Below are 54754 nucleotides of genomic sequence, written 5' to 3'. Positions count from 1 at the left end.
CGGAATTGGAGCCCTTTGTCGTTTGTAACCTCGGACAACTCAGCCATCAGGGCAACGGTTGACTTTGCATTTCGTGTGCCGTCTTCTTCGTCAGCATTCATTTCATATTCGTAGGGGCTGCTAGATCGTGAGATTCAACTTTGACGCCCTGACGCTCAAGGGCCCACCCTGTCAATCCTGACAGGTAGGGCGCATGGATAGGGTCAGCTTCGCTACTCGGCAGGGTACGGTCCAAGAGACCAAACTGTCGGCCGGGGGATGCACTGATGCACCAACCTTTGCGCGTGCTCCGGTAACTTCAATCCAGGCCAAAGCCAATTTGCGCTCCGGTTGATCAAATCCCGCTATCCAGGCCGGTGGTGAACGTGAAGTCCTTTGAGAAGGCCACGCCGTTGTTGGTGCCGCTCATCACGGCACGGTATGTGGTGTTGCTTGCCATGGGTGCATCCGCACTCACATACGCATGGTGCGAGCGTAGGAAGCCTGCGTTCGGGTCATTGGCCGAGGTCACGGGCATACGGAGGCTCACCGTGGTGTTGTCGTCGACACGGGTCAGGGACGCGCTAGTGATGACAAGCTGCTGGCCTTGGCGAGCCAGCAAAGTGATGGTGCTGCCCAGAGGGTTGGCGCCCAGATCTCGGCCCGGCACAGGATTGGGGCTTTCACCGCGAAGCGCGGGGACCACTCCGGTACTGCCCTGGCAGGGGTAGGTCATCACGTCATTCGAAGCGATCAACTGCGCCTGGTCTGCGAACTTGTACGCCAGGTTCACCTGCAGGGTGCGGCCGGTGGGGGCAGAACCCAGGCGGGTCACATCATTGGTACTGCGAACGGACAGGCCGATGTCCTTGTAGCCGTCGAGCAGGAAAATTGAGTGGTACGGAGCGTTCAGCAAGGCGCGGATGGAGTCAGCGCCCATGCCCGTTGTCGAGGTGCCGCCGTCGATCACCACGTTGAGATCGGAGACGGAGAAGTCGGTCGCCAGCGGCGAATAGCCAGCGGCCAACAGGCGGTCTCTATCGGCTACACCGGTGAAGCCCTGCGTGCCGGTAGTCTGGAAGTGACCGAAGAAGCCGTTGATCAGATTCCAGTCGGCGTGACCTTGAGCGGCCGTATCCAGGGTTGAGCGCTGCGCCAGCTGGCCAAAGCCGCAGGCCTGGCGCTCTGCATTGACCGTCCGGAAGGCCGCCAGCTCTTCGCTGTTGGCGGAGTAGGACGGTGCAGGAACCGAGGCCACCAGTGTGGAGGCGGCGGATCCTGCCATGGGCGAGCTGCCCTGGGCGGGAGGTTCGTCGCCGCCGCCACCGCCGCAAGCGGCCAAAGCTGAAACAAGAGAAGCTGCGATCAATCGATTCAGGCTCATGGTGGTTCCGAGTACCGTGGTTTGAACTGGAGGAAATAAGACGAAAGCGCGCCTTCAAGGGGTTTCGAGGGCGCAGGATAGTCCCGACCAGTAGCGGAGACAGCTATCAAAAAAGACAGTTGCAAGAGCCTCGACAAGCGCCCTTGTCACGTCAGGTAGCGTCGCAATCAGGCTCCCGAGCAACCCATCCCGGGGCATCGAGCGCCTCAAGGGATGTGTGCAATTCAAAGTAGCACGACTCCTCGAAGTAGCAAAATGCGCAGCGAAGCCGATATCCCGTTGGGTAACCTCCACAACCACGTTTGGCTGAATTCCAAACCTCTGCCATCATTCTTTTACGAGACAACCGGCTGTGCAACGCAGCTTCTAATTCCCAACGGACCACGCACAGAAGACTTGGCTCGCGCGCGAGCGGATGTGTCGCTGGAAACGGCGCATCGCTACGAATCAGTGGAGGAGCTGAGCGCGTGGCAGGGTGAGGTCAGCAGTCGGCGTGAGCACGCCTAGCAGCACCCACCTTCAGCAATCGCATAGCAGCTGTTCGCGGACAAGGCATCTTGGTCCACCTCTGGCCGAACGAGCCAGCTGACATCACACCAGACGTCAATCTGGGCACCTTAGAAGCAGGCCTCAAAATAGCGAGAAGATCAGGCAGCGCCTCGCCTTGCCTGCGTGGATCTTCTATGTTGCAATTTATGTTGCAAACCACCCCTTCAAGTTGCATCGTTTTTCAAACTGGCCTCTCTGTACGGCCCCGCGTTGATCGCTGTGAGGCCTTTCTGCGTAGATTCGCGCAACGAAGCCAACCGACCCTGATTGCCATAGCAACTGCATTTGCGCCTGCCTACTTGTCTACTATCGGTTTGTCCCGCATCATTTCAAGCATGTTGCAGCTTTTCACCCTGATGAACGCCAGCACCACCGAGCGCATAAGCACCCGGTGGAGTGGGCACCTGCGACTGCGCCAGTAGGCGTCTTGCGTTCAGCCCACCTTGTCACCCACCAGTGAATCAACAAGGAGCCAGGGCAGAACACACAGCACCGCCCGGGCTCCGTTCAGGAGCCCACATGAGCAAGTCCCCCTGCCGGCGTCAGCCGACACCCGATGCGAAGTTTCCCGACTTCGCAGCGCGATCGTTCGACTACATCGACGGCGATACACCTCGCCGGGTGCAGCTGCTGCTGCCGGCGACTGAAGAAGTCGACGACCTCGTGCGCCAGCGCGCCAAGGCTGCCCGCGAGGAAGAAGCCCGGTCGGCCGAGGAGCGCGCCCGGCGTCTGGACGCCGAGGCCGCCGCCAGGGCACTGAGAAAGGCCCCCGAACCGCCACCGTTCAAGCGCCGCGACAAAGCGACCATGGACCCGGGCGAGGCCCGCGTATCCATGCAGCTCGAGTACGAGCTGAAAAGCGAGCTGGTGCAAGTGAGCAAAGGAGCAGCGCGCCACCAGGTCCAGGTCTATGCCTGGGACGCGCCGCTCAAGCTGATCGAAGAGCGCAAGATGGCAGCGGACCCGTACGCAGCTGAACGCGACCAGGCCTTGTTCGACCGGCTGTACAAGCTGGGCGCCTATCGGGGGGTCTGCACCCGGCAGCGGCTGGACACCGTGCTAGACGGGCTGCGCTGCCTGCGCGCCTCGCAGCCGCACTTTGTCCAGGTGGTCGGCCTCATCGAGGCGCGGGTGCGCCTGGCACAAGAGCGTGATGAGCCCATGCGCATCCCGCCGGTGCTGCTGGCCGGCCCCCCTGGCGTGGGCAAGACCCACTTCACGCTGGAGCTGGCCCGGGTGATGGAGCGCCCGGTGCGCCGGCACAGCTTTGATGCCTCGCACACCGCATCAGCCCTCATGGGTTCAGACCGCCACTGGTCAAACACCCGCCACGGCCTGATCTTCGACGCGGTGTGCCTTGCCGATCGGGCCGACCCCGTGATCCTGCTCGATGAGCTGGACAAAGCGACCGAGCACAGCCGCGACGGCAGCCCGCTGGCACCGCTGCACAGTTTGCTAGAGCCGGCGACGGCAGGGACTGTCACGGACATCTCGGCCGGTATCGAGTTCGATGCCAGCCACGTCTTCTTCGTGGCCACGGCCAACGATCTGCGGTTTGTGCCTGCGCCCATCCAGTCGCGCTTCCAGGTGTTCCACATCGAACAGCCCACGGCGGAGCAGGCCATCGACCTGGCGCAGTCGGTTGCGGCAGCGGTGCACCTTCGCTACGGCGGCTTTGAGGAGCCGCCCCGGCGCCTGGTCACGCTGCTGGCCCATCTCACCCCGCGCGAGCAGATCCAGGCCCTGGATCACGCCTACGCCACGGCGCTGGTCAACGGGCGCAAGCACCTGGTGCGCCGGGACCTGCCTGCCCAGGTGCTGCAGGACGACGGCGGCGAGCCAGCCGCGGGCAGCTTTCTGCACTGAACGGGAGATTTGGCCATGAGCATCGACACGACGCCCGCACCAGAGCTTGGGCCAGGTCAGGGCCTTGCCCCAGTGGTGTTTCTCGACTTCGACGGGGTGACCCATCCCGAGGTGTGCACCAGGGACAAGCTCTTCACCTGCCTGCCGCTGATCGAGGACGTGCTGCGCCAGCACCCGCGCGCCGAGATCGTCATCAGCAGCTCCTGGCGCGAGCACCACCCCTTGAGCGAGTTGCGCGGGTTCTTTGCCGAGGACATCGCGCCCCGGGTGGTGGGCTGTACCCCGTTGGCACCAGAAGAGCGCGCCAGGCCGGGGCCGGCCGGTGTTCGCCACATCGAGTGCCTGACCTGGCTCATCGTGCACCGACAGGATCACCCCTGGATAGCGATCGATGACGTGCCCTGGCTGTTCAACCCCGGCTGCCCAAATCTGTTGCTGACCCACCACCGCACCGGCTTCACGCCGGCCAACGCGGCCCACCTTCATTCCGTACTCAAGAGGCTTTCCCAATGACCAACCCCAGAGAGCTCAAGGCCCGCTACCCGTACCAGTTCGCATTCGAACCGATCGACATGGGCGTCACCCGCGGCTGGTTCCACCTCTTCTCGCGCCTGTGCGCCGAGATCGATGAGGCCTTGGGCGAAGACAAGCGCGGGTTTCACTGGATTCAGCTCAAGGAGAAGCTGGGTTCGGCCCGCATGTATTTCCGCCTGACCGAGGGCGTGCGCGAGCGCGAGCCCGAACTGGCCCAGCGCCTGTCGTCGCTGGCGTTCGCGGCCGAGGACGCCAGTGCAACGGTGTGCGCAGCCTGTGGCCGACCCGGCAGGATTGACCGGCGCGCGGGCTACATGCTCGCGCTGTGCGACAAGCACCACGAGGCGCGCCAGGCGGGCACGCGGGGCTCCGTCTGGTTCGAGGAGGACGAGTCGTGAGCGGGCCGCGCGACATGCAGGCCTTTGACCGGGAGCAGGCCGAGGCCCTGCGCGGTCTGTGGTTCCTGGGAGACGTCCACGGCGAGTTCCGCCACATCGGCATGGCACTGCACCAGGCCGAGCGGGTCGGCACCCTCCCCAGCTGGCTGATCTTCCTGGGCGATCTGGAGATCACGGGGCCCAGCCTGCGCGAGATCCTGACTCCGTTTCGCGATGTCTTCCCGGACCAGCGAGTGGCCTTCATCCACGGCAACCATGACGCGGACACCCACGAGAACTGGGCCTGCCTGCACGACTTTGGCGACGCCGTGGCCCTTCACGGCCAGGTGGTGGACCTGGATGGCATTCGCGTGGCCGGCCTGGGCGGCAACTTCATGGGCCGGGTCTGGGCCCCGCCTTCGCCTCCGACCTTCACCAGCAGAACACAGGCCATGAAGCGCGGGCCGTATGGCTGGAGAGACGGGCAAAAGCCCAGCCCGAAGCTGCACGGCGCCATCTACCCCGACGATGTGGACACGCTGGCCAGGCAGCGCGCAGACATCCTGGTCACGCACGAGGCCCCGTCGTGCCACCAGCATGGATGGGAAGTGCTGGACCAGCTGGCCCGGGACCTGCGGGTGGTTCGCAGTTTTCATGGGCATACGCACGACGACCTGGGCGAGCAGTACGCCAGGCAACGCGAGCAGCTGGGGTTTGATGCCAGAGCGGTGAACTTCTGCTGCATCAAGAACGGGTTGGGGGAGTTTGTTGCCGGTCCGCCGGCGGGAATGGAGGAGTGGTGATGAGAATCTTGCTCTTATCGGATCTGCACCTGGACTTCGGGCGATTCTCGCCAGTGCACAACGGGCGGCGAATCGACGACGGTGTGGATGTGGTGGTGCTGGCGGGTGACATCGGCGAAGACACATCCGGCATTCGCTGGGCGCGGGAGACCTTCATCACCAAAGAGATCATCTACGTGCTCGGCAACCATGAGTTTTACGACGGGCATGTCCAGTTCCTGACGAAACACGCCAGAGACGTAGCCAGTCGCATGGGCGTGCACCTGCTGGAGAGGGATGCCATCGAGCTGGGAGGCGTGAGGTTTCTGGGTACGACGCTGTGGACCGACTTCAAGTTCTTCGGCGAACAAAAGCACTTGGTCACCATGCAGGCGGCCGAGATGTACCTGAACGACTACCGGTGCATCAAAATCTCCGTTGCCCGACCTGGCAGCGCGGCGAACCGGCAGACGCGGCTGCTGCGCCCGGCGGACACGGCCTTGCTGCACAAAGAGAGTGTCGACTGGCTGACCGCGGAGCTGGCAAATGGCACCCCCGAGAAGACGGTGGTGGTTACCCACCACGCGCCGCATCGGCTATCGGTGCACCGTTGGTACGAGCAGGACCTGATGACCGGCGCCTTTGCATCAGACCTGACACGCCTGATGGGACAAGCCGCGCTGTGGATGCATGGCCATATGCACGACTCGTTTGACTACCGAGTGAACGGCACGCGCGTGGTCTGCAATCCGAGGGGGTATGCGCGGAGGGATGGCGACCAGGAGAACGAACGGTTTGAGCCTGGGCTTGTGATCGAGATTTAGGGGAAGCACCATGACGATGCCGGACGAACGGGCGCGGGCGCTGCGCTTTGCGGGGGAACTGCTGCGCGAGATGCTTGCCCGAGACGATGTGCCCGCGGATCTGAAGCAGCAGGCCCGGGCAACGCTGCGGCACTACCCGACCAAAGAACAGCTCAAGTGGATGATCGACGACGTGTCGCGAGCAGAAGGAACCAACCAGTGCTGGCTGGCGGCGGAGCAGCCGGCGGCGCCATGAGCCGGCTCAAAGCCGCCAAAGAGAAAGGGACCTCGAAGGGTCCTTTCTGCTCGAGAGAAGATCCTGCGGCAGCTCAGAGTCTGATCCTGGCATCTTCGACACAAGGCATGGCGGCATTGACGACGCGATCTGGTTTTTCGAGCATCGTGCCTTTTCTCGACGCCCTGCCTTTGGCTGAAGTGATGGCAGTGCTTATCGACCACGAGCGACTGGATGCCGAGCAGCGACGGCGTACCGAGCAAGAAATGCTGGTTGCGAGGCAGCGATTCGATTGATGGACGTTGGTCTTGGTGCACCTTGTCGCCAACCACTCAACAGCACTTCGTCCTTCAAAATCAACAGAACCACAGCTATCGCAGTTTTTCAGCAATCTGCGAAGCCTTGGTGCTGTAGTAGCGCTGGTAGAGCACATTCACCTGCCTGTGACCCGTGGTGGTGGCCAACTCCAACAGATCAAGCCGTTTCGCCAATCGAGCAATGCCGACACGGCGCAGGTCGTGAAACGTCAGGTCTGCGATGCCTGCCCTTTCCACGGCCCTTTCATAGACCTTTTTCAACGCCGCAACGGACACGGGGAAAACTCGTCCTTCCTCAGGCGATCTCGGAAGCTCCGACAAAAGCTTGATGGCCGTCGATGACAGAGGGACCTCTCGCTCATGCCCATTCTTCGTGTCCGGGAGGACAAGGATGCGCTCCTCAAGGAGAACATTGCGCCACTCCAAGGACAAAATTTCAGAGCGGCGCATCGCCGTCTCAATAGCGATCTGAACGATGGGTCTGGCCCAAGGACACAGGGTCCCGCCAGGGGCAAGCTGCCCGAGCTCATTGCGCGTTCGAGGCGCCAGTTCAGCAAGGAGTGAGCACTCTTCAGCAGGGCTGAGCAGCCGCTTCCTTTCGTTCCGGACTTTGGGACGCGAGACGTTGGTCAAAGGGTGAACGATGTTGACATCCCACTCTCTGATGGCCTTCGTCAACACAACAGAGAACAAGGCTAACTCTCGAACAACAGTGGCGGGTTTCCGGATCTTCAACCGAGCGTCTCGGTAACTTGCGAAGTCCGATGGCCGAAGTGTGGCGACGATTCGTTGCCCCAGCGAGCAGCGTGCGAGCATGCGCAACCTCAGGTTCTCGGATTCGGCCCCCTTGTGCCCAGGCGTCACCGCTTCACGATACCTATCAATCAGGGCACGCAACGTGGTGGTATCGGCAACAACTCTTGAGGAGAAAGCGCCACTATGCATCTCGCACTCGATGCTTGCAGCCCAAGCCACAGCATCGCGCCGGTCAGCAAAGGTTTTGGTCTGGGGGTCGTACCCTTGACGACGGACCGTCGCCTGGTACTGGAATGGGCCGCGTTTGCGAATGGATGCCATCTGAGCTCCTTGGACACACGAAAAGTGCGTCAAATTTGCGTCAAAAAGCACCTGCTGGCCACGTGCAAACTGCGTGTTTATCTCATTTTCCCAATGAAATCAACAGCTTGCGATGGTGGGCGGTGCAGGGTTCGAACCTGCGACCCCTGCCGTGTGAAGGCAGTGCTCTACCACTGAGCTAACCGCCCGATTGATCTGGTCCGATCGATCGGAAGCCTCAAATTATAACCTTGTTTTGGCCCGTCCCAGCAGTCCCGCCAGAGGTTCAGCTTGGCTGAAGCTGGCGCCAGACGGTACGTCCCCTGCAGGCGTTGTCGATTTCAACGAGCACGGTTTCGTGAGCCTGCGTTTCCTGCTCGTTGGCGACCAACACCGGCAGATCAAAACGGCTCAGGTCTATCTGGAGCACCTCGCCATCTTCGCTGGTGGCGTCACCCAGCTCCATGATCAGCGCGTCCTGGCCGCGGGTCATGTTGATATAGACATCGGCCAGCAGCTCAGCATCGAGAAGCGCGCCGTGCAGGGTGCGGCCCGAGTTGTCCACGCCCAGCCGGTCGCACAGGGCATCGAGGCCGTTGCGCTTGCCTGGGAACATTTCCTTGGCCATGACTAGGCTGTCGGTCACTCCATTGAGCAGGGGCTGGATCGGCCCGTGACCCAGTCGCTCCAGCTCCTTGTCCAGGAAGCTGATGTCAAACGGAGCGTTGTGGATGATGACTTCAGCGCCTTTCAGGTAGTCAATCAGTTCTTGTGCAATCTGGCCGAATTTGGGCTTGTCGCGCAGAAAGTCGTTGCTGATGCCGTGCACCTTGAGCGCGTCTTCGTGGCTCTCGCGCTCCGGGTTGACGTAGAAGTGCAGATTGTTGCCAGTGAGCTTGCGCTGCAGCAGTTCCACACAACCGATCTCGATGATGCGGTCACCGTTCTCGGCGGAGAGGCCGGTGGTTTCGGTGTCGAGAAAGACTTGACGCATGTGCTGGACTCCCATTCTTGGGCTGATTGAAGATCCGGCGAAGCCTCCCCAGGCCGGATCAGCCTCCGGCACTGGCGAGGAAACCGGTGTCTCCCGGTTCCGGGGTAGTAACCCGCGAAGCGGCGGAGCGTGGGGATTAATGGACCTCTTTGGCGTGGTTGATCGAGTATTTAGGAATCTCGATGGTCACATTGTCCTGGGCCAGGATGGCCTGACAGGACAGGCGCGAGTTGGGCTCGAGGCCCCAGGCGCGGTCCAGCAGATCTTCTTCGTTTTCGTCGAGTTCATTGAGGCTATTGAAGCCTTCTCGCACAACCACATGGCATGTGGTACACGCGCAGACCATGTCGCAGGCATGTTCGATCGCGATATCGTTGTCTAGCAGCGCTTCGCAGATCGAAGTGCCTGCAGGTGCGCTGACCTCTTTTCCATGAGGACAGTACTCGGGATGGGGCAGAATTTTGATGATGGGCATGGGGCAGTCTGGGTAGGCCGGCAACGTGGAGCAACACCGGAAAAAGAGGTCACACCTCTTCGAGCTTCTTGCCCGAGAGGGCTTGTTGGATGCCCGCGTTCATGCGCAAGGCGGCAAAAGCTTCGGTGCCCTTGGCCAGCGCGTCGGTGGCAGCTTCGATGGCTGCAGCGTCATCGCCTGGTGAGGTGTCCGCCACTGCCTCAATTAGCACTTCAATGGCGGCGCACTCTGCGGCGGACAGCAGGGCGCCATCGGCTTTCATGGCACTGCGGGTGGCTGCAATCATGCGGTCAGCATCCACTCGGGCTTCCACTAAGGCGCGTGCCGCCATGTCTTGCTGCGCGGTCGCGAAGCTGTCTTTCAGCATGCTGGCGATCTGATCGTCAGACAGACCATAGGCCGGCTTCACGTCCACCCGTGCTTCCACGCCGCTGCCCTGCTCTTTGGCGCTGACAGACAGCAGGCCGTCGGCATCGACCGTGAATGTCACACGGATGCGCGCGGCGCCTGCCACCATGGGGGGGATGCCGCGCAGCTCGAAACGCGCAAGGCTGCGGCAATCGGCCACCAAGTCGCGCTCGCCCTGCACCACGTGCAGCGCGAGCGCGGTCTGGCCATCCTGGTAGGTAGTGAAATCCTGGGCGAGTGCGGTCGGGATGGTGCTGTTGCGCGGCACGATGCGTTCCACCAGGCCACCCATAGTCTCGATCCCGAGTGAGAGCGGGATCACGTCCAGTAGCAGCAGCTCGTCGCCGTCGCGGCTGTTGCCAGCCAGCGCGTTGGCCTGGATAGCCGCACCCAGAGCCACCACTTCATCCGGGTTCAGGTTGGTCAGGGGCTCACGGCCGAAGAACGCGCCCACGGTGCGGCGGATCACCGGCATGCGGGTCGATCCGCCCACCATGACCACGCCTTGCACCTCTTCCTTGTCCACGCCCGCGTCGCGCAAGACCTTGCGCACCGCGTTCATGGTGCGGGCCGTCAGCGCGGCGGTGCAGGTTTCAAAATCGTTCACGCTGATAGGCCCGTCCAAGCGCTCGCCGCCGACCTCAACGGTGAATCTGACTTCAGCCGCATCGCCCGACAGGGCTTCCTTGCAGCGGCGCGCCTCCAGGTTGAGCGCGGCTCGCTCGGCGGGTGTGAGTCGAACGATGATGCCTTGGCGCTGAAGCGCCCAGGCCACCAGAGCCTGGTCGTAATCGTCACCGCCTAGGGCAGAGTCGCCGCCGGTGGCCATGACCTCGAACACGCCCTTCGTGAGGCGCAGGATCGAAATATCAAAAGTACCGCCGCCCAAGTCGTAAATCGCGTAAACGCCTTCGGACCCGTTGTCCAGGCCGTAAGCGATAGCCGCTGCGGTGGGCTCGTTGATCAGGCGCAGCACGTTGATGCCAGCGAGCTGTGCCGCGTCTTTGGTGGCCTGGCGCTGGGCGTCGTCGAAATAGGCCGGCACGGTGATGACTGCGCCATAGAGCTCGTCATCAAAGCTGTCTTCAGCGCGAAAACGCAACGTGGCCAAAATCTCGGCACTCACCTCCATGGGGGTCTTGCGTCCGGCCACGGTCTCTATGACCGCCATGCCGTTGTCGTCTGCCACGGTGTAGGCGAGCTTGTCCAAGTCGGCGACCTGAACGCCCGAGCGCCCCATCAGCCGTTTGACCGAGCTCACCGTGTTGGCGGGGTCCTCTACCTGGGCGGCTAGCGCCTCATAGCCGATATGACGACCTGCGCCACCCAGGGCTGGGTCTAGGTAACGCACCACGCTGGGCAAGATCACTCGCCCATCGGCGGCTGGCAGGCATTCGGCCACGCCATGCCGCACGGCGGCCACCAGAGAGTGGGTGGTGCCCAGGTCAATGCCTACCGCCACGCGGCGTTGGTGGGGGTCCAGGGACTGACCGGGTTCGGAAATCTGCAGAAGCGCCATGGAATCGTATGTGTCTCGAAGAGGGCCTATTGTCCCAGCTGATCGAGGCGCTCCTCGACATCGCGCGCAAAGCGCTCAACGAACATAAGGGCTCTGACCTGTTGCGCCAGCGCCGGGTAGTCGCGACGTTCGTCCGCCGTCACCCGCAATTCGGCCAGCATGTCCCGGCGGGCGGCAGCCACTTCGTCGGCCATGCTGCTGAGATCGGCCATACCTGCCGCTTCGTCGAGGTCCTCGCGCCACTGCATCTGCTGCATGAGGAAAGTGGCGGGCATGGCGGTGTTGTTCTCCGCCTGGATGGGCGCGCCATGCAGCTCACAAAGATAGGCGGCCCGCTTGAGCGGATCCTTCAGGCGCTGATAGGCCTCATTGATGCGCACTGACCACTGCATGGCCTGGCGCTGAGCGATTGCATCGGCGGTGGCAAACCGGTCGGGATGGGCCTCGCGCTGCAAGTCTTTCCAGCGCGCATCCAGCGCCGCGCGGTCCAGTGCGAAGGCAGGCGCCAGGTCGAAGATCTCGAAGTCGGTGGATTGAAGGCTCAGGGGCATGGAACAACTGACGGGCTCAAAAACAAAAAACCGCCAGGGCGGTTGAGCGCTGGCGGCCTGCGCAACAACGGCGGACCGTCAAATGCGAAAACTCTCGCCACAACCGCAGCGATCGCGCTCGTTCGGGTTGATGAAGCGAAATCCCTCGTTCAGACCCTCGCGTACGAAGTCGAGCTGCGTGCCATCGATGTAGGCCAGGCTCTTGGGATCCACCAGCACCTTCACCCCGTTGTCCTCGAACACCACGTCCTCGGGCGCGATCTCGTCGGCGTATTCCAACTTGTAAGCCAGCCCGGAACAGCCCGTGGTCTTCACACCCAGCCGCACACCCACGCCTTTGCCCCGCTTAGTGATGTAGCGGGTGACGTGGCGGGCAGCGGCTTCAGAAATGGAGATGGACATGTTGGTCGGAATTAGCGCAATGAAAGGAGGGCTTCATACCAGAACACGCCGCAGAACCGGCTTCGCCGGGCTGCCAGCGCGGTCCCCCTTGGGGGAAGACGCGAAGCGGCTCAGAGGGGAGCCTATCCAGTGTGTTTCTTGCGGTAGTCATCCACCGCGGCCTTGATGGCGTCTTCGGCCAGGATGGAGCAGTGGATTTTCACCGGCGGCAAGGCAAGCTCTTCGGCGATCTGGCTGTTTTTCAGCGCCGCAGCCTGATCCAGCGTCTTGCCTTTGACCCACTCGGTGACCAGCGAGCTCGACGCGATGGCCGAACCGCAGCCGTAGGTCTTGAAGCGCGCGTCTTCGATCACGCCCGACTGGGGGTTGACCTTGATCTGCAGCTTCATCACGTCGCCGCAGGCGGGCGCGCCCACCATGCCGGTGCCGACGGACTCATCGCCCTTGTCAAACGAGCCAACGTTGCGGGGGTTTTCGTAGTGGTCTACGACTTTTTCAGAATAAGCCATGGTGTTTCTCCTTCAGTGAGCTGCCCATTGGATCGTCGAGAGATCCACGCCATCTTTGAACATTTCCCAAAGCGGCGAGAGTTCGCGCAGCTTGGCCACGTTCTCCTTGATGGTATTGATTGCGTAATCGATTTCTTCTTCCGTGGTCCAGCGCCCGATCGTCATGCGCAGGCTGCTGTGGGCCAGTTCATCGCTGCGGCCCAGGGCGCGCAGCACATAGCTGGGCTCCAGGCTGGCCGAGGTGCAGGCCGAACCCGACGAAACCGCCAGACCCTTGATGCCCATAATGAGCGACTCGCCCTCAACGTAGTTGAAGCTCATGTTGAGGTTGTGCGGCACGCGCTGAGTTTCGTGGCCGTTGATGAACACCTCTTCGACGTCTTTGAGCCCTGCGACCATGCGGTCGTGCAGCGCGCGGATACGCACATTTTCGGCGTGCATCTCTTCCTTGGCGATGCGGTACGCCTCGCCCATGCCCACGCACTGGTGGGTGGGCAACGTGCCCGAGCGCATGCCCCGCTCGTGACCGCCGCCGTGCATCTGCGCTTCGATGCGCACGCGCGGCTTGCGGCGCACGTACAAGGCGCCAATGCCCTTGGGGCCGTAGGTCTTGTGGCCAGTCAGGCTCATGAGGTCCACCGGCAGGGTTTGCAGGTCGATGTCGACCCGGCCGGTGGCCTGTGCGGCGTCGACGTGGAAGATCACGCCCTTCTCGCGGCAGATGGCGCCAATCGCGGCGATTTCCTGAATCACACCGATCTCGTTGTTCACGAACATAACCGAGGCCAGGATCGTATCGGGCCGGATGGCGGCCTTGAAGGCGTCGAGGTTGACCAGACCGTCGGCCTGCACGTCGAGGTAGGTGACTTCAAAACCCTGGCGCTCCAGCTCACGCATGGTGTCCAGCACGGCTTTGTGCTCGGTCTTGACCGTGATGAGGTGCTTGCCCTTGGATGCGTAAAAGTGCGCAGCGCCCTTCAAGGCGAGGTTGTTGGACTCGGTGGCGCCGCTGGTCCAGACGATTTCGCGCGGGTCGGCGCCGATCAGAGCGGCCACGTGCTCACGAGCAGCCTCCACCGCCTTCTCAGCTTCCCAGCCCCAGGCGTGGCTGCGCGAGGCCGGGTTGCCGAAATGCTCGCGCAACCAGGGGATCATGGCGTCCACCACCCGCGGGTCGCAGGGATTGGTGGCGCTGTAGTCCATGTAAATCGGGAAATGTGGCGTGCTCATGGATTTGCAATCATGTAAGAGGGGTGATCAGAGCCTTCGGGCGATGAACCACGCATCGAATCAAGAGAGACCGGGCGGCAGACGCTGCTGCCAGACCCAGTGACCTCACTTCGAAAACGCGGCGCCGAGCGCAAACACCGAATTGGGTGCATTCACCCGGATCGGCTTGACCACCGAGGGGCTGGAAATGGCTCGCTTGATGGCCGGCGCGTTCTCCACCACCAAGCCCTTGGCCAGCTGGTCGTCCACCAGCGACTGGAGGGACACGGAGTCGAGAAAATCCACCATCTTGGTGTTGAGCGCGGCCCAGAGTTCGTGCGTCATGCAGCGGTGACCTTCGCCCAGGCAGTTTTCCTTGCCGCCGCACTGGGTGGCATCGATCGGCTCGTCCACCGAGACAATGATGTCGGCCACGGTGATGTCGGCTGCCTTTCGGCCCAGCGTGTACCCGCCGCCCGGCCCGCGAGTCGATTCGACGAGTTCGTGCCGGCGCAGCTTGCCGAACAGCTGCTCCAGATAGGACAGCGAAATTTGTTGACGCTGGCTGATGGCAGCAAGCGTGACGGGACCGTTGTTCTGGCGCAAGGCCAGATCGATCATGGCTGTGACCGCGAAGCGGCCTTTGGTCGTGAGGCGCATTTTCAAGCTCCTTGTGATGCTTGACTGTCGTTGGATGGCTCCACAGAACGCATGTCCCGAGAACCTCTAGCTCCGCCCACCCCGCCCGCTTTTCGGGTCGATTTCTCGATGGCCGGCTTTCCCGACTGTTTTCGTCGAGTATAGCCGAAAGGCCAAGCGATTTAGTACAGATTATAGCGCCGAAAACGGTGTTTGTCTAGGACAAACGAAGAAAACCACCGCAAGCGATAGGCGGTCAGCCCGACCCAGGCCCCGGCCGCCCACCGTGCCCAGCGGGCACACCGTCTTCAGAACCACCATGCGGCGCCGTCGCCGCGTTTGGCCACGGCCGGCTCACTCAGGCCCCGGAATGCGTCGCCTCAAGCCGCAGTGCGGCGCAACTTTCTAGGACGCGCACGCGCGAGGTGGCCATGCAGCAACCGGACGAACACGAGTCTGGTTCTAGTGCCCAGCCCGGCCCAGCCGCCGATCATGCTCACGCCCTCATGACCGACTTCGTGCTGGGGGGTGCACTGGCCCGTGGCAGGACCGGGCGTGCTCAGCCACCTTGGCGAAGACTCCTGCGGGAAGCGGAACCAGTGCAACGCACCCTGAGCGTCCGCACCAATGTTGCCACGCCGGGTCAATCACGCAGGGCGCCCGGCCCTGGAATCAGGCCACGCGATCTTCGCCCGAAGCGCCGAACACCTGGGCCTTGAGGTGGCTGAGTTGGTCGCGCACGCTGGCGGCCTTCTCGAACTCCAGATTGCGTGCGTGTTCCAGCATGAGCTTCTCCAGTCGCTTGATCTCGCGCGACAGGTCCTTCTCGCTCATGTCCTCGGTGCTGGCGCGCAAGGCGCTTTCGGCGGCGAGGCGGTCGGCTTCCTTGCCAGCCTTTTCGCTGTAGACACCATCAATCAGGTCTTTCACCTTCTTGTTGATACTGCGCGGCACGATGCCCATGGCTAGGTTGTGTGCCACCTGCTTGGTGCGCCGACGCTCGGTCTCGCCCATGGCGCGCGCCATCGAATCGGTCACGCGGTCGGCGTACAGGATGGCGCGGCCATTCAGGTTGCGCGCCGCGCGCCCGATGGTCTGGATCAGGCTGCGCTCGGAGCGCAGAAAGCCTTCCTTGTCGGCATCCAGAATGGCCACCAGCGAGACCTCCGGAATGTCCAACCCCTCGCGCAGCAGGTTGATGCCCACCAGCACGTCAAACGCGCCCAGCCGCAAGTCGCGCAGGATTTCCACGCGCTCGACCGTGTCCACATCGCTGTGCAGGTAGCGCACCTTGACGCCGTTCTCGGTCAGGTAGTCGGTAAGCTGCTCGGCCATCCGCTTGGTCAGCGTGGTGATCAGTACGCGCTCGTGTTTCTCCACCCGGATGCGGATTTCCTGCAGCACGTCGTCCACCTGATGGGTGGCCGGACGCACCTCGACCTCCGGGTCGACCAGACCGGTGGGGCGCACCACCTGCTCCACCACTTTGCTCGAGTGCGTTTTCTCGTAATCGGCTGGCGTCGCCGAGACGAACACCACCTGGCGCATGCGCTGTTCAAACTCCTCGAGCTTGAGCGGCCGGTTGTCCAGCGCACTGGGCAGCCGAAATCCGTACTCCACCAGCGTGGTCTTGCGCGCGCGATCGCCGTTGTACATACCGCCGAACTGGCCCATGAGCACGTGGCTCTCGTCCAGAAACATCACCGCGTCTTTCGGCAGGTAGTCGGTCAAGGTAGACGGGGGCTCGCCAGGTGCGCTGCCAGACAGGTGGCGCGAGTAATTCTCGATCCCCTTGCAGTGACCCACCTCGCTGAGCATCTCCAGATCGAAGCGGGTGCGCTGCTCCAGCCGCTGGGCTTCGACCAGCTTGCCCATGCCCGTCAGCTGGGGCAGGCGCTCGCGCAACTCTTCCTTGATCGCCTCCACCGCGCTCAGCACCTGCTCGCGCGGCGTCACGTAGTGGCTGCTCGGGTAGACTGTGAAACGCGGGATCTTCTGGCGAACCTTGCCGGTGAGCGGATCGAACAGCTGCAGTGTTTCCACCTCGTCGTCAAACAGCTCGATGCGGATCGCCATTTCGGAATGCTCCGCTGGAAACACGTCGATCGTGTCGCCACGCACGCGGAACTTGCCGCGAGAAAAATCCTGTTCGTTGCGCGCGTACTGCATGCGAACCAGCTGCGCGATCAGGTCGCGCTGGCCGACCTTGTCGCCCACGCGCAGCGTCATCACCATCTGGTGGTAACTCTCGGGCTTGCCAATGCCATAGATGGCCGAGACGGTGGCCACGATGACCACGTCGCGCCGCTCCAGGATGCTCTTGGTACAACTCAGGCGCATCTGCTCGATGTGCTCGTTGATAGCGCTGTCCTTCTCGATGAACAGGTCGCGCTGCGGCACATAGGCCTCGGGCTGGTAGTAATCGTAGTAGCTGACGAAGTACTCGACCGCGTTCTTGGGGAAAAACTCGCGGAATTCGCTGTACAGCTGCGCGGCCAGCGTTTTGTTGGGCGCGAACACGATGGCCGGGCGCCCGAGGCGGGCGATCACGTTGGCCATGGTGAAGGTCTTGCCCGATCCGGTCACGCCCAGCAGCGTCTGGAACACCTCACCGTCATTCACGCCCTCGACCAGCTGCTCGATGGCCGCGGGCTGATCTCCTGCTGGCGGGTAGGGCAAAAAGAGCTCGAACGGGGAGCCGTCGAAACGCTGGAACTCGCCCTCCGCGGGCGCTTCGGTCATGACCTCACGCAGCGGGGTCGGCGTCCGGGGCTGGCTGGGCAAGCTGATCGGCGTGAAGGGCATCGTTCGATTGTGCCGGATGCCCTTCGTCCTCGCTGTGTGCAGGACTCCCCTCTGGCCGGGGCTGGCGCACCGCAGCCCTGGCCAGAATCTCCACGTAAGCCTGCTCGGCGCCTGTCTTGGCCAGCGTGTCCAGTTCGCCAATCAGCGCAGCCACGTGCACGACTTGCGCCTGATCCTGGCTGGGGCCGAAACGGCAATCAAAATCCCAGAAATGCGCCCCTTGGGGCAGCTCACGGCGCCGCTCGCGCTTGAGGTATTTGCGGATCTCGTGCTTGACGGCCTCCAGCACGCGGTCGGGATTTTTGCCTTCAGGGCGCAGGGGATAGGTTTTTCGCATAGGGTCCTTCGGAGGGTGCTGTCGCCCTGGGAGGACGGAAACCGGAAACGCAAGCTTCGATTATGGATCGAGCCGGATCTCGTACCCGCCCTCGTCCAGGTTCCGGTGCGGGCCGAACACCGCGGCCAATGCCGCGCCTTCGGCCTGCTGCCAGTGCTCCAGCACGGTGCGCTCCTCCACCGTCAGCGCCTCGGGGTCGGGCGTCTCGCCGTGCTGGCCCACGATGACGAGGTAGGCGGTGTACACCGGCGCCACCAGGGTCGAATCACCCAGGCTGGCGGCAAGCGACTGGCGAAACAGGCGCTCGGCAGCCTCGCGCTTCGCGGGCGCGCTGCCTTCGGGCACAAAAAGCTTCAGGGAATAGGTCATCGGGCAGTCTCCGGAAGGCCGCAGCGGGTCATAGGCACAATGGACCGATTATTCCCTTCGCAGCACTTGCCTCTTGGCAATCGCCCGCCGCCACGCTCATGCAAGCCACCCTGCCCACCCCCAGCAAAGAACAGATCGCCTTGCTGCCTGAATTCGACCGCCTCGGGCTGGGTCAGATCACTCTGGTGGTGTCCGCTGCCCAAGCCAGGGAGGCCAGCGCGGCGCTACTGGATCATGCCCACTGGGGCTTCGACACCGAAAGCAAGCCCACTTTTTTCAAGGACCAGGTGTCTGACGGACCTCACATCGTGCAACTGGCCACCCTGGAGCGCGCCTGGGTGTTTCAGTTGCAGGACCTGGCCTGCCGCGCCATCGTGGCCGATCTGCTGGCGCATGACCAGCACACCAAGGCGGGTTTCGGCCTGGGCGATGACACCAAACGCATCCAGTCCAAGCTGCAGGTGGAGCCAGCCGCCGTGCTCGAACTCAACGCCGTGTTCCGCGAGCGCGGCTACCGCAAAGACATGGGCGTGAAGGCGGCGGTGGCGGTGCTGTTCCAGCGGCGCTTCATCAAATCCAAGAAGGCAGCTACCTCCAACTGGGCCAATCCGAACTTGACCGAAGCCCAGCTGATCTACGCCGCCAACGATGCCTACGCGGCGGCGCGGGTGCACTTGGCGCTGCAACCCTAACGCGGCGGGCGCAGCGGCGTGAGCAGGTCGCCCAGGCCGTTGTGGTCGATCTCTTGCATCAGCGCCAGCAGGTGGCCGATCTCGCTTTTCGGAAAACCTTCGCGTGCAAACCAGTTCAGATAGTTGCCCGGCAGGTCGGCGATGAATGTGCCCTGATGCTTGCCAAACGGCATAACCGTCGACACCAGCCGTTCCAGGTCCTCGGGCTTCACGGCGTTGGCGTTCGCTGGTCCAGCCAGGTGCGCACCACGCGCGTGAACTCGGCCGGCCGCTGCACCATCATCCAGTGCCCTGCGTCGAAACCGTAGGCTGCGCTGCCTGGCGTGGTGCCCAGGCTGGCCAGCCAGTGCGCCGAATGGAACATGAACGGCTTGCGTTTGCCGAACAAGAACAGCGTGGGTATCTGCGGCCCAAAGACCTTGCTCACCCGCGCCACCCCAGCCAGCCCGCCGAACGATTTGAACCACTGCATGGCGTAGGGATAGTTCATCTGCCAGCCCATGCGCTCGGGCGGTGTCGGGCAACCGTTGGCCCTCGCCATGGATCGGGTCATGCGGTCACCCAGCGAGGGCCAGCGTTGCCCAAGCACCCAGGCCACAGCTAGCCAGAGCTGGTAGCCCGCGATCAGCAGCTTTTCCTTGAGGGTGAGCGCCTTGAGGTAGGCGCCCGAGTTGGTATCGCCGATGTCGGCGGCGACCACGCGAACCACGCGCTTCGGGTGGCGCGCCGCGTACTCGTATCCGAAGAAGCAGCCCCAGTCGTGCAGCAGCAGCGTGACCGGTTCCTGCGGGCTCACCGCGTCGACCACCGCTCCGATGAGTTCACACATCTCATCCACCGACACCGGCCGCGGTGGCTTGGACAGGTCAAAACCAGGCAGCGGAAAACGCACACAGCGGTAGCCGTCCCGTAGGGCCGCCACGCTGGTATCCCACAGGGTGGGCGAATCAGGCCAGCCGTGAAGCATCACCACCGGCGCTCCGCTGCCTTCCACGCGCACGGTCAAGCCCTGCACTTCCAGAACATCTGCCAAACGGCTTCTCCTGAGGTTGTTGGCGTCCATGGTAGCCCCGCGCAGACCGGGCGCAGTCGCAAAGGGCACAGGCGCTGCCCCGCCGGGCACCCGCGCACGGTCGGCGATACTCCCCGCCATGCACCGCACCATCTTCACCACGCCTGTGGTCAACACCCTCTTGCGTGGTTTTTCGGTGGTGTTCCTCCGGCTCACCGGCTGGCGAGTGGAAGGTAGCCTGCCTGCCAACACCCCAAAGAGTGTGCTGATCGCAGCACCACACACCAGCAACTGGGATCTGCCCTACACCCTGATGGTGGCCTTTGTGCTGCGTCTCACGCCTTACTGGATGGGCAAGTCCAGCATCTTCAAAGCACCGTTTGGCGGCGTCATGCGCTGGCTGGGTGGCATTGCGGTGGACCGCAGCCAGAGCAACAACCTAGTAGCCGCGTCCGCCGATGCGATCCGGGCTGCCGATTTTTCGCTGCAGCTCATTGTGCCGCCGGAAGGCACGCGCAGCCAAACGCGTTACTGGAAGACCGGCTTTTACTATATCGCCCACAGCGCGCGGGTGCCCATAGTCATGGCCTACATGGACTACGCCACCAAACGCAGCGGGCTGGGCCCGGTGTTTCTGCCCACCGGCGACATCGAGGCCGACATGCTTAGGATCAAGCGCTTTTACGCGCCGTTCAAGGGCAAAAACGCGTCACAGTTCGAATCGACCGATTGAGGGCCTGGGCACCACCGAGTAACAAATCGTTGCACACGAAGCCGAGCGCGCGTAGCCGAAAACTGCTTGAATAGTGAACCATCGCGGGCCGCGTCATCGGGCCGCGGCCTCCAACACCCCGACCCCACATGGTTTCCGTACGCAACACCCTGGGCGACAGCATCCGCGCGATGCTCGGCATCAAGCCACCACCCCCCTCCCCGCAAGCCGTCGCCGCCATCCGCGGAGCCATGCTGCGCCTGCTCGGTAAAGACGGTTATGCCCGCCACCCCCAACTGCACACCCGGCTGCATCAGATCCACGATGCCCAGGGCCTGTGGCACGCGCGGGTCGATCTCTATGCCCACCTGTGCGAACAATTCGACGAACCTCACGCGCGGGACTGTCTGTCCTCGCTGATGCCGCTGTTCAAGGGCCAGATCCCCAAAGCCTTGCTGGACAGCGCCGAAATGGGCAGCGTGCCAGGCCGGACCCGTCAAGGTCGATGAGCAAACTCAGACTGCCTGGCCGAGTCGCTTCACGCCGTCTTCGATCTTCTCCAGCCCCACGGTCGCAAAGCTCAGACGCAGCGTGCACGGGTCAGGATTGGCCGCATAAAACGGTGCACCGGGCACAAAGGCCACGTTGTTTTCAATGGCGCGCCGGGCCAGCTCGCCACCGTCGCTCACTTTCCCGCCAGCACCGGTCAGCCGCGCCCAGATGAAAAGGCCACCCTGCGGCTGTACGAAAGCGATCGCGTCCCCCAACTCACGCTTCAGGGCTTGACCCATGGCCGCGGCGCGCTCGGCGTAGACCGCACGCACCCGCTCCAGCGTGGCCGGCATGCGGCCGGCCTGGAGGTAGTGCGCTGCCGTGGCTTGGGCAAAGGTGCTGGTGTGGGCATCACTGAACTGCTTGCACATGGTGGCCTTGGCCAGCAACTCGGCCGGACCGGCCATCCAGCCCACGCGCAGGCCAGGACTGAGCACCTTGCTCAGGCTGCCGCAGTGCACCAGCAGATCGCGGCTGCCCGGCACCTGGGCACTCAGCGCCAGCAGGCTGGGCGGCGGTGGCGCGCCGAAGTACAGGTCACCATAGGGATCGTCTTCCACGATCAGCGTGTGGTGCTTCACTGCCATCTCCAGCACGCGCCGGCGGCGCTCCAAACTCAGCAGCGCCCCACTGGGGTTGCCGAAGGTGGGGATGAGGTAGACGAACTTCGGCTTGTGCTCGGCGATGAGCTGCTCCAGTGCGTCGGGCTGTACGCCGTCGCCGTCGACTGGAACGCTGATCAGCTGCGCACCGTACAAGCGAAAGCACTGGATGGTGGCGAGAAACGTCGGGCCTTCTACGATCACCTTGTCGCCGGGTGAGATCAGCGTCTTGCCCAGCAGGTCGAGTGCCTGCTGGCTGCCGGTGGTGACGATGAGCTGCTCGGGCGAAACATCGGTCGCACCCTTGGCCTGCATGAAACCGGCGATCTGCTCGCGCAACGGGTTGTAGCCCTCGGTGGCGCCGTATTGGAGGGCAGCACCCGGCTCGGCGGTGAGCGCGGCGTTGGCGGCTTCCCGGATGCCCTCAACGTCGAACAGCGCACTGTCGGGAAAACCGCCGGCAAAGCTGATGATGCCGGGTTTGCCCAGCAGCTTGAACAGCTCGCGGATGGCGGACGTCTCGACGTTGTTGAGGCGGTCGGCGAAAGGGGTGGTAAAGGGCATGGCAGGCTCGGGAAGGGTCAAGACAGGCGCTTATGGTACCCAGCGCGAGCGGCCCTCGGCATGGCGATGGCCCGCCACCCACGGCGCGCAGGGACACCGCTGGTCATGTCCAGCGCCATGCCCGTCGCCTGCGTCTCTCGATCACATGCTCCCTGGCACCACAATCCGGACAGAATTCCATAGGAGTATTGCCATGAAACGATGGAAAGCCTTCTCCACCCTGTTGGGGCTGAGTCTGGCCATCGGCACGGCTCAGGTCCAAGCTCGCGATCTGGTGATGGCCATCAGCGAAGGCTCGTCGGGTGGTACCGACCATGCGCGGGTGATCGCCAAGTACCAGGGTTTGGCTGATGTGGTGGGCCGAAGCATCGGTCAAAAGGTGAACGTGGTCTTCATCCGAGAGTTCTCTGCGCTGGAAGACGGCTTGAAAAACCAGCGTTTTGACCTCGCCATGGCACGCCCCAGCGACTACCCGGCCCGCGCCCTGCGCGACCATGGCTACCAGTTTGTGGCCACCGCCAAACCCGACGGCTACTGCCTCATCATCGTGCAGCAGGACTCGGCTTATAAAACCCTGGCCGATATCCGGGGCAAGCGCATCGTGCTGCCCAATCCCGCAGCATACATGACCAAGTTCTGCACCGCAGAGCTTCGCGACCAGGGCATTGACCTGAGCCAGGAGCGGGTGGAACGGGTGCGGGAACAGGGCGCAGTGCCCTTCTACCTAACCAACAAGTTCGGGGACGTGGGCGGTGTCGCTTCCTACTCAGGCGTGGCCAAGTCGCTGGAAAAATCGGGCCAGCGCGTGCTCCACCAAAGCGTAGCGTAGCCCTATTTTCCGCTGGTTGTGAACAAGGCTTTTGCAGCCACCCAGATCCAGGCCATGCAAAAGGCGGTGCAAGGACTGGGCGAGACGGAAGAAGGCCGCGCTGTGCTTAAAAGCATCGGCATCCAAGGTTTTGACACAACCAGCGAGCGCCGGCTACGCACGCTACTGGCCTGGCTGGGCCTCTGATCTCGCAGACTGTGGCCCGCTGGGAATAGAACGGTTTTTGTGCCCGAATTCCGGCTTTGCTGCTGGCGCCAGGCCAACAGAATGGAGAGATCTGTGTTCACCTTGCGAGAACCCCCTTCATGTCCCCAGTGGCCGAATTTTTCAAGAACCTCACTCTGCCGGTGATGCCTGAGGTGGCTCACGAGCTTATCCGCTCGCTTAACGACGAGGATGTCCCGCTGCCCCAGCTGCGCGATGCGATTGCGCGCGACCCGGCACTGGCGGTGCAGCTGCTTCGCCTGGCCAACAGCGCGCGCTACGCCCGCTCGCGGCAGATCAGCACGCTGGACGATGCAATCGCCCTGGTCGGCCTGCGCCAGGTGCGCGCGCTGGCCCTCGCCTCCTGTTTCAACGACGCCTTTCCCGTGGTTCCCGGCCTGGACCGCGAGACCTTCTGGCGCGAGAGCCAGAGCTGCGGTGGTTTGGCGCAATGGGTGGCCAGCGGTATCGGGTCGGACAGCGAGCAGGCCTGGCTCAGCGGCTTCATGGTGCGTGTCGGCGAACTGCTCATGGGCATGAAGTCGCCCAGCAGCGTGATCGATTTTGAACGGCAACCCAGCCACCCGGGCGCCCGGTGGGAGCGCGAACAAGCGTTGCTGGGCTTCACCGAAGGCCAGGTCAGCGCAGAGCTGGCCCGTGCCTGGAATTTCCCCGACGCCATGGTCGATGCGTTGAACGCCGCGGCCAAGCCCATGCAGGCGCAGCCGTTCTCGCAACTGGGTGCCGTGCTGCACGTGGCCGAGCTGCTGGCTGCATCGGACGAGCTCAGCGTAGACGCGGTGGACGGCCTGCCCGCCGAGGTGCTGGGCGCGCTCAATCTCGACGCGAACTGGATGCGCAGTCGCTTGCCGCAGGCGCAGGCTTACGTGCAGGCGTCCACGCTGCATTGAGAACTTGGCCTCCACGCTCCGCCGCTTGCGCGGGTCGCTGCCCCCAGGTGGTCTGTTTCGCCTGGTCGCGGCCCGACGGCGAAACCTAATCTCCTGCGACCCTCCAAAGAGTTGAGGCGACACGGCTAGACTCGGCAGCCATGAAGCCAGCCGCCATCCACGCCTTTTTCACTACGTTGCGAGACGCCAATCCGCAACCACAAACGGAGCTGGAATACACCAGTGTCTTTGAACTGCTGGCCGCCGTGCTGTTGTCGGCGCAGGCCACGGATGTCGGGGTGAACAAGGCCACCCGCCGTTTGTTTGTGGTGGCCAACACGCCGCAGAAAATCCTGGCATTGGGGCTTGACGGGCTGGAGTCCTACATCAAGACCATTGGCCTGTTCAGAAGCAAGGCGCGCCACCTGCTGGAAACCTGCCGCATCTTGGTCGAACTCCATGGCGGCGAAGTACCGCGCACGCGCGAAGCGCTGGAAGCCTTGCCCGGCGTGGGTCGCAAGACGGCCAATGTGGTGCTAAACGTGGCCTTCGGACAGCCGACTATGGCGGTCGACACCCACATCTTCCGCGTCAGCAACCGCACCGGTCTGGCGCCGGGCAAGACAACGCTGGCGGTTGAACAACAGCTGATGAAACGCGTGCCACCCGAGTTTGCGGTGGACTCGCACCACTGGCTGATCCTGCACGGGCGCTATGTGTGCCTGGCCCGCAAGCCGCAATGCCACCGCTGCGCGGTGTCGGCCTGGTGCGACTTCAAGCCCAAAACCCTAGCCTGACCACCTGCTTCACAGCTTGAGCTGAAGGTAGCCGCCAGGCTCGGGCGCATCCTCGGGCCACTCACTCGCTTGCGCAATCGTCCGGTGGCCGTGGCGCAGCAGATACTGCGCGGCGCGGATCACGCCCGCGTGACACACCCAGACCCCATCCGATGCGCCGCTGCGTCGCGCGTCGTCCAGCGCCGAGGCCACGCGGTCAATCACCTGCTGGGTGCCTTCACCTCCGCCCACCCGGTGATGGGCAAAGTCAGCCATCCAGCCGTCAAATGCGCTGCGGGGGATGGCGTCCCAGCGCTGCAACTCCCAGCGGCCAAAGTCCATCTCGTTGAGGCGCGCATCCCTCTGCGGCACACCAAAGTCGCTTCGAACTTGGGTCAAGGCGTCGGCCAGCTGCTGCGCGCGCACCAGGGCGGACACCCGCAGTAAAGCACCCTGCGGCAGCACCTCCATCAGGGCAGCGGCAGACTGCTGCGTGTGCTCGGCATCGGCCGGCACGTCGCTCGCGCCATAACAAAGGCCAGGCGCCAGCACCACACGCGCATGCCGCACCAGCCAGAGCCTCACGACAGGCCCAGGGCAAAGCCCAGGTAGAACAGCACTTCGCACACCTGCTGCGTAGCGCCCAGGCCGTCACCAGTGAAGCCTTGCAGGCGCCGCCGCAGAAGCCACCACATCCAGGCCAGGCCCAGCGCCGCGCCCAGCACCGCAAACGCCCAAGGCGCGGCTGGCGACCAAAACACCACAAGCACCATCGCCAGACCCCACCACAGCAACCCGGCCAGCAGGCCGCCGGTGCTGATGGCTTCGGCAAGGGGTTTGGATTTGGAGGCTTCGGTATCGCCCACATGCGGCAGCGAGCGGATGATCAGCAGCGGCAGAAAACGCGAACTCACGTGGGCCGAGAACAGCGCCGCAGCGGCGGGCCAGACGCCGGCGCTTTGCGCGATCAGCGCCAGGAGCGCGGTCTTGCCCAGCACGGCCAGTACCAGCGACAGTGCGCCATAGCTGCCCACGCGCGAGTCTTTCATGATGTCGAGCGCGCGCTCCCGGTCCATGCTGCCGCCCAGTCCATCGGCCAGATCGGCCAGACCGTCCTCGTGAAAAGCCCCGGTGAGCAGCACACCGAACACGGTGCTCAACGCAGCCGTCACCCACGGCGCTGCGGGCTGCTCCGGTAGCGCCGACAACAAGGCCAGGAACACCGCCGCGCACAAGCTTCCCACCAGCCAGCCCACACCTGGGAAATGCGCGGCGCTGGCGCGCAGCATGGCAGGTGAAAAGCCCACCCAGGTGGCGAGCCGACCTGTGATCGGGATGCGGGTGAAAAACTGGACTGCCAGCAAAAAGTGACGAATGGGTAGGAGCGCCCCCCTGCGCCGAAGGGTTGGGAACTTCCCCCTGCGCCGCTGCGCGGCTTCCCCCCTCTCCTGCGGGAGGGGGGACGCACCCTCTGGCCTGGCGGAGCCGGCTCTAGGGGTGCCCTGAGTGGGGGCACTTTCTCCGGGAGCGAGTGCGTTTTTCTCCCTGTGCTGATCGCCGTTGGGAAGGTTCATGGCTCTCAAGAATTAGTTGGCCGGGATGGTTCCGCCGAAAGGCTCTTCTTGTCTGGACACCCCCGCCGCCTCAAAGCTCGCCATCTCCCGCAGCAGCGCGCAGGCGGAGACCAGCAAGGGCCAGGCAAGTGCCGCGCCCGAGCCTTCGCCCAGGCGCAGACCCAGGTCCAGCAAGGGCTCGGCTTTCAGGTGCGCGAGCATCAGCGCATGGCCGCACTCGCTCGAGCGGTGCGCGAACACGCAGCGTTGCAACACGGCGGGCTGCAGCCGGCTGGCCACCAGCACTGCGGCGCTGGCGATGAAGCCGTCGACCAGGATCACGCGCCGCTCGCTGGCGGCTTGAAGGATTGCGCCCACCATGGACGCGATCTCGAAACCGCCCATGGCAGCCAGCACGGCCAGTGGCTCGCGCGCCGCCGCATGGCGGTCGAGCACCTGGCGTAGCACGGCGATCTTGCGCTGCACCGCTTGTGCATCGAGCCCGGTACCCGCGCCAGTGCAATCGGCCACATCGAGTCCACACAGGCGCGCCAGCAGCAGCGCCGCCGCCGAGGTGTTGCCAATGCCCATCTCACCCAACAACAGCGCGTTGCCCGACAACTCGCGCACCAGGGCAGCACCACTGGCCAGCGCAACACGAGCTTGTGCCTCGGTCATCGCAGGGCCTTCAAGCGAGTCGGCCGTGCCGAGCGCCACCTTGCTGATCACCAGACCCGGCTGGGGATCGAAGGCGTGCGCCACGCCGCAGTCCACCACCGTGAGGCCCATGCCGTGCTGACGCGCGAGCACGCTCACCGCCGCGCCGCCAGCCAGGAAGTTCTGCACCATCTGCCAGGTGACCTCGCTTGGGTAGGCCGACACACCGCGAGCGACCAGCCCATGGTCGGCGGCGAACACTACCAGTTGCGGGCTCACCAACGCCGGCGTGTCGCTGTCCAGGATCAGGCCGATGCGCTGCGCCAGGGCCTCGATGCGCCCCAGCGAACCCACCGGTTTGGTCTTGTTGTCCAGCAGCTGTTGCAGGCGCGCGGCCAGCTCGGGCTGGGTAATGTCGGGCACGTTGGGCAGGTCAAACGGCATGGCGAAGCTCGGTGACGGTAATGCGTTCAGCGGGGCAATGCCACCCACTGGTCGTCCAGGGCGCGCACGGCAATGCGGTGGTCAAACACCGCTTCCAGCGCGCGGTGGGTGTCGGGGTGGTGGCAGCCGCCCAAATGGCGCACACTCCCGGCTTCAAGCACCAGTAAGTCGTCGGCCTGCAGCACCATGCCGAGTTCGTGCAGCACGCTGACCACCGTTTTGCCACTGGCGACCAGCGCACGCACCAGCGCCAGCCAGTCGGCCTGATGCGGCGGGTCCAGGTTGGCCAGCGGCTCGTCCATCAGCATCACCGAGGCCTCGACCGCCAGCGCGCGGGCCAGCAGCACGCGCTGGCGTTCACCGCCAGACAGCGCACCCAACGGCCGGTCGCGCCACTCCCAGGCCTGGGTTTGTTGCAAAGCGCGTACCACTGCCGCGTGGTCGGCCTCGCTGGGTTCGGCCAGCCAGTCCAGGTGCGGCAACCGCCCCAGCAGCGCCACGTCATACACGCTGAGGTCATCAGCGGCGGTGTCGGCAGTGGCCTGCCCCAGCCAGGCCAGCGAAAGGGCGCGTTCGCGCGATGCGAGGCGCGAAAGTTCGCGCCCGTGCAGCCACACCTCGCCCTGGTGCGGCAGCAAGCCGGCCAGCACCTTGAGCAGGGTCGACTTGCCGGCGCCGTTGGGGCCGACCACACAGGTCCAGCGCCCGGCTTCGAACCGCACGTCCAGCCCGTGCAACACCGGGTGGCGCAACCCACCCTGCCCCAGCGATGCTCTCAGACCACGCGCTTCCATGGCGGGAGCTTGAGCAGCGCTCATCGCGGCGCCCGCCCCATCAGCCACAACAAATAGCCGCCGCCCAACACCGCCGTCAACACCCCCACAGGCAGCTCTTGCGGTGCCATGAGGCCACGCGCCAGCGCGTCGGCCAGCAACAGCAGCGCGCCACCCATCAGGCTGGAGAGCAGCACCAACCGCGCGTGCGTTGTCTTCACCACCGCGCGGACCAGATGCGGCGCGGCCAGGCCCACAAATGCGATCAAGCCGGTCTGCGCCACCGCAGCCCCGGTGGCCAACGCCATCACCGCTACCAGCGCCAGGCGCAAGGGCACCAGGGGCAGGCCCAGGCTGTGTGCGGTGGCCTCGCCCAGCACCAGCGCGTCCAGCACCCGCGCCAGCGCCCAGGCAATGGCCGCACAAAACGCCCACACGACCACCATCGTGGCCACCGCACTCCAGCCGACAAACGCCGTCGTGCCCAGCACATAGGCCTGCAAGCTTTGCAAGGTCTCGGGAAACGACAGCGTGATGAGCGAGGTGAAAGCCCCGAGCACCACGCCGACCACCACGCCGGCCAGCAGCAGGCGCAAGGTGTGTTGCACGCCGCGCGCCAGCGCCAGCGTGAGCAGCACCGCGGCCACCGCGCCAACAAAGGCCGCGCCCGTCATACCCAAGCGAAGCAGCCAGTCGGCTGCCAGCGGCGATGCGCCCAGCGCCACCAGCGCCAGCGCTACGCCCAGCGAGGCACCCGATGCGCTGCCGAGCAAAAACGGATCGGCCAGCGGGTTGCGAAACAGACCTTGTGCCACCGCGCCGGCCAGGCCCAGCAGGGCTCCCGCCGTGTAGGCACCCAGGCTACGTGGTGCACGAATGTCCCACACGATCTGGCTGGACACCGGGTCCGCCAACATCCGCCAAACGGCTTCGACACCGGTGCTGCCCACACCAAGGCTGAGCGCACCCAACACCAGCGACAGCAGCACCAGGCCCACGCCCAGGCCCCAGGCGCGACGCGGAGGGCGCGGAACCGACGAGGCATCGACATTCAGGGCGCGCGTGAACGTGGGCATGGTGCTCAGCTCAAGGCGCTTTGCGACGCAGACAGTCGGCCATCAGGCGAGCGGCTTCGGCCATGCGCGGCCCGGGGCGCACCAGCACGTCGGAATCCGCCGGGCTGAACACACACAGCCGCTGCTGGCGCAGCGCGCGCATCTTGGCCCAGCCGGGACGCTGCGTGAGCCCGGGCGAAGTCTGGTCACCCACCATGATCAGGTCGGGATCGGCGCGCACCACAAACTCCGGGTTCACGCGGGGAAACGGTCCCATGGCAGCAGGCAGGATGTTGCGCGCGCCCAGCCTTGTGAGCAGCTCGCCAATGAAAGAGCTTTCGCTGGCGCCGTAGGGCGCGTTGTTGACCTCGAAATACACCCTCGCGCCACGGCTGGACGCGGGCAAGGATTGGGCCAGCGTCGACAGGGCTTGGTCCATGACCTGCCAGTGCAATGCCGTTTGCGCGGCGTCCAGCCCAAGCAACTGGCCCACCTGCGCGATCACCCGCTGCACGCCGGCGAGGTCGGTGGGCTCCAGCACCACCACCGTGAGACCCAGCGCCTGCAGCTGTTCGACCGCCCGAGAGGAGCGCGCGATCAGCACCGCATCGGGCCGCTGCGCCAGCACTGCTTCCACGCTGGGGTCGATGCCACCGCCCAGCTTCGGCAGGCCTTGCACCGCAGCGGGCCAGTTGGAGTACCGGTCCACCCCCACCAGCCGATCGCAGGCATTCAGCGTGCACACGGTCTCGGTGAGCGAGGGCAGCAGCGAGACGATGCGCTGCGGCGGCGTGGCCCAGACGTGGGTGACGCCGCGGTCGTCGGTGACCTGGGTGCCCACCGCGAAACACGACCCGCTCGCCAGCACAAGCCAACAGCCGACCCAAAACTTCACGGCGCTCATGCGCTGTCCTTCACCGTGATGGCGCAGCCCGCCACCATGAGGGTCACGCGATCACAGCCGGTGGCGATGCGCTGATTGAGCAGGCCCAGCGTATCCACAAACGCCCGCACCTCGCGACCCATGGGAATCACGCCCAGTCCGATCTCGTTGCTCACCAGCACTACCGGGCCCGGCGCCTGCCCTATGGCGTCGCCCAGCGCATCAACCCAGGAGCGCAACTCGTCCGCCGTAAGCGCATTGCCTTGCGCAGGCATGAGCAGGTTGGTCAGCCAGAGCGTGAGGCAGTCCACCACCAGCAGGGATTGCGGCGCGCTGTGGCGGCGGATCGCCTCGGCCAAGTGCCGGGGTTCTTCCTCCGTCTGCAGCGCAGGCGTCCGGGTAGCGCGGTCTTGCTGGTGGCGGACGATGCGCGCGGCCATCTCGGCATCAGCCGGCAGACCCGTGGCGATAAGCACCGAGCTTCGCTCGCCGCCGGGTCGCATCCAGTCGTTCGCCAGTTGCTCGGCGCGCGCCGACTTGCCGCTTTTCTGTCCGCCCAGGATGAGCTCGGTGCGTGGACTACCCATGGCGGGCCATCCAGTCTTTCATGATCAAGTGCAATTGCTCCACCCCATCGGTCAGCGCGGCTGGGCCGGGTTGCAGGATGTTGGCTGACTTGATTTCAAACAGCTGCTGGTTGACCACCGCCGGCACGGCCTGCCAGCCGGGTCGCGCCGCCACCTTCTCGGGCCTGAAGTGTTTGCCGCACCAGGAACCAATGACGATGTCGGGCGAGCGGCGCACGATCTCCAGCGGGTCGGCAATGATGCGCTGCTTGCCCATGGGTTCCCGTGCCAGCTCCGGAAAGCAGTCGTCGCCGCCCGCGATGCCGATCAGCTCCGACACCCAGCGGATCGCACTGATCGGCGGCTCGTCCCATTCTTCGAAGTAAACCCGAGGGCGCCGCTTGCCCGACGCCTGGAGAGCGCGCGCGGCCGCGTCAATCTGCACCAGCCGCTCGCGCATGGACTCGATCTGCGCCAGCCCCTCGTCGGCGCAGCCCACCATGGCCGCTACCTGGTACAGCATGTCAAAAACCTCATGCACGCTGCGCTGGTTGAATACGGTCACTTGCACGCCGGCACGGATCAGCGCCGCCGCGATGTCGGCCTGCAGGTCAGAAAAGCCGAACACACAGTCGGGCCGCAGCGCCAGGATCTTGTCGATCTTGGCGCTGAGAAACGCGCTGACCTTGGGCTTTTCCTCACGCGCCCGAGGCGGCCGCACGGTGTAGCCCGAGATGCCGACAATGCGCGCGTCCTGACCCAGCCGATACAGCCACTCCGTGGTCTCTTCGGTGAGGCAGACGATGCGCTGAGGGCCGGGCAACATGGTGGGCGTCTCGGAGGTGATCAATCGCTCAGAACTTGGGGCGCCAGTCCAGGCCCAGGTACAGGCTGCGCGGCTGCTGGTTGTAGCCGTATACGGTCTGGTAGCTCTGATCGGTCACGTTGTCGATGCGGGCGCGCAGCTTCAGATTGGATCGAAAAGCGTACGAGGCCGCGAGATCCAGCACGGTGTGCGAAGGCAGGCTGGTTGACAAGGTCGCAAATGTGATGGGATCAGCATACTGATCGTTGCGCCGTCCCGTGTGGCGCAGGTCGGCGTCCAGCGCCAAGCCCGCCAGCGTTTGCGAGGCACCAAGCGACCACAGCGTCTTGGCCCGGCGCGTGAGCGCGACACCCGTGATCTCGTTCTCCGGCTCTTGCAGCGTGAGGCTGGCTCGCAGCCGCGTCTGGCCCAGCGTGCCCTGGTAGGACATTTCCAGGCCGCGATTGCGCGTGCGGCCCAGGTTGGCAAACCTGAATGCGGCACTGTCGTAGTCGAGCTGATCGGTCACGCGGGTCTTGAACCAGGTGGCGCGCAGCAGGTGGGAGCCCTGTTCGTATTGCAGTCCCAGTTCCTGGCTGCGCGCGGTCTCGGGCTTCAGATCGGGGTTGCCAAAACCGGGCGCAAACAAATAGCCCAGCGGCGGCGCGTTGAAAGCGGTGGAGGTGCTGGCCAGCAGCTTGAGCTGCTTCGTCACCGGCACGCTGTAGCCCAGGTAGTAGGTGGTCTCGTCGAGCTCACCCACACGGTCAAGGCGCAGGTTCACCTGAAGCGAGCCTGGGCCAATGCCACCCTCGACGCCGCCAAACCAGGCGGCGGCGTTGCGGCGCGCATCGTAGGGCGTACCGAACGCCGAGGTCGTTTCGGTCGTCACACGCTGCCATTGCCGCTCCAGGCCCGCCGTGGCCAGCCAGTTGCCACCGAGCGCCACGGTGTTGACCCAGGACAGCACCGTGGCGCCGGTGCGAAAACCGTCGTCCGATCCGAAGAAGCCGTTGTCGCTGGTGCGGCTGCGGTCCGACTGCTCGCTCAGCGACACCCGGCTGCGCCAGTCGCCCCAGGTGTTGTCGGTAAACAGGGTGGCCTGGCTGATGCGGGTGCTGGACGTCTGCACATCTGTGGCGGCGCCGTATGCGTTGTCGTAAGCGGTGTCACCTACCGAGCGACTCAGCCGCAGGCCCACCTGGTGGCGTGGCGCGAGCTGGTGCGTGAGCGACAGGTTGAGCGAGGTGTTGGCGTAGCCGTCGACGTCAGGATTCGCGCCTGCGAACTGCCCCGGATCAACCGATGAGAAACCGTCGGTGCGAAAACGAGAGGCGCCAGCGCTGATGGCGGTGTCGCCCACCTGGGTGGACACCTGAGCCGAGAGCTTGCGGGTCGATCGGGGGCCGAGTTCCACTGACAGCTGGGCCGAAGGTTCTCGCTCAGCGGTGCGGGTGAAGATCTGGATCACACCGCCAATGGCGCCAGAGCCGTAAATCGCGGATACATTGCCGCGCACGATTTCCACCCGCTCGACGTTGTCGAGCATCAGGTGTTCCAGGCTCACCGCGCCCGAGGCGTCCTGCTTGTTCAGCGGAACACCATCTACCAGCACCAGCGTCTGCAACGACGGGGCTCCGCGCAGGAACACGCTGGAAACGGTACCGACGCCACCGTTCTGGGTGCGCTGAAGACCCGCTTCGCGCTGCAGCAGCGAGACCAGATCACTGGCCTGCGAGCGTTCGATATCTTCACGGCTGATCACCGTGGTGTGGTGCATGGCCGCGGTCAGCGGCAAGGGATTTCGGGTGGCGGTGACCACCGTCTCGGGCAGGGTGGTGACCGATGTGCCTTGAGCCAGGGCAGCGAACGGCAAAAAGGCTGGAAGAAATACCAGGGGCAGCGCAGCCAGTGGGGTGCGCAAGGTACGGGTTTTCATGAAAGAGCAGACAGGACAAGGATCCTCACCGCCTTCCCCGACGGTGCATGGACGTCACGACGGCGCTTCCTTACGGACGCACCACCACCTCGTTGGCCGGTATCCGGGCTGGCAGAGCGACCTTCATCACCTTCCCAGACGCATAGCGTCCAGTGGCTGATGGATGAAAGCGGAGCGTTCCGAAAAAACTCGGCAGGCTCGTCTGCTTACCGTTGCGGGGGCAGCGCAGGTTAGGTCGGTCCGGCGTGAACTTTCCCTCCTGCTTCCCGTTGAACTGCGGCGTGTGAACCACACCGCGAGCACCAACACAGTCCATTGTAAGCCCGGGCCTCGGGCGGCAACCCTACAATGGTTGTCACAAACGTTCACAACATGGCCGACCCCCAGCACCTAGACCAGATCGCCGAGCGCGTTGAGCGCTTGCTACTGCGACACGAGGAACTGCAACGCACCAATGCTTTGCTGCACCAGCAGCTGCAAGGTCTGCAGGCCGAGCGGGACTCCCTCAAATCCCGCCTCAACGCCGCGCGTGCTCGAATCGACGCCCTGCTCGACCGCCTCCCCGCAGCTGCTCAGCCCCCCTCTTCGGACGACGCCCCATGAACAAGCCCGCTGCCAAGCAGATCGAGGTCCAGATCATGGGCCAGAGTTACCTGCTGGCCTGCCCGGTCGGCGGTGAGTCGGCCTTGCTCGACGCGGTGGAGCGGGTGGACACGGCCATGTGCCGCATCCGCGATGCGGGCAAAGTCAAGGCGCGCGACCGCATCGCGGTACTAGCGTCGCTCAACCTCGCGTTCGAACTGTCGCAAAAAGAATCCGAAGGTCTGCAGGCGAATGCGTCGGCCAAACAGGCATCGGTCTCAGCCGATGCACCATCGCTGGAGAGCAGCGCGCCGGACGCAGCCGCCCAGGCCCGCATCAACGACCTGCTCCGCCGACTCGACGATTCACTGGGCAGCGACGGCCAGTTGCTCTGAGACGCCGCCCGTCCGCCGACGGGTCTTTCTTGTCCGCGCACCCGCACACGGCTGACAGTGGGCCTACAATTTCAATCGTCTGCAGTGCATGCCGGGCTTAATATTTCCTTGAACCAATGCTCATTGAGCACGGGCTTGGTACATTGCCTGACGGGCGTGAGCATCTCGCGTCAGATGAACCCGAAGTCAGGCTGCCCTCGCCCACCTGAACCCCTGGTTCAGGATGACGGTCCGGTGGCACTTGCAGACACCTTATTTGCCTCCCTGCGCCCCCTCTACGTCTTCGCCCCTCTCCTGCGGGAGGGGCGGGTAGTCCGAGGCCCGGCCCAGCCGGTTTCGCGGGCGTCTCGGACAAATTCTCTTCCCCTTCCTGAATCCTTTCTTCCGCCTCCGGATTTCCCTGAACCGCCAACAAGGCGGCTTCGCGTGCGTCCTGGGCGCCCCATTCCATGACCCTCGAACCTCTGTTGATTCTTGAACTCGCCGCGCTTGGCCTCGGTACCGGTTTTCTGGCGGGCCTGCTCGGTATCGGCGGCGGCATGATCATGGTGCCCTTCCTCACCATCATCATGAGCGGCCGCGGCGTGTCGCCAGATCTGGCGGTCAAGATGGCCATTGCCACCTCGATGGCCACCATCATCTTCACCTCGCTCTCCAGCGTACGCGCCCACCACAAGCGCGGTGCGGTGCGCTGGGACATCGTCAAGCTGCTGGCGCCGGGCATTGTGATCGGCGCGGCCATTGCCAGCCTGGGCGTATTCGCGTTGCTCAAGGGCTCGTGGCTGGCCCTGGTGTTTGCGGCCTTCGTGGGCTTCTCGGCCACACAAATGCTGCTCAACAAAAAACCCAAGCCGTCTCGCACCCTGCCCGGCACGGTCGGCACCTTGAGCGCCGGCACGGTGATCGGCTTTCTCTCGGGACTGGTCGGCGCAGGCGGTGGCTTTGTCAGCGTGCCGTTCATGACCTGGTGCAACGTCGCCATCCACACCGCAGTGGCCACCAGCGCGGCGCTCGGGTTCCCGATCGCCTTGGCCAATGCACTGGGTTACCTGGTCGCGGGCCAGGGCCTGGCCGAGCTGCCGCCGGGATCCATAGGCTACATCTACCTGCCGGCCCTGGCGGTGATCGCCAGCGCCAGTGTGCTGATGGCACCGCTGGGCGTGCGAGCAGCACACGCACTGCCCATTCCCACGCTCAAGCGCGTGTTCGCCAGCGTGTTGTACCTCCTGGCGGCCTACATGGCCTACAAGGGCCTGTCGTCCCTCTGATTTGGCGCCAAGCGCACCGCGCTCAGTCGTGCAACGGCACGGCGGCGATCACGATGCCGTCTTCATCGGCATACAGCCAGTCGCCCGGGCGAACCCACACGCCCTGAATCTGCACTGCCACGTCGCGCTGCCCTTCCTGGCGCTTCTCGGTGGGCAGCGGCACCGGGGCGAGTGCGCGGATGCCGGTCTGGCAGACCGCGAGCTCGGCCAGATCGCGCACGCAGCCATCGATCACCACACCTGCCCATCCGTTGCGCGCCGCGGCCGCGCCCAGGTTGCCGCCCAGCAGAGCACGGCGCAAGGAAGCGCCGCCATCCACCACCAGCACGCGCCCCTCTCCCACGCTGTCCAGCGCCGCCTTCACCAACGTGTTGTCTTCAAAACATTTGACGGTACTTACCGGGCCTGAAAACCGCTGCACCGCACCAAAATCGCGGAACACCGGCGGCAGCACCCGAAAGCTGCCCGTGGTGTCGTGCTTGTGGGCATCGCAAAGGTCGCACGTGGCAATGTGTGGCATGGCAAAAGGGTCTCCGAGCTGGGTGAAAGAGGCGCAAACAGGACTGGATTCTGACGCAGCACAACCAGCTTGCCGCGCCCCTCTGACAACGGGCTTTCGCGGTCCGGCGCGCCGAGTGTTGTTTTCCCCGCCATAGAAGCGTGTTTCCCCTATGAAATCCAACGAAAAACCCGGCACGCTCCCTTGGAATGCATTGACAACTCCATTAGCATCCAAATCACCGGTGATTGAGCGCGTTTGGTCGCCGGCGATTGTTCAACTTCTAGAAGGTAATCCAACCATGGCAACTGCAAAAAAAGCTCCCGCGAAAAAAGCGGCCCCGGCCAAGAAGGCTGTAGCGAAAAAGGCGGCTCCCGCCAAGAAAGCTGCACCGGCCAAGAAGGCACCTGCGAAGAAGGCTGCTCCGGCCAAGAAGGTTGCAGCGAAGAAAGCTGCACCGGCCAAGAAGGTTGCAGCGAAGAAAGCTGCACCGGCCAAGAAGGTTGCAGCAAAGAAAGCTGCACCAGCCAAGAAAGTCGCTGCAAAAAAAGCGCCTGCCAAGAAGCGCACCCCGAACGCTGCCTTCATGAAGGCCATGACCCCCAGCGCCGCCCTGGCCGCCATCGTGGGTGCCAACCCACTGCCGCGCACCGAGGTGACCAAGCAGGTCTGGGCCTACATCAAGAAAAACAAGCTGCAGGATTCGGTGAACCGCCGCATGATCAATGCCGATGCCAAGCTGAAGGAAATCTTCAAGAAGGCGCAAGCGTCGATGTTCGAAATGACCAAGATGATCAACGATCACCTGAAGTGATTGCAAGTGGTGCGCGATCGAAAGATCTCGCTTCGCCTCAAATTGAAAAGCCGGCGCCAGCCGGCTTTTTTTCGGCCGAGCAGGCTTCAACGATACGCGGTGCGCGCCTGCTTAAGGTCGATCTTTCCTTGCACTACCTTTTCCAGCGCGTCGTGCCGCAGGCTGCGCATGCCTTCCACAATGGCAGTATCGAATATGACTTCAGGGCGCGCACGTTGCTGGATCAGTCGCTTGATGGAGCGACTGCTCTGAAGGATCTCGTACACGCCGAGGCGGCCCTTGTAGCCTTTGCCGCCACAGTGCTGACAGCCCACCGCATGGCTGGTCCTGATGTGGCCGGGTGAGTGGACCCCGGCGGCCTTCAACAATCGCGCCTGAGCCTCCCCGAGGCTGAGTTCGCTGCCATCCATGTATTCCTCCAGGAACTGGTTCCAGCCCGCCTCGTCCAGAGGCCGGGCGTGAGCGCAATGAGGGCACAACGCTCGCACCAGACGCTGGGCGACGACACCCAGGAGCGAATCCGCAAAATTCATCGGGTCCATGCCCAGATCGAGCAGACGGACCACGCTTTCGCTGGCGTTGTTGGTGTGCAAGGTCGAAAGCACAAGGTGCCCGGTGAGGGATGCCTCGATTGCGATCTTGGCCGTCTCTGCATCGCGGATCTCACCGATCATGATCACGTCGGGATCGGCGCGCAGGAAACTGCGCATGGCACTGGCAAAGGTCAGGCCGATCTTGGGGTTCACCTGAACCTGACGCAAACCGGGCTGCGTGATCTCGATCGGGTCCTCAGCCGTCCAGATTTTGCGCACCGCAGTGTTCACTTGGGCCAACATCGAATGCAGCGTGGTGGTCTTGCCCGAGCCGGTGGGCCCCACCGCCAGCACCATGCCGAAGGTGCGCTCGGAAAGCTCGGCGATGGTGGCCAAGTCGCGTGCCTGCAGGCCCAGCTGCGACAAGGGCAGCGGCTTGGCTGATGCCAGCAGACGCAGAACCACGTCTTCCAGGCCATCGTGGGTCGGCATAACCGCGACGCGCAGCTCCAACGCATGACCACCGAACTCCGAGAAATCGATTTTGCCATCCTGCGGTCGACGCCGCTCAGCGATGTCCAGTCTGGCCATGATCTTGATTCGAGACACCAGCGGACCCCGCAGCTTGGCGGGCAACCACAGGTAAGGCTCCATGTCGCCATCGCGGCGAAACCGGATCGCCGTCAGCGACTCTCCCGGATTGGTCTCAATATGAATATCCGAGACCTGCGTGCGCTGAGCTTCATCAATCATCTGATTGACGAGGCGAACCATGCCGGCCGATTCGGTAGCCGAGACCAGCTGCTCGGCAGCACTGGCACTGCCCACTTCGGCCATCACTTGGATCACCAGGTCGTCAAGCACCGTGCCGCGGTCATGCTGCGTGGGCTTACCGAACACGGTCTCTCGGCGCCGCTCATCCTTGGCCGCTGCGCCAAGTGGGTCCTCGGTCGCGTTTTCGATGTGGTCCTGCACTTCCAGCCGCCGCTCGATCGCCTCGCGGCTGGCCCAGACCAGCAGCACAGAGTGACCGGTCACCGTGCACAGCTGCTGGTGCAGCAGTTCGCTGGTGGGTGCGCAGGACGCCACGTAAAACCGGTCGTTGGCAAAGCCCAGCGGCACCACGTGGTGGGCATGTGCCTGACGCAAAGGCAGTATCTTGAAAGCATCTCGGTCCAGTTCAAAGACCAGTACTTCAATTTCAATCACCCCAGCGACGTGGGCCAGCGCGCGGTGCAATTCGTCCTCGGACAGGAGCAGTCGATCAACCAGCTCATGTGATCGCGACCGCAGTAGGCTGGGGTCTTCGCGCTCCAGTGCATGGACTGACGCCTCGTCCAACAGGTGCAGTCGCAACAAGGCCTGCCCGAGGGACAGGATCGGCAAATGGTGCTGTCTTTCGATGGCGTCTACCAAGCCGGGCATGCTGTTGACGGAATCTGATCTGAGCACCGTCAAGTTATCGGCGGGCGTGTCAGTCGGTGCGTATGGCATTGAGCTTCCTCTGGGCAGGGCACGCCTTCCTTGCGGCGCCCCATGACAATATAGTGACGATAGCGCACAAACCCTCGTCAGCGGTTGACGAGAAGCAGGCGGCGGCCTCAGGATCGGCCAACACTCAAACATTCCATGAAAGATCGCACGTTAGGACCCATCCGTTTTCTGCTGGTCGGCGCGCTGTGCGCCATCATGGCCTCCTGTGCTGGCCCGGTGGGCCACGGCCGGGTGACCGGCCAGGCCGCACCCCCGGCACAGCCCGAACAAGCTTCCGCCATCACGGCCAAACCCGGCTGGATGTTTCTGCGCCAGGCCGTGGCGGCGGCCAATCCGCTGGCCGCCGAGGTGGGCCTCTCCGTGCTGCGCGATGGCGGCAGCGCAGTGGATGCGGCAGTGGCCGTGCAGATGGTGCTCACGCTGGTCGAGCCGCAGTCCAGCGGCATCGGAGGTGGCGCATTCCTGATGCACCACGATGGCCAGCGTGTGCAGGCCTTTGATGGCCGCGAAACCGCCCCCTCAGCCGCCAACGAACGGCTCTTCCTCGACGACACCGGCAAGCCCCTGTCGTTCCCGAAAGCGGTGGTGGGCGGTCTATCGGTGGGTGTGCCGGGTACGGTCGCCATGCTGGCCATGGCCCATAGACAGCACGGCAAGCTGCCCTGGTCGCGGCTGTTGGTGCCAGCGATTCAGCTGTCCGAACATGGCTTTCCGGTGAGTCCGCGGCTGCACACTCTGCTCGCTGCCGACACCAGCCTCAAGGCCGATCCGGTCGCCGCTGCGTACTTCTACCGCACCGACGGCCGGCCGCACCCCGTCGGTCATATGCTTAAGAATCCGGAGCTCGCCGCCGTGCTGCGGCAGATCGCTGTGCAAGGACCAGCCGCGCTCAGCCGAGGGCCGGTGGCGCAGGCAATGGTCGACAAGGTCCGGCAGCACCCGGACAACCCCGGCGACATGACGCTGGACGATCTCGAGCTCTACCAGCCGCGCGAACGCGAGCCGCTGTGTCATGTGTGGCGGGCAAGCCAGCGCGACCTGCGCCTCTGCGGCTTCCCGCCACCGAGCTCGGGCGCCATCTCCATCGGGCAAATCCTGGGGCTGCTCGCGCGGACACCGCAAGGCGATTCACCGCTGACAAACGGACTGCCAGGACCCGGCTGGCTACACCGCTACACCGAGGCCTCGCGGCTGGCTTTCGCTGACCGGGCCCTGTACATTGCCGATCCCGACTTCGTGCCTGCTCCCGCCGGCCGCTGGACCAGCCTGCTGGCACCGGCTTACCTCGACCAGCGCGCCCGCCTCATCACCCCGACTCGCATGCCGCAAGCGCCTGCCGGTCAGCCGGGGGGAGCGGTAAGCAGTTGGGCACCCATGTCAGATCAGCCCGAGTACGGCACCAGCCACATCAGCATCGCCGACGCGTTCGGCAACACCTTGGCCATGACGACCACCATCGAGTCGGGCTTTGGTTCACGACTGATGGTGAATACCAATGCGGGGCGCTCCGGTGGATTCCTGCTCAACAACGAATTGACCGATTTCAGCTTTTCGCCCACCGATGCGCTGGGCAAGCCGGTGGCCAACCGGGTCGAGCCGGGCAAACGCCCGCGCTCTTCCATGTCCCCCACGCTGGTGTTCGACGACACCAGCGGCGAGTTGCTCATGAGCGCGGGCAGCCCCGGTGGTGCGTTCATCATCCATTTCACCGCCAAGACCTTGCTCGGCACGCTGCAGTGGGGCCTGAGCCCGCAAGCGGCGATCGACCTGCCCAACGTCGCCACCACCGGTGGGCCACTGTTGCTGGAAGAGAAGCGCTTTCCGACTGATACCCTGCAGGCCCTGCAGGCGTTGGGTCACACCGTGAATGAAACAGCTCTCACCAGTGGCCTGCAGGCGCTGCAACGGGGCACCCTCAACGGCCGACCGGTTTGGCTGGGGGGCGCAGACCCGCGCCGCGAGGGCATCGTGGCGGGCGACTGACCTGGCCTGGGCTCAGACCGCGATGGCTTGGGCGGATCCGGCCAACTTGCGAAGTTCAAACTTCTGAATCTTGCCGGTGCTGGTCTTGGGCAGCTCGCCGAACACCACCGCGCGGGGCACCTTGAAGCCGGCCAGGTGGTGTTTGCAGTGCGCCACGATGTCTTCGGGCGTGACCTGGGCACCCGCTTTAAGTTCAACAAAGGCGCATGGCGTCTCGCCCCATTTCGCATCGGGTTTCGCCACCACCGCGGCGGCAAGTACCGCCGGGTGGCGGTACAGCACGTCTTCCACCTCGATGCTGGAGATGTTTTCGCCGCCCGAAATGATGATGTCCTTGCTGCGGTCCTTGATCTTGAAGTAGCCGTCGGGGTACTGCACCGCGAGGTCGCCGCTGTGGAACCAGCCGCCAGCGAAGGCTTCTTGCGTCGCCTTGGGGTTCTTGAGATAACCCTTCATGGCGATATTGCCCTTGAACATGATCTCGCCCATGGTTTCGCCGTCCTGCGGCACCGGCAACATCGTCGCGGGATCGAGCACGCGCACATCGCGCTCCAGGTGATAGCGCACGCCCTGGCGCGCGTTGAGCCGCGCGCGCTCGCCGATGTCGAGCTCATCCCAGGCCGCGTGTTTAGCGCAGACGGTGGCCGGCCCATAGACCTCGGTCAACCCGTACACATGGGTCAGATCGAAGCCCATTTCCTCCATGCCCTCGATCATCGACGCCGGTGGTGCGGCGCCGGCCACCATGGCCTTCACACCAGCCGGGATGCCCGCCTTCATATCGGCCGGGCTGTTCACCAGCAGGCCGTGCACGATGGGAGCGCCGCAGTAGTGGCTAACACCGTGCTCACGCATCGCATCGAAGATCGCCTGTGCCTCGACCTTGCGCAGGCACACGTTCACCCCGGCGCGTGCCGCCACCGTCCAGGGGAAGCACCAGCCGTTGCAATGGAACATAGGCAGTGTCCAGAGGTAGACCGCGTGCTTGGGCATGTCCCACTCCAGCACATTGCTGATCGCATTCATGGCCGCGCCGCGATGGTGGTAGACCACGCCCTTGGGATTGCCGGTGGTACCGCTGGTGTAGTTGAGCGCGATCGCATCCCACTCGTCGGCCGGCAGTTTCCAGGCGAAGTCAGGGTCTCCGGTGGACAAAAAGGCTTCGTAGGTGCTGCTGCCGATGCGGTGGTGGTTCCCCTCGAAAAGGGCATCTTCGACATCGATCACCAGCATGGGTGCAGTGCCTTTGCGCAGGGCCAGCGCCTGCTGCATGGTGGATGCAAATTCCGGGTCCACGATCACGAGCTTTGCTTCGCCGTGGTCGAGCATGAAAGCAAGGGTTTCTGCGTCGAGCCGGGTGTTGAGCGCGTTGAGTACCGCGCCGGCCATGGGCACACCAAAATGCGCCTCCACCATCGGCGGCGTGTTGGGCAGCATCACCGCCACCGTATCGTTCTTGCCGATGCCGGCCTTTTGCAGGGCGCTGGCCAGTCGCCGGCAGCGCTCGTAGGCCTGGCCCCAGGTCTGGCGGAATTCGCCGTGCACGATGGCCAGGCGGTCCGGATACACCTCGGCACTGCGCTCGATGAACGACAGCGGGGAAATCGGCGCGTAGTTGGCCTCCCCGCGGGGCAGGTCCTGATCGTAGATGCTGGTCATGGTGTTGTCTCCTTTGCTTGGGGGCCCGTGCGCGAGAATACTCCTGTGGCCATCCCCCAGACCTTCATCCAGGAACTCCTCAACCGCGTTGACGTGGTCGACGTGGTCGGCCGCTATGTGCAGCTCAAGAAAGGCGGCGCCAACCTGATGGGTCTGTGCCCTTTCCATGGTGAAAAGTCGCCTTCTTTCAGCGTCAGCCCTACCAAGCAGTTCTACCATTGCTTCGGCTGTGGAGCCAACGGCAACGCCATTGGATTCCTGATGGAGCACGCTGGCATGAGCTTCATCGAGGCGGTGAAAGACCTGGCCCAGCAGACAGGCATGCAGATCCCGGAAGACGAGGCTTCTCCGCAGGACCGCGAGCGCGCCGCCCAGCAACGCCAGAAGCAGGCAACCCTCAACAGCGTGCTCGACAAGGCAGCTCACGCCTACATCCAGCAGCTCAAAGTGACCCCGCGCGCGGTCAGCTACCTCAAGGGCCGCGGACTGTCAGGCGAGGTCGCCAAGACCTTTGGCCTGGGCTATGCGCCCGAGGGCTGGCGCAGCCTGGCCAGCGTGTTCCCAGACTACGCCGACCCGCTGCTGGTCGAATCGGGTCTGGTGATCGAGCACACCGAGGAGAAAGGCGCGGATGGCGAGACCAAGCGCTACGACCGCTTCCGCGACCGCATCATGTTCCCGATCCGCAACGTCAAGGGCGAGTGCATCGGCTTTGGCGGGCGGGTGCTCGACAAGGGCGAACCCAAATACCTCAACTCGCCCGAGACGCCCGTGTTCAGCAAGGGCCGCGAACTCTACGGCCTGTTCGAGGCGCGCACCCCCATCCGGGTCGCGGGCTACGCGCTGGTGACGGAGGGCTACATGGACGTGGTGGCCCTGGCCCAGCTCGGCTTTGCCAACGCCGTGGCCACGCTGGGCACGGCCTGCACGCCCGAGCATGTGCAAAAACTCTTCCGCTTCACCGACTCGGTGGTGTTCAGCTTCGACGGCGACGGCGCGGGCCGGCGCGCCGCACGCAAGGCGCTGGACGCCGCCCTGCCCCTGGCCACCGACACGCGCAGCGTGAAGTTTCTTTTTTTGCCCGCCGAGCACGACCCCGACAGCTTCATCCGCGCCAACGGCACGGACGCCTTCGCCCAGGCCGTCAAGGAAGCGGTGCCGCTGTCGCGCTTTCTGATCGATGCCGCCGCCGCCGACTGCGACCTGGCCACAGCAGAGGGCCGGGCCCGCATGGCCAGCCAAGCGCGCCCACTCTGGACCGCCCTGCCCGACGGTGCCCTGAAGCGCCAGCTGATCGGCGATCTGGCCGACGGCATTGCGCTGGACAGCCAAGACCTACTGCAACTCTGGCAACAGCCCACCGGCCGCGGACGTGCAGCCGATGCCCCGCGCTCGCGGGACCCAGCCGGCGAGAACCGGCTGGGCGGTCAGCGCAGTACCTATGGCGCAAACACCGGCGCGGCCCGACGTAGCAGCCGGACCAGCGGCGCGCGCCGGGGTGTGGCCAGCCGGGCCGACCGTGCCATGGGCCTGTTGATGGTCAATGCCCGGGCCTGGGATAGCCTGTCGGCTGACGATCACGCAATGCTGTCGCAACTCAGCGAATCCCACGCGAGCGCCTTTGCCTGGCTGGAGTCCCAGCTGAACGAACATGGGCCTCAGTCCTGGGCGGCGCTGCGCGAGGCGCTGCGGGGTCACGAGAGCGAGACCTTCATTTGCACCCAGGTCGATGCCGTGCTGCTCGGCGCGGCCGATACCGACAACGATGCCGAGCTCAGCGAACTGGCAGGAGTCATGAACCAGCTGCGGATCGACCACCTCCAGCGCCAGAGCCAGACCCTCAGCGAACGGGCCGCCCACGACCCGGCGGCACTGCGGCGCCTGCAAGACATCAACCAGCGCATCAAAGCCCTGAAAGCGGTCCAGCCGGTATAATCCAAGGTTTTGCACCGCAAGCGCGACAGCAGCACCTCCGGACACGGCCTGACCCCAGCACAGGGGCGACACGGGATCTTTTCCTGGCCACTTCAGCGACCACAGCGGTCCTGACGGAACCCCGCAAGGGCTGCACACCAAATGTTCGCCCACCCAGCTTGCAGACCTGCCCTTTCCGGCGAAAGGCAGGTGTGGTGCTCGACAAAATCACCGGGACTGCCCGCTTGAACGGGGCTGTCTGGCGATGTTTGTGTGATCTGCCGGTTCCATTCCCGACGTTTTATTTGAGGTACTCATGCCTGCGAAGAAGTCCAGTACGCCTGCCGTGTCCCGCACAAAACCCGCACAGAAAGCCCCGCCCAAGGCGGCAGCTCCCAAAGCACCAGCCAAGGTTGCGCCACCGAAGAAAGCTCCTGTTGTGAAGTCTGCCTCTCCTGTTTCCAAAGTCGTGGCCAAGCCTGCGGCGAAAGCCCCCGCCAAGACCGCGGCCAAGGCCGATCCCAAGGCCACCGCCGCCGCCCGCAAAGTCGCCGCTGATGCCGAAGCCGGCCTGCTCGCGTTGACCATCGCTGCGCCCATCAAAAAGGCCGCTGGCCGCCCAGCCAAGGCTGATGGCACAGCCGCAAAGGCGCCAGCCAAGCGCGGCCGCAAGCCCAAGGCCAGCAGCTCGTCCGCCAAATCTGGCCGGGACATGGACGACACCGACCTGTCCGACATCGAATCTGATCTCGAGGGCGAGCCGGAAGAAGCTAGCACCGACACCACCCAGGTGGTGGAAAAGGTCAAGCCGTTGCGCATGAAGATCAGCAAGGCCAAAGAGCGCGCGCTGATGAAGGAATTTGGTCTGGACGACTCTGTCCTGTCCGAAGAAGAAACCAAGAACCGCCGCGATCACCTCAAGGCGCTGATCAAGCTCGGCAAGACCCGCGGCTACCTGACTCACGGCGAAATCAACGACCACCTGCCCGACAAGCTGGTCGAGGCCGAGACGTTGGAAGTGGTGGTGTCATTGCTCAACGACATGGGCGTGGCCGTCTACGAACAGACGCCCGACGCCGAAACCCTGCTGCTGAACAACACCGGCCCGTCGGCCGCGACCGAAGAAGAAGCAGAAGAAGAAGCAGAAGCCGCACTGTCCACGGTGGACAGCGAATTTGGCCGCACCACCGACCCGGTGCGCATGTACATGCGCGAGATGGGCACGGTCGAGCTGCTCACGCGTGAGGGCGAGATCGAGATCGCCAAGCGCATCGAGGGTGGCCTGCACGACATGATGGCCGCTATCAGCGAGAGCCCGGCCACTATCGCCGAAGTGCTCGCTCTGTCCGAAGAGATCCGCGAAGGCAAGGTGGTGATCTCCACCGTAGTCGACGGTTTCGCCGACGCCGACGAGGCCGACGACTACGTGGCCGAAGAGGACTTCGACGAATACGACGAAGAAGACGACGACGACGGCAAGGGTGGCTCCAAGGCACTCACGCGCAAGCTCGAAGAACTCAAGCGCGAAGCACTGGATCGTTTCGATACCTTGCGTAGCCAGTTCGAGAAGCTGCACAAGACCTACGACAAAGAAGGCTACGGCACGCCCACCTACGTCAAGACGCAGAAGGCCATCACCGAAACGCTGATGTCGATCCGCTTCACCGCCAAGACGATCGAGAAGCTCTGCGGCACCATGCGCGCGCAGGTGGACGAGGTGCGCAAGAAAGAGCGCGAGCTGCGCCGCATCATCGTGGACAAGTGCGGCATGCCGCAGGAAAAATTCATCGCCGACTTCCCGACCAACCTCCTCAACCTCAAGTGGGTGGAGAAGCAGGCGGCAGCGGGCAAGTCCTGGAGCGTGGTGATGGAGCGCAACATCCCGCCGGTGCAGGAACTGCAGCAAGGTCTGATGAACATCCAGAGCAGCGTGGTCGTGCCGCTGGCGCACCTGAAAGACATCCACAAGCGGATGAACTGGGGCGAGTCCACCTCGCGCGACGCCAAGAAGGAAATGATCGAGGCCAACCTGCGTCTCGTGATCTCCATCGCCAAGAAGTACACCAACCGCGGTCTGCAGTTCCTGGACCTGATCCAGGAAGGCAATATCGGGCTGATGAAGGCGGTGGACAAGTTCGAATACCGCCGCGGTTACAAGTTTTCGACCTACGCCACCTGGTGGATTCGCCAGGCCATCACCCGCTCGATCGCCGACCAGGCGCGCACCATCCGCATCCCGGTGCACATGATCGAGACCATCAACAAGATGAACCGCATCAGCCGCCAGCACCTGCAAGAGCATGGTTTTGAGCCCGATGCGTCCATCCTGGCCGAAAAGATGGAGATGCCCGAGGACAAGATCCGCAAGATCATGAAGATCGCGAAAGAGCCGATCTCGATGGAAACCCCGATCGGCGACGATGACGACTCGCACCTGGGCGACTTCATCGAAGACCAGGCCAACACCGCGCCCATCGAGGCCGCGATGCAGGCCGGGCTGCGCGAGGTGGTCAAGGACATCCTCGACAGCCTCACCCCGCGCGAAGCCAAGGTGCTGCGCATGCGCTTCGGCATCGAAATGTCCACCGACCACACGCTGGAAGAAGTGGGCAAGCAGTTTGACGTGACGCGCGAGCGCATCCGCCAGATCGAAAGCAAGGCGGTGCGCAAGCTCAAGCACCCCAGCCGTTCCGACAAGCTGCGCAGCTTCATCGACTCGATCTGAACCGGTCTTGCCCGCATAACAGAATGGAGCCTTCGGGCTCCTTTCTGCTTTTCTGGGTGCATCGCCTCATGCACAGACAGCATGGGTATTTCGGGCACACGCCTTGAAACCCTAGGGTTAACCCTTACCCTAGGGTCTTCTGTTGTTGAAGCCGATCCCCGGCATTTCCGTTCATGTACACCGTGTTTGCCTTCCTGACCCGCCTGCGCTACCGTTTCTCAAGCCAGCCCCGCCTTTGCGCCGCGCCGGTCGCACGCCAGCCCCGCGCCTGAACGTTCCGAGGTGACTGCGCCTCAAACAGACGCAGACCACAATGGGCCTTCCTTCTGGAACGCCCATGACCACACCTCACCCGACGCCGCCGTCTGCTGACGGCCCCCCTACCGAAGCGCCCGCGTGGCATGCCCCGTTCGCACCGGTGCGCCCGGTTCGCACGCCCGCCGATGTGCGCGCGCTCGAAGCTACGCCGCTGGCCGAAGCCATCCGCCCGAGCAGCACGTATGAGCTGATCCGCAACAGCGCGCACGCCTTCGGCGACAAGACCGCCCTCACCTTCCTGCCCTCGGCCGAGCCGGGTGCGCCAGCGGTGCGCTGGTCGTATTCGGAACTGCTCGCACGCGTTCACCAGACCGCCAATGCCTTGCACCGCCTGGGCATGCAGCCCGGCGACGCTGTGGCGGCGCTGCTGCCCGGCTGCCTGGAGTACCACCTGGCCCTGTGGGGCGGCGCGGCCGCTGGCATCGCGCAGCCGCTCAACCCGCTGCTGAGCGACGAAAAACTCGCCTCGCTGATGAACGCGGCGCAAGCCCGGGTGCTCATCGCCTGGGGTGACGACATCGCCGAGGGCGATCATGGCCTGTGGACCAAGGCCCAGCGCGTGCGGGGTCTGGTGCCCACGCTGCGCACTGTGCTGCGCGTGACGCCGCACGATGTCACCCAGCCCACCCCGCTGCCTGCCGGCTGCGCCGACTTCCATGCCCTCATCGCGGCCGAGCCAGACGACCGCCTGGTCAGCCGCCGCCAGATCGCGCCCACCGACATCGCCGCCTACTTCCACACCGGCGGCACCACCGGCGCACCCAAGCTCGCGCGCCACAGCCATGGGGCCCAGGTCTTCACCGCCTGGGCCTGCGTGCAGCTGCAGGGCGTGCGCGTGGACGATGTGGCCATCAACGGCTATCCGCTGTTCCACGTGGCCGGTGTGCTGCCGGGCTCGATCACCTCGCTGAGTGCCGGCGCCGAGACCGTCATCCCCACGCCCGCGCTGTTTCGCAACAAGGCGGTCATCGCGAACTTCTGGAAGCTGGTGGAAGCCCACCGCGCCACGGTGCTCACCGGCGTACCGACCGTGCTCGCCGCGCTGGCCAACGTGCCCGTGGGCGATGCCGACCTCTCCAGCCTGCGCTACGGCCGCACCGGTGCCGCGCCCATGCCGGGCGAACTCGCTACCAAGCTCAAGCAGCTGATCGGCATCCAGGTGCACGAAAGCCTGGGCATGACCGAGATGGCCGGCATCTCCACCATCACCCCGCCCGGCATGACCTCGCCCCCCGGCTGCGTCGGCATCCGCCTTCCCTACACGCATTGGCGCATCGTGGCGCTTGACGAACAGGGCGGCGCCAGCAACCGCGAGCTGCCGCCGGGCGAGAGCGGCATGGTGCTGTTCAAAAGCCCCAACCTGTTCTCAGGCTTTCTGGATGAGGCCGACAACCGGCACGCCTTCACGCCAGACGGCTGGCTGGCCACCGGCGATCTCGGCTACATCGACGACCAGGAGCGCCTGCACCTGAGCGGCCGCTCTAAAGACCTCATCATCCGCAGCGGCCACAACATCGACCCCAAAGTCATCGAGGACGCTCTGGCCGCCCACCCCGCCGTGCAACTCTGCGCCGCCGTCGGCGCGCCCGACGCCTACGCCGGCGAGCTGCCCGTGGTCTTCGCCACCCTCATCCCCGGCGCCGTGGCCACGGAAGACGAACTGCTGACCTTCGTGAGCGAGCGGGTGGACGAGCCCCCGGCAAGACCGAAGCGCGTGACGATCCTGGACACCATGCCCTTGACCAACGTAGGCAAGATCTACAAGCCGGATCTGAGGAAGATGGCGGCAGATATGAGGCAGCACGCCTGGCCCTGAGGCCGGTGCACATGAATCTCAACTCGTGTTGTTGCGGCTGAACTCCCGGCACGCCAAAGCTGTTGCGCCATGGTCGTGATCACCATAGCACACCACAGCAAGCCAACTTCTGGCGCGCGGGATCTAGCTGGCTGTTGGCGAAAAGTGGGTCCACCTGACGGTCCCGTCTCGACCCTCAGTTGCCGGTCAAGACGGCGGAATGCTGACCCTGAAGCCGTCATTCAAGCGCGCTCTCCAGCCGGGTCCAATCGGCCTTCACGTCCGTTGGTGATCCTCGTCCCCAGCACTCTGAAGCGCTATACCTCTGCAGTCGCTCCCAACGCTGCGCGCTCAGAACAAGGCCACCTCGGGACAAGTCCCACGGCCTGAGTTCCAAGCCCCACCGGGCTACCCCCGTCTGTATGCGCTGGACCGGCAGAACCCTTCCTAGCTAAAATCCAGCGATGTCCCCTCGGGTCATTGCCCTCTTACTCTCCCTCCTTTTGCTCTGGTCCGGTCTCAGCACCATCGAGGCGCCGCGACTTCTTGCGACGTCCTCGCCAGAGCAGGTAATTTCCTTCGTCCACACGGAGGGCGGCGAGGCACTGACGCTTGAGGGCTCGATAGAGCAACATCACCTGGACGACCTGCCTACTCAGGCCCAGAGCGATCCGCCACTGGATACACCCGAGTTGCTGCCTGCGTCGCTTTGGCCGGGCGCCCAATTGATGGTGATGGCACGGCCATACCCACTGGCCGCCGCTGAAGCGAGACCGCCCTTCCTCGCCGGGCCCTTGCGTCCACCCTGCTGCGTCGTCCTCGCGGGCTGAGGCACCGCTTCGCGCCGTCTTCAGCAACCTGACAAGAGTGGTTCTTGCCCGTGCGGCATCCCGCGATGCTGGTGCCCGCGCACGCCACTTGACGCCTTGACAGCGGCCCGCTGCCGCCCTTGCGGCGCCGCCTGCCAGCCCGTCCCGGACTTTCACCCGAACGAAGAACCCCTTGAACCAGACCAACCCCTACGGCCCGAGCGACGCGGGCATTTCCAGCGCCGGCGAACGCAACCGTGTGCTAGCTGCTTTCCCTCGCCGTGGTGCCCATCCTGGTGGGGTCTATGTCGGTCATGGGCGTGACGCTATCGCGCCTACTCGGCTCCGTGCTGGGGCCAGTCAACAGAGCCGGACAAGTCATGACGACCTTGGCCGGTACCGGCGCCGTCTTCGTGGGCGTGGCCGGCAGCCGCGACGAATGAACGACCCCGTCAGCAGCCTGCCTCGTGCAGAGGCCGCATGAGCGGATCTGCGTGGGCCGAAGCCGCCTTCCTGGGGCTGCTGCAAGGGCTGACCGAGTTTCTCCCGGTCTCGTCGAGCGCGCACCTGCGCATCGTCGGCCCGCTGCTGCCATCGGGGGGCGACCCGGGCGCCGCGTTCACGGCGATCACGCAGATTGGTACCGAGGCCGCCGTCCTGCTGTACTTCCGGCGCGAGCTGATTGCCATCGCCAGGTCGTGGCGTCGCTCATTGGCCAGCTTCGGCGTGCATTCCGACGCCGATTCGCGCATGGGCTGGCTGATTCTGGTCGGCACGCTGCCGATCGCCGGGCTGGGCCTGCTGTTCAAGGACGCGATCGAAACCTCGCTGCGCAACCTCCACATCACGGCAGCGATGCTGATCGCATTCGCGTTGCTGCTTTGGGCCGCTGACCGCTTCGGCATGCAGCGTCGCACATTGAAGGACCTGGGTTGGCGCCACGGCCTGCTGTTCGGCCTGGCGCAGGCGCTCGCACTGATCCCAGGCGTCTCGCGCTCGGGCGGCACCATCACGGCCGGGTTGCTGATGGGCTACACGCGCGAGGCCGCGGCACGCTACTCGTTCCTGCTGGCCGTGCCAGCGGTGCTGGCCTCGGGCTTCTACCAGCTGTGGCGCAACGCGGAGGTGGGCAGCCCGGTGGCGCCCGGGCCGACGCTGTTGGCCACCGTGGTGGCTTTCGGCGTCGGTTACGGCGTCATCGTCGCCTTCATGAAATACGTCTCCACGCGCAGCTACCTGCCCTTCGTCGCCTACCGCATCGTGCTGGGTCTGCTGGTGCTGGCGCTGCTCTCGGCCGGCATCCTGCAACCGCTGTGATGCCCTGATCACCCCCTTTTCTCAATCTGACGGTTCCTCATGGAAATTGCCATTCTCATTGCGCTCATCCTGCTCAACGGCGCGTTCGCCATGTCCGAGCTTGCACTCGTGACGGCACGCAAGGCGCGGCTTCAGAAGCTGGTCGATGCCGGCGACCGCGCTGCAGCAGCTGCCATCACCTTGGGCGAGGATCCGACCCGGTTCCTGTCCACCATCCAGATCGGCATCACCTCCATCGGCGTGCTCAACGGCATCGTCGGTGAAGCCGCCTTGGCCGGTCCGCTGGCCATCTGGTTGCTGTCCATCGGCGTACCCGAGACTTGGGCCGGCTACGCTGCCACGGGCCTGGTGGTGGTGGTCATCACCTATTTCTCGATCGTGGTGGGCGAGCTGGTGCCCAAGCGGCTGGGTCAGACCCATCCCGAAATGCTCGCTCGCCTGGTGGCGCGACCCATCAACTGGTTGGCCATCGCCACCAAGCCCTTCGTGAAGCTGCTGTCGCTCTCGACCCATGCGCTCTTGCGTTTGCTGGGTGTGAAGGACAGCGGTGGCAACGCCGTCACCGAAGAGGAGATTTACGCCATGCTGGCTGAGGGCACGACAGCCGGCGTCATCGAGACGCACGAACACGCGATGGTGCGCAATGTGTTTCGCCTGGACGACAGGTTGATCGGATCGCTGATGGTGCCCCGCGCCGACATCGTGGTGCTGGATACCGAACTGCCCTTTGGGGTCAACCTGGCGCGCATCGAAGCGAGCGACCACGCGCGCTTTCCCGTGGTGCAAGGCAGCATGGACGAGCTCAAGGGCGTGATCAACGCGCGCCAGTGGCTCTCTCGTGCCATGCGGGACGGTGCGCGCGAGCTCAAGGACCAACCACTGGAACCACCGCTGTACGTGCCCGAGACCCTGACCGGCATGGAACTGCTGGACAACTTCCGAGAATCCCACGTGCAGATGGCCTTCGTAAGCGACGAGTATGGCCAGGTCCAGGGCTTGGTCACTCTGCAGGACCTGGTCGAGGCCATCACGGGTGAGTTCCGCTCGCGTGACCCGCAGACCTCCTGGGCCGTACAGCGCGGGGACGGCAGCTGGCTGCTGGACGGACACATCCCGGTACCCGAGTTGAAGGACCGCCTCAATCTCAGTGCCGTGCCGGAGGAAGAGCGCGGCAGGTACCAGACCCTGAGCGGCATGATGATGCTGCTGACCGGGCGCCTGCCCAAGGAGGCCGACGCCGTGAACTGGGAGGGCTGGCACTTCGAGATCATCGACATGGACGGCAAGACCATTGACAAGGTGCTGGCCAGCCGCATGCCGGAGGCCGAATCCGCCGTCGATGAGCTGACTCCAGTTCGGTCATGACCGCCGCCAGCGCGGGCACGCCCAGCCAGTCCCTGTTGAGTGCGCTCGCGGCCGCGTTGTGCGTGCCTCTGGTCACTGCATGTTCCGACGACCAACCTACAGAAGACGTTGCGCAGATCAGCCCCTCGGATGTGACGCAGGCCCAGTTGGTGTCGGAACCGAATGCCCTGGGCCAGTCGCCCAATCTGGACAAGCGCTGGCGCTAAAGTGGGTGCGCAGCCGCTTCAAGATTTCGCCGCACTATGACGGCGAAAGTTCTTCACCGTCGTATGCGGCGTGAAGATGGCGATACCGCTCCTGGTGGTGATCCTGCTCATCGGCATCGTTGACATCGTGTTCGCGGTCGACACGATCCCGGCCATCTTCGCCATCACGACCGATCCGTTAATTGTGCTGACCTCCAACGTGTTCGCCATCCTGGGCCTGCGCGCGATGTACTTCCTGCTGGCCAATATGAACGAGCGCTTCCACCTTCTTGGTTACAGCCTGGCGATCATCCTGGTCTTAATCGGCGCGAAGCTGCTGCTGATCGACATCTACAAGATCCCGGTGGCGTTCTCGCTCGGTTTCACGGTCGTGACCCTGGTGGTGACAATGATTCTGTCGCTGGAGATCGCGCCCAAGGGCGCGCCCGGCGGCGCCTACCCGTTCGGGGCGAAGGAGGATGCGGAGCGAAGCTGAGGTGCTGATTGTGTCGACGGCACCGAAAGTCTTCTAGAACCTGTTTCTTGGTGATGGCGCGACGACGTCAGGCCATCCCCGGGCGATGAGTGGCAGGAAAGCTGCCTGTTGCCTCCGTCAGCTCCTGGCCGGCTGCAGGCACTCGAGGTGAACCTGCTGGCGTGGCTCAGGCGACCAGCGCAAACGGCTGGATCTCTTTGGCGATCGCTTTGCCGTTCTCGATCTCGGCCATTCGCAACTCGTAGGCTGCCTGAAGGTTCAACCAGCCCTTGGCCTCGCTGCCGAAGTAGCGCTCCAAGCGCAGGGCCGTGTCAGCCGAAACGCCGCGCTCGCCTTTGGTGATTTCGCTCAGGCGCGAGTAAGGCACATGCAGGGCGATGGCCACGGCGCGCACGCTGACGCCCATGGGTTTGATGTAGTCCTCCAGCAAGATTTCACCTGGGTGGACAGGACGCATACCGTTCTTGAGCATGATGCACTCCATTGCTGTTCAGGATTTCAATGCCAGCCGGGCATGGGTCAGTGTGGGTCTTCAATGAGCACGTCATAGGGTCCGCTCTCACCCCACTTGAAGGTCAGTCGCCACTGGTCGTTGATTCGCACATGCCAGGCACCGTCGTATTCCTTCAGGTCGTTGCCTGGCGGGGCCTTCATGAAACTCACCGAAGGCGCTGCGTCGAGCTGGGCCAATTTGCGCTCGGCTACGCTCTTGATGTTGACGAACCGGCGACACTTGCCTGTGGTGAACAGACTCTCCGTGTCGGAGCAGGCGAACGACTGGATCGACATGAAAAATATTGCCTGTTAACCGGTTAACAGTCAAGTCGAAGACTGTTGACAGCTATTTGGACATCGCGCAAGGACGCACCAACGAGGCGTGGGTGGCGCTGCTGATTGGACTGCCCGGAACCTGCCGTTCGCCAACGGCAGGTAGTGGCCGAGGCTGTGTGGAAACGCCACGGGCACGCCAGTATTGCCGATCCCTTGCTTCATGAG

At 64.2% G+C, this 54754-nt stretch carries 58 protein-coding genes, 1 tRNA gene, 1 other RNA gene and 1 riboswitch (1 of these 61 cut by a window edge); of the genes, 28 read left to right on the top strand and 32 right to left on the bottom strand.

All coding sequences use genetic code 11. The features are described from left to right. Both GPT34_RS14380 and GPT34_RS14375 read right to left on the bottom strand, forming a co-directional pair. Window positions 1-101, bottom strand: the 5' portion of a protein-coding gene (locus GPT34_RS14380; RefSeq protein WP_291013788.1) for a LuxR family transcriptional regulator. Its footprint begins 652 nt before the window's first position; only the first 101 of its 753 coding nucleotides appear in the window; its start codon is at window positions 99-101; its stop codon lies beyond the left edge, outside the window. Between the two features lie 233 nt (window positions 102-334). Then, window positions 335-1363 (bottom strand): CAP domain-containing protein, encoded by a 1029-nt coding sequence (locus GPT34_RS14375; RefSeq protein WP_291013786.1) that lies wholly within the window; start codon window positions 1361-1363, stop codon window positions 335-337. A gap of 1068 nt (window positions 1364-2431) precedes the next feature. Between GPT34_RS14375 and GPT34_RS14370 the strand changes: the two genes are divergently transcribed. The 7 genes from GPT34_RS14370 to GPT34_RS14340 are packed head-to-tail and all read left to right on the top strand — an operon-like array spanning window position 2432 to window position 6805. Continuing rightward, the gene (locus tag GPT34_RS14370; RefSeq protein ID WP_291013783.1) at window positions 2432-3778 is read left to right on the top strand and encodes an AAA family ATPase; all 1347 of its coding nucleotides are present in this window, start codon (window positions 2432-2434) and stop codon (window positions 3776-3778) included. A 15-nt stretch (window positions 3779-3793) separates the two neighbouring features. After that, window positions 3794-4291 (top strand): HAD domain-containing protein, encoded by a 498-nt coding sequence (locus GPT34_RS14365; RefSeq protein WP_291013780.1) that lies wholly within the window; start codon window positions 3794-3796, stop codon window positions 4289-4291. Next, a complete protein-coding gene (locus GPT34_RS14360; RefSeq protein ID WP_291013778.1) occupies window positions 4288-4710 on the top strand; it encodes a hypothetical protein in 423 nt (140 codons plus the stop codon). The genes GPT34_RS14365 and GPT34_RS14360 overlap by 4 nt, the downstream gene beginning before the upstream one ends. Next, on the top strand, window positions 4707-5492 hold the full coding sequence (locus tag GPT34_RS14355; RefSeq protein WP_291013776.1) for a metallophosphoesterase: 786 nt from the start codon (window positions 4707-4709) through the stop codon (window positions 5490-5492). The genes GPT34_RS14360 and GPT34_RS14355 overlap by 4 nt, the downstream gene beginning before the upstream one ends. Further along, complete coding sequence (locus tag GPT34_RS14350; RefSeq protein WP_291013774.1) at window positions 5492-6295, top strand: metallophosphoesterase; 804 nt, start codon at window positions 5492-5494, stop codon at window positions 6293-6295. The genes GPT34_RS14355 and GPT34_RS14350 overlap by 1 nt, the downstream gene beginning before the upstream one ends. Before the next feature lie 10 nt (window positions 6296-6305). Continuing rightward, window positions 6306-6530, top strand: a complete 225-nt coding sequence (locus GPT34_RS14345; protein WP_291013772.1) for a BPSL0761 family protein — start codon at window positions 6306-6308, stop codon at window positions 6528-6530. Beyond that, on the top strand, window positions 6527-6805 hold the full coding sequence (locus GPT34_RS14340) for a hypothetical protein (RefSeq protein WP_291013770.1): 279 nt from the start codon (window positions 6527-6529) through the stop codon (window positions 6803-6805). The genes GPT34_RS14345 and GPT34_RS14340 overlap by 4 nt, the downstream gene beginning before the upstream one ends. Before the next feature lie 75 nt (window positions 6806-6880). Here GPT34_RS14340 and GPT34_RS14335 read toward each other — a convergent pair whose 3' ends face one another. From GPT34_RS14335 to GPT34_RS14275, 13 genes are all read right to left on the bottom strand, one after another. Continuing rightward, on the bottom strand, window positions 6881-7903 hold the full coding sequence (locus tag GPT34_RS14335; RefSeq protein ID WP_291013767.1) for a site-specific integrase: 1023 nt from the start codon (window positions 7901-7903) through the stop codon (window positions 6881-6883). A 113-nt stretch (window positions 7904-8016) separates the two neighbouring features. Then, window positions 8017-8091, bottom strand: a tRNA-Val gene (locus GPT34_RS14330). Between the two features lie 77 nt (window positions 8092-8168). Further along, entirely contained in the window at window positions 8169-8876 is a 708-nt protein-coding gene (gene dnaQ, locus GPT34_RS14325; RefSeq protein WP_291013765.1) for a DNA polymerase III subunit epsilon, read from the bottom strand. 136 nt (window positions 8877-9012) lie between these two features. Beyond that, window positions 9013-9351, bottom strand: coding sequence for an ISC system 2Fe-2S type ferredoxin (fdx, locus tag GPT34_RS14320; protein ID WP_291013762.1), 339 nt, complete (start codon window positions 9349-9351; stop codon window positions 9013-9015). A gap of 49 nt (window positions 9352-9400) precedes the next feature. Continuing rightward, window positions 9401-11278, bottom strand: a complete 1878-nt coding sequence (gene hscA / locus GPT34_RS14315; protein WP_291013759.1) for a Fe-S protein assembly chaperone HscA — start codon at window positions 11276-11278, stop codon at window positions 9401-9403. Window positions 11279-11304: 26 nt separating this feature from the next. Continuing rightward, window positions 11305-11823 (bottom strand): Fe-S protein assembly co-chaperone HscB, encoded by a 519-nt coding sequence (gene hscB / locus GPT34_RS14310; protein ID WP_291013797.1) that lies wholly within the window; start codon window positions 11821-11823, stop codon window positions 11305-11307. Window positions 11824-11907: 84 nt separating this feature from the next. Then, window positions 11908-12231, bottom strand: coding sequence for an iron-sulfur cluster assembly protein IscA (gene iscA / locus GPT34_RS14305; RefSeq protein ID WP_291013756.1), 324 nt, complete (start codon window positions 12229-12231; stop codon window positions 11908-11910). A 122-nt stretch (window positions 12232-12353) separates the two neighbouring features. Next, window positions 12354-12740, bottom strand: a complete 387-nt coding sequence (gene iscU, locus GPT34_RS14300) for a Fe-S cluster assembly scaffold IscU (protein WP_291013753.1) — start codon at window positions 12738-12740, stop codon at window positions 12354-12356. 12 nt (window positions 12741-12752) lie between these two features. Then, on the bottom strand, window positions 12753-13970 hold the full coding sequence (locus GPT34_RS14295; protein WP_291013750.1) for an IscS subfamily cysteine desulfurase: 1218 nt from the start codon (window positions 13968-13970) through the stop codon (window positions 12753-12755). 105 nt (window positions 13971-14075) lie between these two features. Then, window positions 14076-14609: a Fe-S cluster assembly transcriptional regulator IscR gene (gene iscR, locus GPT34_RS14290; protein ID WP_291013747.1), complete on the bottom strand. Its 534-nt coding sequence runs from the start codon at window positions 14607-14609 to the stop codon at window positions 14076-14078. A gap of 651 nt (window positions 14610-15260) precedes the next feature. Then, the gene (gene uvrB, locus GPT34_RS14285) at window positions 15261-17330 is read right to left on the bottom strand and encodes an excinuclease ABC subunit UvrB (RefSeq protein WP_291013744.1); all 2070 of its coding nucleotides are present in this window, start codon (window positions 17328-17330) and stop codon (window positions 15261-15263) included. A gap of 4 nt (window positions 17331-17334) precedes the next feature. Next, window positions 17335-17730, bottom strand: coding sequence for a DUF6172 family protein (locus GPT34_RS14280; RefSeq protein ID WP_291013741.1), 396 nt, complete (start codon window positions 17728-17730; stop codon window positions 17335-17337). A 60-nt stretch (window positions 17731-17790) separates the two neighbouring features. Continuing rightward, window positions 17791-18099, bottom strand: coding sequence for a hypothetical protein (locus GPT34_RS14275; protein WP_291013739.1), 309 nt, complete (start codon window positions 18097-18099; stop codon window positions 17791-17793). Window positions 18100-18197: 98 nt separating this feature from the next. Between GPT34_RS14275 and GPT34_RS14270 the strand changes: the two genes are divergently transcribed. After that, window positions 18198-18791 carry a 3'-5' exonuclease domain-containing protein 2 gene (locus GPT34_RS14270; RefSeq protein ID WP_291013735.1) on the top strand — a complete coding sequence of 198 codons (594 nt, stop codon included), beginning with the start codon at window positions 18198-18200 and terminating at the stop codon, window positions 18789-18791. On the opposite strand, the gene GPT34_RS14265 is transcribed toward GPT34_RS14270, so the two are convergent. Both GPT34_RS14265 and GPT34_RS14260 read right to left on the bottom strand, forming a co-directional pair. Beyond that, window positions 18788-19003: a DUF3820 family protein gene (locus tag GPT34_RS14265; protein ID WP_291013733.1), complete on the bottom strand. Its 216-nt coding sequence runs from the start codon at window positions 19001-19003 to the stop codon at window positions 18788-18790. The two genes, GPT34_RS14270 and GPT34_RS14265, sit on opposite strands and share 4 nt — an antisense overlap. Then, complete coding sequence (locus tag GPT34_RS14260; protein ID WP_291013730.1) at window positions 19000-19824, bottom strand: alpha/beta hydrolase; 825 nt, start codon at window positions 19822-19824, stop codon at window positions 19000-19002. Before GPT34_RS14260 ends, GPT34_RS14265 begins: the two co-directional genes overlap by 4 nt. 118 nt (window positions 19825-19942) lie before the next feature. Here GPT34_RS14260 and GPT34_RS14255 point away from each other — a divergent pair, with 118 nt between their 5' ends. Then, window positions 19943-20536, top strand: coding sequence for a lysophospholipid acyltransferase family protein (locus tag GPT34_RS14255; protein WP_291013728.1), 594 nt, complete (start codon window positions 19943-19945; stop codon window positions 20534-20536). A 128-nt stretch (window positions 20537-20664) separates the two neighbouring features. After that, complete coding sequence (locus GPT34_RS14250; RefSeq protein WP_291013725.1) at window positions 20665-21024, top strand: hypothetical protein; 360 nt, start codon at window positions 20665-20667, stop codon at window positions 21022-21024. A gap of 6 nt (window positions 21025-21030) precedes the next feature. Here the strand turns inward: GPT34_RS14250 and GPT34_RS14245 are convergent, their stop codons facing one another. Then, window positions 21031-22233, bottom strand: coding sequence for a PLP-dependent aminotransferase family protein (locus tag GPT34_RS14245; RefSeq protein ID WP_291013723.1), 1203 nt, complete (start codon window positions 22231-22233; stop codon window positions 21031-21033). Window positions 22234-22426: 193 nt separating this feature from the next. Between GPT34_RS14245 and GPT34_RS14240 the strand changes: the two genes are divergently transcribed. The 4 genes from GPT34_RS14240 to nth all read left to right on the top strand — a co-directional run bounded on the left by GPT34_RS14240 (window position 22427) and on the right by nth (window position 24953). Then, window positions 22427-23062 (top strand): PhnD/SsuA/transferrin family substrate-binding protein, encoded by a 636-nt coding sequence (locus GPT34_RS14240; protein WP_291013721.1) that lies wholly within the window; start codon window positions 22427-22429, stop codon window positions 23060-23062. An 18-nt stretch (window positions 23063-23080) separates the two neighbouring features. Next, entirely contained in the window at window positions 23081-23248 is a 168-nt protein-coding gene (locus tag GPT34_RS14235; protein WP_291013719.1) for a hypothetical protein, read from the top strand. A 119-nt stretch (window positions 23249-23367) separates the two neighbouring features. Continuing rightward, window positions 23368-24177 (top strand): HDOD domain-containing protein, encoded by an 810-nt coding sequence (locus GPT34_RS14230; RefSeq protein ID WP_291013717.1) that lies wholly within the window; start codon window positions 23368-23370, stop codon window positions 24175-24177. A gap of 140 nt (window positions 24178-24317) precedes the next feature. Continuing rightward, the gene (nth, locus tag GPT34_RS14225; RefSeq protein ID WP_291013715.1) at window positions 24318-24953 is read left to right on the top strand and encodes an endonuclease III; all 636 of its coding nucleotides are present in this window, start codon (window positions 24318-24320) and stop codon (window positions 24951-24953) included. 9 nt (window positions 24954-24962) lie between these two features. On the opposite strand, the gene GPT34_RS14220 is transcribed toward nth, so the two are convergent. The 9 genes from GPT34_RS14220 to GPT34_RS14180 all read right to left on the bottom strand — a co-directional run bounded on the left by GPT34_RS14220 (window position 24963) and on the right by GPT34_RS14180 (window position 33607). Further along, window positions 24963-25517 (bottom strand): histidine phosphatase family protein, encoded by a 555-nt coding sequence (locus GPT34_RS14220; protein WP_291013713.1) that lies wholly within the window; start codon window positions 25515-25517, stop codon window positions 24963-24965. Then, on the bottom strand, window positions 25514-26296 hold the full coding sequence (locus tag GPT34_RS14215; protein WP_291013711.1) for an adenosylcobinamide-GDP ribazoletransferase: 783 nt from the start codon (window positions 26294-26296) through the stop codon (window positions 25514-25516). The genes GPT34_RS14220 and GPT34_RS14215 overlap by 4 nt, the downstream gene beginning before the upstream one ends. A gap of 222 nt (window positions 26297-26518) precedes the next feature. Continuing rightward, window positions 26519-27586, bottom strand: a complete 1068-nt coding sequence (gene cobT / locus GPT34_RS14210) for a nicotinate-nucleotide--dimethylbenzimidazole phosphoribosyltransferase (RefSeq protein WP_291013709.1) — start codon at window positions 27584-27586, stop codon at window positions 26519-26521. Between the two features lie 26 nt (window positions 27587-27612). Beyond that, window positions 27613-28404, bottom strand: a complete 792-nt coding sequence (locus GPT34_RS14205) for an ABC transporter ATP-binding protein (RefSeq protein WP_291013707.1) — start codon at window positions 28402-28404, stop codon at window positions 27613-27615. Beyond that, on the bottom strand, window positions 28401-29435 hold the full coding sequence (locus GPT34_RS14200) for an iron ABC transporter permease (protein ID WP_291013705.1): 1035 nt from the start codon (window positions 29433-29435) through the stop codon (window positions 28401-28403). Before GPT34_RS14200 ends, GPT34_RS14205 begins: the two co-directional genes overlap by 4 nt. A gap of 10 nt (window positions 29436-29445) precedes the next feature. Further along, window positions 29446-30318: a helical backbone metal receptor gene (locus GPT34_RS14195; RefSeq protein WP_291013703.1), complete on the bottom strand. Its 873-nt coding sequence runs from the start codon at window positions 30316-30318 to the stop codon at window positions 29446-29448. After that, a complete protein-coding gene (locus GPT34_RS14190; RefSeq protein ID WP_291013701.1) occupies window positions 30315-30884 on the bottom strand; it encodes a bifunctional adenosylcobinamide kinase/adenosylcobinamide-phosphate guanylyltransferase in 570 nt (189 codons plus the stop codon). Before GPT34_RS14190 ends, GPT34_RS14195 begins: the two co-directional genes overlap by 4 nt. Then, the gene (locus tag GPT34_RS14185) at window positions 30877-31689 is read right to left on the bottom strand and encodes a cobalamin-binding protein (RefSeq protein ID WP_291013699.1); all 813 of its coding nucleotides are present in this window, start codon (window positions 31687-31689) and stop codon (window positions 30877-30879) included. Before GPT34_RS14185 ends, GPT34_RS14190 begins: the two co-directional genes overlap by 8 nt. A gap of 28 nt (window positions 31690-31717) precedes the next feature. Continuing rightward, a complete protein-coding gene (locus tag GPT34_RS14180) occupies window positions 31718-33607 on the bottom strand; it encodes a TonB-dependent receptor (RefSeq protein ID WP_291013697.1) in 1890 nt (629 codons plus the stop codon). A gap of 76 nt (window positions 33608-33683) precedes the next feature. Beyond that, a riboswitch (cobalamin riboswitch) is annotated at window positions 33684-33929 on the bottom strand. Window positions 33930-33979: 50 nt separating this feature from the next. Here GPT34_RS14180 and GPT34_RS14175 point away from each other — a divergent pair. The 4 genes from GPT34_RS14175 (at window position 33980) to GPT34_RS14160 (ending at window position 35852) form a co-directional block, all read left to right on the top strand. Beyond that, window positions 33980-34210, top strand: a complete 231-nt coding sequence (locus tag GPT34_RS14175; protein WP_291013695.1) for a DUF904 domain-containing protein — start codon at window positions 33980-33982, stop codon at window positions 34208-34210. Continuing rightward, entirely contained in the window at window positions 34207-34584 is a 378-nt protein-coding gene (locus tag GPT34_RS14170) for a cell division protein ZapA (protein ID WP_291013693.1), read from the top strand. The genes GPT34_RS14175 and GPT34_RS14170 overlap by 4 nt, the downstream gene beginning before the upstream one ends. A gap of 73 nt (window positions 34585-34657) precedes the next feature. After that, window positions 34658-34838, top strand: a non-coding RNA gene (ssrS, locus tag GPT34_RS14165) — 6S RNA. 195 nt (window positions 34839-35033) lie between these two features. Beyond that, window positions 35034-35852: a sulfite exporter TauE/SafE family protein gene (locus GPT34_RS14160; RefSeq protein WP_291013691.1), complete on the top strand. Its 819-nt coding sequence runs from the start codon at window positions 35034-35036 to the stop codon at window positions 35850-35852. Between the two features lie 22 nt (window positions 35853-35874). Here the strand turns inward: GPT34_RS14160 and rraA are convergent, their stop codons facing one another. Next, on the bottom strand, window positions 35875-36372 hold the full coding sequence (gene rraA / locus GPT34_RS14155) for a ribonuclease E activity regulator RraA (RefSeq protein ID WP_291013689.1): 498 nt from the start codon (window positions 36370-36372) through the stop codon (window positions 35875-35877). Between the two features lie 280 nt (window positions 36373-36652). Here rraA and GPT34_RS14150 point away from each other — a divergent pair, with 280 nt between their 5' ends. Further along, window positions 36653-37165, top strand: coding sequence for an SWIB/MDM2 domain-containing protein (locus GPT34_RS14150; protein WP_291013794.1), 513 nt, complete (start codon window positions 36653-36655; stop codon window positions 37163-37165). 86 nt (window positions 37166-37251) lie between these two features. Here the strand turns inward: GPT34_RS14150 and GPT34_RS14145 are convergent, their stop codons facing one another. Next, complete coding sequence (locus GPT34_RS14145) at window positions 37252-39123, bottom strand: GspE/PulE family protein (RefSeq protein WP_291013687.1); 1872 nt, start codon at window positions 39121-39123, stop codon at window positions 37252-37254. A gap of 264 nt (window positions 39124-39387) precedes the next feature. Here GPT34_RS14145 and GPT34_RS14140 point away from each other — a divergent pair, with 264 nt between their 5' ends. Next, window positions 39388-41175, top strand: a complete 1788-nt coding sequence (locus tag GPT34_RS14140; protein ID WP_291013791.1) for a gamma-glutamyltransferase family protein — start codon at window positions 39388-39390, stop codon at window positions 41173-41175. A gap of 12 nt (window positions 41176-41187) precedes the next feature. On the opposite strand, the gene GPT34_RS14135 is transcribed toward GPT34_RS14140, so the two are convergent. Next, window positions 41188-42834, bottom strand: coding sequence for an acyl-CoA synthetase (locus GPT34_RS14135; RefSeq protein WP_291013685.1), 1647 nt, complete (start codon window positions 42832-42834; stop codon window positions 41188-41190). Between the two features lie 45 nt (window positions 42835-42879). Between GPT34_RS14135 and dnaG the strand changes: the two genes are divergently transcribed. From dnaG to GPT34_RS14095, 8 genes are all read left to right on the top strand, one after another. After that, entirely contained in the window at window positions 42880-44769 is a 1890-nt protein-coding gene (gene dnaG / locus GPT34_RS14130) for a DNA primase (RefSeq protein WP_291013683.1), read from the top strand. A 295-nt stretch (window positions 44770-45064) separates the two neighbouring features. Next, on the top strand, window positions 45065-47473 hold the full coding sequence (rpoD, locus tag GPT34_RS14125) for an RNA polymerase sigma factor RpoD (RefSeq protein WP_291013681.1): 2409 nt from the start codon (window positions 45065-45067) through the stop codon (window positions 47471-47473). 337 nt (window positions 47474-47810) lie between these two features. Beyond that, the gene (locus GPT34_RS14120) at window positions 47811-49607 is read left to right on the top strand and encodes an acyl-CoA synthetase (protein WP_291013677.1); all 1797 of its coding nucleotides are present in this window, start codon (window positions 47811-47813) and stop codon (window positions 49605-49607) included. A 1072-nt stretch (window positions 49608-50679) separates the two neighbouring features. Then, window positions 50680-50838, top strand: a complete 159-nt coding sequence (locus GPT34_RS14115) for a hypothetical protein (RefSeq protein WP_291013675.1) — start codon at window positions 50680-50682, stop codon at window positions 50836-50838. Between the two features lie 37 nt (window positions 50839-50875). Beyond that, a complete protein-coding gene (locus tag GPT34_RS14110) occupies window positions 50876-51712 on the top strand; it encodes an undecaprenyl-diphosphate phosphatase (protein WP_291013672.1) in 837 nt (278 codons plus the stop codon). A 39-nt stretch (window positions 51713-51751) separates the two neighbouring features. Beyond that, the gene (locus GPT34_RS14105; protein WP_291013669.1) at window positions 51752-53077 is read left to right on the top strand and encodes a hemolysin family protein; all 1326 of its coding nucleotides are present in this window, start codon (window positions 51752-51754) and stop codon (window positions 53075-53077) included. Further along, window positions 53074-53283, top strand: a complete 210-nt coding sequence (locus tag GPT34_RS14100) for a hypothetical protein (protein ID WP_291013800.1) — start codon at window positions 53074-53076, stop codon at window positions 53281-53283. Before GPT34_RS14105 ends, GPT34_RS14100 begins: the two co-directional genes overlap by 4 nt. A gap of 97 nt (window positions 53284-53380) precedes the next feature. Further along, window positions 53381-53758: a hypothetical protein gene (locus GPT34_RS14095; RefSeq protein WP_363356947.1), complete on the top strand. Its 378-nt coding sequence runs from the start codon at window positions 53381-53383 to the stop codon at window positions 53756-53758. A gap of 166 nt (window positions 53759-53924) precedes the next feature. Here GPT34_RS14095 and GPT34_RS14090 read toward each other — a convergent pair whose 3' ends face one another. Then, window positions 53925-54230, bottom strand: a complete 306-nt coding sequence (locus GPT34_RS14090) for a HigA family addiction module antitoxin (protein ID WP_291013666.1) — start codon at window positions 54228-54230, stop codon at window positions 53925-53927. 47 nt (window positions 54231-54277) lie between these two features. Then, window positions 54278-54547, bottom strand: a complete 270-nt coding sequence (locus GPT34_RS14085; RefSeq protein WP_291013663.1) for a type II toxin-antitoxin system RelE/ParE family toxin — start codon at window positions 54545-54547, stop codon at window positions 54278-54280. Window positions 54548-54754: the final 207 nt, after the last annotated feature.

The organism is Hydrogenophaga sp. (assembly GCF_011390835.1).
Classification (GTDB): Bacteria; Pseudomonadota; Gammaproteobacteria; order Burkholderiales; family Burkholderiaceae_C; genus Hydrogenophaga.
Note: the sequence above shows the minus strand (reverse complement) of the source record. Positions and strands in the feature narration are given on the sequence as shown.

What these genes read in the sequence shown, in the direction of transcription:
- GPT34_RS14375 (WP_291013786.1), bottom strand. Translation starts at nt 1,363, where the DNA reads ATGAGCCTGAATCGATTGATCGCAGCTTCTCTTGTTTCAGCTTTGGCC.
- GPT34_RS14370 (WP_291013783.1), top strand. Translation starts at nt 2,432, where the DNA reads ATGAGCAAGTCCCCCTGCCGGCGTCAGCCGACACCCGATGCGAAGTTT.
- GPT34_RS14365 (WP_291013780.1), top strand. Translation starts at nt 3,794, where the DNA reads ATGAGCATCGACACGACGCCCGCACCAGAGCTTGGGCCAGGTCAGGGC.
- GPT34_RS14360 (WP_291013778.1), top strand. Translation starts at nt 4,288, where the DNA reads ATGACCAACCCCAGAGAGCTCAAGGCCCGCTACCCGTACCAGTTCGCA.
- GPT34_RS14350 (WP_291013774.1), top strand. Translation starts at nt 5,492, where the DNA reads ATGAGAATCTTGCTCTTATCGGATCTGCACCTGGACTTCGGGCGATTC.
- GPT34_RS14345 (WP_291013772.1), top strand. Translation starts at nt 6,306, where the DNA reads ATGACGATGCCGGACGAACGGGCGCGGGCGCTGCGCTTTGCGGGGGAA.
- GPT34_RS14340 (WP_291013770.1), top strand. Translation starts at nt 6,527, where the DNA reads ATGAGCCGGCTCAAAGCCGCCAAAGAGAAAGGGACCTCGAAGGGTCCT.
- GPT34_RS14335 (WP_291013767.1), bottom strand. Translation starts at nt 7,903, where the DNA reads ATGGCATCCATTCGCAAACGCGGCCCATTCCAGTACCAGGCGACGGTC.
- dnaQ (WP_291013765.1), bottom strand. Translation starts at nt 8,876, where the DNA reads ATGCGTCAAGTCTTTCTCGACACCGAAACCACCGGCCTCTCCGCCGAG.
- fdx (WP_291013762.1), bottom strand. Translation starts at nt 9,351, where the DNA reads ATGCCCATCATCAAAATTCTGCCCCATCCCGAGTACTGTCCTCATGGA.
- hscA (WP_291013759.1), bottom strand. Translation starts at nt 11,278, where the DNA reads ATGGCGCTTCTGCAGATTTCCGAACCCGGTCAGTCCCTGGACCCCCAC.
- iscA (WP_291013756.1), bottom strand. Translation starts at nt 12,231, where the DNA reads ATGTCCATCTCCATTTCTGAAGCCGCTGCCCGCCACGTCACCCGCTAC.
- iscU (WP_291013753.1), bottom strand. Translation starts at nt 12,740, where the DNA reads ATGGCTTATTCTGAAAAAGTCGTAGACCACTACGAAAACCCCCGCAAC.
- GPT34_RS14295 (WP_291013750.1), bottom strand. Translation starts at nt 13,970, where the DNA reads ATGAGCACGCCACATTTCCCGATTTACATGGACTACAGCGCCACCAAT.
- iscR (WP_291013747.1), bottom strand. Translation starts at nt 14,609, where the DNA reads ATGCGCCTCACGACCAAAGGCCGCTTCGCGGTCACAGCCATGATCGAT.
- uvrB (WP_291013744.1), bottom strand. Translation starts at nt 17,330, where the DNA reads ATGACCGAAGCGCCCGCGGAGGGCGAGTTCCAGCGTTTCGACGGCTCC.
- GPT34_RS14280 (WP_291013741.1), bottom strand. Translation starts at nt 17,730, where the DNA reads ATGCGAAAAACCTATCCCCTGCGCCCTGAAGGCAAAAATCCCGACCGC.
- GPT34_RS14275 (WP_291013739.1), bottom strand. Translation starts at nt 18,099, where the DNA reads ATGACCTATTCCCTGAAGCTTTTTGTGCCCGAAGGCAGCGCGCCCGCG.
- GPT34_RS14270 (WP_291013735.1), top strand. Translation starts at nt 18,198, where the DNA reads ATGCAAGCCACCCTGCCCACCCCCAGCAAAGAACAGATCGCCTTGCTG.
- GPT34_RS14255 (WP_291013728.1), top strand. Translation starts at nt 19,943, where the DNA reads ATGCACCGCACCATCTTCACCACGCCTGTGGTCAACACCCTCTTGCGT.
- GPT34_RS14250 (WP_291013725.1), top strand. Translation starts at nt 20,665, where the DNA reads ATGGTTTCCGTACGCAACACCCTGGGCGACAGCATCCGCGCGATGCTC.
- GPT34_RS14245 (WP_291013723.1), bottom strand. Translation starts at nt 22,233, where the DNA reads ATGCCCTTTACCACCCCTTTCGCCGACCGCCTCAACAACGTCGAGACG.
- GPT34_RS14240 (WP_291013721.1), top strand. Translation starts at nt 22,427, where the DNA reads ATGAAACGATGGAAAGCCTTCTCCACCCTGTTGGGGCTGAGTCTGGCC.
- GPT34_RS14230 (WP_291013717.1), top strand. Translation starts at nt 23,368, where the DNA reads ATGTCCCCAGTGGCCGAATTTTTCAAGAACCTCACTCTGCCGGTGATG.
- nth (WP_291013715.1), top strand. Translation starts at nt 24,318, where the DNA reads ATGAAGCCAGCCGCCATCCACGCCTTTTTCACTACGTTGCGAGACGCC.
- cobT (WP_291013709.1), bottom strand. Translation starts at nt 27,586, where the DNA reads ATGCCGTTTGACCTGCCCAACGTGCCCGACATTACCCAGCCCGAGCTG.
- GPT34_RS14205 (WP_291013707.1), bottom strand. Translation starts at nt 28,404, where the DNA reads ATGAGCGCTGCTCAAGCTCCCGCCATGGAAGCGCGTGGTCTGAGAGCA.
- GPT34_RS14200 (WP_291013705.1), bottom strand. Translation starts at nt 29,435, where the DNA reads ATGCCCACGTTCACGCGCGCCCTGAATGTCGATGCCTCGTCGGTTCCG.
- GPT34_RS14195 (WP_291013703.1), bottom strand. Translation starts at nt 30,318, where the DNA reads ATGAGCGCCGTGAAGTTTTGGGTCGGCTGTTGGCTTGTGCTGGCGAGC.
- GPT34_RS14190 (WP_291013701.1), bottom strand. Translation starts at nt 30,884, where the DNA reads ATGGGTAGTCCACGCACCGAGCTCATCCTGGGCGGACAGAAAAGCGGC.
- GPT34_RS14185 (WP_291013699.1), bottom strand. Translation starts at nt 31,689, where the DNA reads ATGTTGCCCGGCCCTCAGCGCATCGTCTGCCTCACCGAAGAGACCACG.
- GPT34_RS14180 (WP_291013697.1), bottom strand. Translation starts at nt 33,607, where the DNA reads ATGAAAACCCGTACCTTGCGCACCCCACTGGCTGCGCTGCCCCTGGTA.
- GPT34_RS14175 (WP_291013695.1), top strand. Translation starts at nt 33,980, where the DNA reads ATGGCCGACCCCCAGCACCTAGACCAGATCGCCGAGCGCGTTGAGCGC.
- GPT34_RS14170 (WP_291013693.1), top strand. Translation starts at nt 34,207, where the DNA reads ATGAACAAGCCCGCTGCCAAGCAGATCGAGGTCCAGATCATGGGCCAG.
- GPT34_RS14160 (WP_291013691.1), top strand. Translation starts at nt 35,034, where the DNA reads ATGACCCTCGAACCTCTGTTGATTCTTGAACTCGCCGCGCTTGGCCTC.
- rraA (WP_291013689.1), bottom strand. Translation starts at nt 36,372, where the DNA reads ATGCCACACATTGCCACGTGCGACCTTTGCGATGCCCACAAGCACGAC.
- GPT34_RS14150 (WP_291013794.1), top strand. Translation starts at nt 36,653, where the DNA reads ATGGCAACTGCAAAAAAAGCTCCCGCGAAAAAAGCGGCCCCGGCCAAG.
- GPT34_RS14145 (WP_291013687.1), bottom strand. Translation starts at nt 39,123, where the DNA reads ATGCCCGGCTTGGTAGACGCCATCGAAAGACAGCACCATTTGCCGATC.
- GPT34_RS14140 (WP_291013791.1), top strand. Translation starts at nt 39,388, where the DNA reads ATGGCCTCCTGTGCTGGCCCGGTGGGCCACGGCCGGGTGACCGGCCAG.
- GPT34_RS14135 (WP_291013685.1), bottom strand. Translation starts at nt 42,834, where the DNA reads ATGACCAGCATCTACGATCAGGACCTGCCCCGCGGGGAGGCCAACTAC.
- rpoD (WP_291013681.1), top strand. Translation starts at nt 45,065, where the DNA reads ATGCCTGCGAAGAAGTCCAGTACGCCTGCCGTGTCCCGCACAAAACCC.
- GPT34_RS14120 (WP_291013677.1), top strand. Translation starts at nt 47,811, where the DNA reads ATGACCACACCTCACCCGACGCCGCCGTCTGCTGACGGCCCCCCTACC.
- GPT34_RS14110 (WP_291013672.1), top strand. Translation starts at nt 50,876, where the DNA reads ATGAGCGGATCTGCGTGGGCCGAAGCCGCCTTCCTGGGGCTGCTGCAA.
- GPT34_RS14105 (WP_291013669.1), top strand. Translation starts at nt 51,752, where the DNA reads ATGGAAATTGCCATTCTCATTGCGCTCATCCTGCTCAACGGCGCGTTC.
- GPT34_RS14100 (WP_291013800.1), top strand. Translation starts at nt 53,074, where the DNA reads ATGACCGCCGCCAGCGCGGGCACGCCCAGCCAGTCCCTGTTGAGTGCG.
- GPT34_RS14090 (WP_291013666.1), bottom strand. Translation starts at nt 54,230, where the DNA reads ATGCTCAAGAACGGTATGCGTCCTGTCCACCCAGGTGAAATCTTGCTG.
- GPT34_RS14085 (WP_291013663.1), bottom strand. Translation starts at nt 54,547, where the DNA reads ATGTCGATCCAGTCGTTCGCCTGCTCCGACACGGAGAGTCTGTTCACC.